Consider the following 57,671-nt stretch of genomic DNA (forward strand, 5'->3'; position numbering starts at 1 on the left):
TCGTTCTGGCTCTTGCGGTTGGCCTCTTTGTCGGCAGCTTCCTGCGATTTTCGCGCGATGTGATTCACCTCGAGCCGCCGAGAAAACTTGCCCAGGCGGATGGCATTGTCGTGCTCACAGGCGGCAGCAAGCGCATCGACCGGGCGGTCGAACTGCTTGACAGGGGCACGGCGGGGCGTCTGTTGATCTCCGGCGTCTATCCGGCCACCACCAGCGGCCAGATACAGCGTCTCACGCAGGCCGAACCCGCCCTTTTCGAGTGCTGCGTCGATATCGGTCATGATGCGCTCGATACGATCGGCAACGCCAACGAAGCGGCCCTGTGGGTTCAAAAGAACGGCTACCGCAACGTCATCGTCGTCACCAGCAACTACCACATGCCGCGCAGCCTCATGGAGCTGAGGCGGGTGGACGAGGCGACCAACTACATTCCCTATCCGGTCGTTGCCACCGATCTGAGGCATCTGCAATGGCTGCAGCAGCCCGCCGCCATCCGCATGCTGGCGGCCGAATATGTGAAATATCTGGCGGCGCGATTGCGCTTGAATTTTGGACGCACGACCAGCGACGGGTTACGTTCGAGCAAAACCGATGTGATCGCCCAAAGTCCCCGGAAGGCCAATCTCACCTTAAGCGACTGATCTTGCTCCAGAAACCTGAACTGCACCAGACCCCTTGATGATCTTCCTGCGCTCCGCACTTTTCAACCTGCTTTTCTACCTCAACCTCATCGTCCAGATGATCCTGTTCACGCCCGCCTATTTTCTCATGCGGCGCAAGGCTGCCTGGGTCATCCCCAAGAACTGGGTGCGTTCAAACCATTGGCTGCTGGAAAAAGTGGTCGGCACGACGCACACGGTGGAAGGTCTCGAAAACATACCCGAGGGCGGCTACATCATCGCACCGAAGCACCAGTCGTTCTGGGATGCCTATGCATTACTGCCTTACCTTGACGACCCGTTCTACATACTCAAACGCGAACTGGTCTGGATTCCGCTGTTCGGCTGGTACGTTGCAAAAATGCGCATGGTCCCGATTAACCGCGGCAGCAGGGAAAAGGTCATGCCCGCGGTTCTGGAAAAGACGAAGCGGCAGATGGCTGACGGCCGCCAGTTGATTATCTATCCGGAAGGTACCCGCAGACCTGTCGGCGCCGAACCGGCCTACAGGTTCGGCATCGCCAGAATCTATGCCGAGCTCGATGTCCCGGTCATGCCGGTGGCCATCGTAGCCGGACTGTTCTGGCCACGCCGCAAATTCCTTCGCTATCCCGGCAACATCAGGGTGCGCTTCCTGCCACCGATCGAGCCGGGCCTTTCCGCCGAGGAATTCATGGATAGACTTGTCAGCGTCACCGAAACCGCAGTCGATGAACTGCTTGTCGACGCGATCCGCGAAAACCCGGACCTGCCTTTGGGAAAGCGGGCACGCAAACGCTATGAACAACTGACCGGCGAGAAAGTCAGCCGGGATTCGGTCAGTGCTTAGAGCGAGATGAAATTAGCTTGCTCTGGAGTCCTGCATCAGCCTCGCCACATCTTCGAGCCAGTGATCCCGGATTTTCATTTCCTTCAAATGCTCGACCGTGCTTGAGACGTAATCGACATTATGGCCCGATTGGCCTTCGGATACCGAAACCCTGCTTGCTGCATCGTCGGCCGAAAGATGACCGGCAAATTGCTGATGATTCTGGTCAGCGACGTAGCAAACGGCTGTGATTCGTCGTCCGTCGGAAAGATGCACCGGCGACGTTCGCTCCAGGTAGACATTCGTAACGAGTTCGCGCTCCCGCAGATAAGCCATGACCGGATCGTGATTTTTTCCGCTGACCTTGAACACCATGCCGGTGCACGAGCCGCCGTGGTCCAGCCCAAGCACGAGCCCCGGCTTTTCGCGCGTGCCGCGATGAACATAGGAATAGATGCAAAGGGCTCTGCGATAGCCGAACAGCCGGCCTCTTTGCGCTTCAAGATAGTCAAATCCGGGCCGCCACATCAGCGACCCGTAGCCAAAGACCCAAAAATCATCCATATCGTTGATCAGTATCCCGAAATCTTATCCCAGCAACCGGGCTCTTCTAACAACACATAAGGAACTGGCACAATTGGAAAACGGCAAGGCAAGGACAAATGGCAAGACGCCGGCAAACCCGTCGACGCGCAGGTTCTATTGGCTGGCGGCTTTCATCGTGGCGGCAATCGCTGTCTATAGCGCCGTCTGGTTCTATCTCGCCGGCCAACTCGAAAGCCGCAGCCGCTTCCTGCTCAGCGATCTGCAAAACCAGAACGTCGTCGCCGATTGCAAAGATCTCGATATTCGCGGCTACCCGTTCAGGCTCGGGCTTTTCTGCTCGTCTGTCGCGGCACAGGATGCTGCGTCCGACACTGTTGTATCCACCGGCAGCTTCAGATCCGCCGCCCAGGTCTACAAGCCGAACCACATTGTCTCGGAACTTGACGGTCCGGTGACTGTTGAATCCGGCATCGGCCTGCTTGCCGATCTCAATTGGGACGTTCTGCGCTCCAGCACGGTTTTCAACCTGAGCGGACTCGACCGGGCTTCCGTTGAAAGCACGGCCCTGTCGGCATCCGTGACATTCAACGGCGAACCCGAGCCGCTTCAGATCACCGCTGAATCTTCACAGCTCCATGCCCGTCAGAACAATGCGGATCTTGATGCCAATATGCGTCTCAACACGGCAAGGTTGTCCCATCAGGGAATTTTTAACGGACTGCCCGCGTTCGATCTGCAGGCGGATATCACAATGGCCGATCGTGCCTGGTTGCTGTCCGGCGGATCCGATCAGACCGGTAATCCGTTGCACGATCTCTCAGCGTCACTCAACAATCTGAATGCCGACCTCGACAATGGTGCCGGGCTGAGCATCGACGGGCCGTTTTCAATCAATCAGGGCGGCTATCTGAGCGGCAAGTTCAATATCGAAATACGCGGCATGAAGGCATGGCAGGACTTCGTCGTTGCCAATTTTCCCGATCAGGCAGACGCGGTACAGAACGTTGCCGGGATCATCGCAACACTCGGCGGCGGCCAGGACAATTTATCCCTGCCCGTCAACGTCGACAACGGCACTGTACGGATCGGCATCATCCAGGTCGGCAAGATACCGCCCCTGTAATTGGGATCAGTGTTCTTCGTGCTCTTCGTGACCTTCGGAAACGGCAACGTGGCGACCGAAATCGGGAACATCCACATCCTGGCCGGCTTCGATGATCGATTTGCGGATGTGCCGCGTGCGGCTGAACAGGTCGAACAGTTTTTCGCCGTCACCCCAGCGGATTGCCCGCTGCATTGACGACAGATCCTCGGAAAACCGCGCCAGCATCTCAAGGATCGCGTCCTTGTTGTGCAGGCAGACATCGCGCCACATGGTCGGGTCGGATGCCGCCAGGCGTGTGAAGTCGCGAAATCCGGACGCTGAATATTTGATGACCTGCGATTTGGTCACTGTTTCGAGATCGTCGGCCGTACCGACAATATTGTAGGCGATGAGCTGCGGCACATGCGAAACGATCGCCAGAACGAGATCGTGGTGGCCGGGATCCATCCGATCAACCATTGAGCCGCAGGCTTCCCAAAAGGAGGTCAGCTTTTTGAGAGCGTCTTCATCCGTTCCCGCGACAGGCGTCAAAATGCACCAGCGCCCTTCGAAAAGATGCGCGAAACCGGCATCCGGACCCGAATGCTCCGTACCGGCGATGGGGTGTCCCGGTATGAAATGGACGTTTTCAGGCAGTGCCGGCAACATCTGTTCGACGACAGACTTTTTTGTCGACCCGACGTCGGTAACGATCGCGCCCGGCTTGAGATTACCGGCGATGTCCCGCGCAACCTTTCCGGACGCTCCAACCGGAACGCTGACAATGACGAGATCCGCATCGCGAACGGCTTCGGCTGCCGATGTTGTGTAGGTGTCGCCGAGTTCCAGCGCGTGGGCGCGCTCCAGCGTCTCCGAACTGCGGCTGGAGACCGCGATGGTCTTGGCGAGTTTTTTTTCGCGGATCACCCGGGCAAGCGAGGAGCCGATCAGCCCGATACCGATCAGGGCGATTTTGTCGAACTGAATGTCACTCATGCCTTTTCCAAAAGCTCCTTCAAAGCGGCAAGAACGCCCTCATTGGCTTCCGCGCTGCCGACTGACATGCGCAGGGCATTGGGAAATCCGTACGCGGTTACGCGCCGCAACACAAAGCCCCGGCAGGTCAGGAACGCATCGGCATCGGCAGCCGTTTTCCCGGCTTCATCGCCAAAGTGGATAAGCACGAAATTGCCGACGGAAGGCGTAACCTTCAAACCAAGCGCCTCCAGGCCCTCGGTCAGTTTCGCAATCCAGGTCTGGTTGTGCGCCACGGCCCGGTCGATGTGCTCGCGGTCTCGGATTGCAGCAGCACCGGCGGCAATGGCTGCGGCATTGACGTTGAAGGGTCCGCGAATGCGGTTCATCGCGTCAACGACGGCAAGCGGTGCATAGAGCCAGCCGATGCGCAAGCCCGCCAGACCATAGACCTTCGAAAAGGTGCGTGTCATGACGACATTCTCATTGGCCGAGACAAGCTCTATGCCCGATTCATAGTCGTTGCGGCGCACATACTCGCTGTAGGCTGCATCCAGGACCAGAAGCACGTTGCCCGGAAGGCCCGCATGCAGCCGACGAACCTCTTCCACCGGCAGATAGGTTCCGGTCGGATTGTTCGGATTGGCGAGAAAGATGATCCTGGTCCGTTCGGTGACCGCAGACAAAATTGCATCCACATCGGCCCTGCAATCCGTTTCCGGCACGCAGATCGGCACGGCGCCCGCGCCGATGATCTGGATCTTGTAGACCAGGAATCCGTGTTCGGTGAAAATACCTTCATCACCAGGAGACAGATAGGTCTGGCACAACAGACCGAGCAGCTCGTCCGATCCGTTGCCGCAAAGAATATTCGCAGGATTGAGACCGTGTACCTCGGCGATGGCCTCGCGCAGAAGATGCGATGCGCCGTCCGGGTAGGTTTCAAGATGGGTTGAAACATCGGCAAGGGCCTGCACAGCCTTTGGACTTGGGCCAAGTGGCGTTTCGTTGGACGACAGCTTGTAGACCCTCTCCACACCGGGAGCGGTTTCCTTTCCCGGCACATAGGCAGCGATATCCAGAACACCCTTCTTTGGCGTCGGTTTTTTTTTCGCGCTGGTCATCATCGCATTTCCCTGCTGAGGCTGCGACGCCGGCGCGGCGCAACAGCCTTTAGTGACCAGCGGGGCATAACCGCCCGCGGCCGGAATGTCGAGTGTTAAGCGATCTCTAAGCGCTGTTAAAACAGACAATTGCAGCCAGTCAACGCTGTGAAGAACAGGCGGGTTTCAACTGCGGCGGCTCCATAGCCCTTGCCGGGTTGTGCGGCTCTGTGCTGCAATGATGCGTCTGTTCGCGTCTGATACAGCTGCCGGCTAGATGTCAATGGAGGCCATCAATGTTCGATCTTTTGATCAAGGACGCCAATCTTCCCGACGGCCGCTCCGGCGTCGATATCGCAGTTTCCAATGGCCGTTTCGAAGCCATTGCACCCGGGATTGACGGGGAAGCCCTAAGAGTTGTCGAAGCCGCCGGACGGCTGGTGACGCCACCTTTCATCGATCCGCATTTCCATATGGACGCGACATTGTCTCTCGGCAATCCGCGGCTCAACCGCTCCGGCACGCTGCTTGAAGGCATTGCTCTTTGGGGAGAGTTGAAGCCGCAACTGACCCATGAGGCGGTGGTCGAAAGGGCATTGCGTTATTGCGACCTGGCGGTGTCCCAGGGCCTATTGTCGATCCGCAGCCATGTCGATGTGTGCGACGATCGCTTGCTGGCCGTCGATGCGCTCCTGGAGGTGCGAGAAAAGGTCAAAGCCTATATCGACCTGCAACTGGTGGCCTTTCCCCAGGATGGACTTTTCCGCTCGGCCGGCGCGGAGAAGAACCTGATGCGCGCGCTCGACAAGGGCGTCGATGTCGTTGGCGGCATTCCCCATTTCGAGCGCACCATGCAGGAAGGCGCGGCCTCCGTTCAAAGGCTTTGCGAAATTGCCGCCGAACGCGGCCTGCCGGTCGATATGCACTGCGACGAAACGGACGACCCGCAATCGCGCCACATCGAGACCCTGACCGCAGAGACCGTGCGCCTCGGCCTCCAGGGCCGGGTGGCCGGGTCGCACCTGACCTCGATGCACTCCATGGACAACTACTATGTCTCCAAGCTCATTCCGCTGATGGCCGAAGCGCAGATCCACGCAATCCCCAATCCGCTGATCAACATTACCCTGCAGGGCCGCCACGACACTTACCCCAAGCGCCGCGGCATGACCCGCGTCCCCGAACTGCTTGCCGCCGGCATCAACGTTTCGCTTGGTCAGGATTGCTGCATGGACCCTTGGTATTCGCTCGGCAATGCGGACATGCTTGAAGTTGCCCATATGGCGGTCCATGTCGCCCAGATGACGTCGGTCAACGCCATGAAGCAGGCATTCGATGCCATCACGGTAAACTCTGCGCGGGCGATCGGGCTTGATGATTACGGCATCGAAAAAGGCCGGCCGGCCAATTGTGTTGTCCTGCAGGCGCGTGACCCTGTCGAAGCCATCCGGCTGAGGGCAACGCGGCTGGCCGTTATTCGCAACGGCGAGGTGATTGCCGAGACCGGACCGCGTATGGCAACGCTCAGCCTTCCGGACAGGCCCGGTACAATTGACGCCGCCGACTACGCGCCCGTTGAGGCCGCCCCAGGTGCACCGTGACAAGGACCCGAAGACGCATTCCCGTTCTTGGTAAATTGCAGCAATTCAATCCACTTTTTGACCATTAGGACAAAAAGTTGACAAATCGTCGCATCCCGATAAACTTTTGACCAATAGGACAAAAATATAAAACTGCCTCCGGACCTGCCGGAGAGCAAAATTGTCCATAACCGGAGGAACATCGAAATGGGGAATTTTCTGACTCGCCGGCATATCCTTGCAGCAGCTTTGTGCATGGCTCCAGCTTTTGTTGCACCGTCATTTGCAGCCGACAAGATAAAGGTCGCAGGCATCCACGCCTCACCCGTGGAAAATGCGTGGAACTCGCGCATTCATGAAGCACTGCAATCAGCCCACGACGACGGTGTCATTGAGTATGTGTTCTCCGAGGGCGTTTCTGGAACGGACTATGCCCGAGCCATGCGTGAATATGCCGAACAGGGCGTCGACCTGATCTGGGGCGAATCCTACGCGGTTGAAAACGAAGCGCGCCAGGTTGCAGCAGACTATCCTGATATTGCGTTTCTCATGGGTTCATCAGGCGGCCCAGCCGGCGATAATTTCGGCGTTTTTGGCACGCGAAACCATGAAGCGGCCTATCTTGCGGGCATGCTTGCCGGCACCTTGAGCAAATCCAACACCTACGGATCGGTCGGCGGCTATCCCATCCCGGAGGTCAATTTGCTTATCAACGCCTATCGTGAAGGTGTGAAGGAAGTGAATCCCGACGCCAAGTTTCTCAATGGCTTTATCGGTGCGTGGTTTGATCCGCCAAAGGCAAAAGAGGCCGCAATTGCGCAGATCGATGCCGGCGCTGATGTGATTTTCGGCGAGCGCATAGGTACGGCAGACGGCGCCAAGGAGCACGATGTTCTCGCCATCGGCTCACTCATTGACTACACGCCACGCTATCCGGGCACCGTGTTTGCCAACGCCATCTGGAATTTCCGTCCGACCGTCGACGCGGTTGTCGCGGATGTTGCGGCCGGAAATCCCGTCGGCAGGGATTACACCGAATTTTCCTTCATGAAACACGGTGGCAACGACATTAACTTTGTCGCCGATGGCATTTCTCCCGACGCGATTTCAGCGATGGAAGAAAAGCGCAAAGCGATCAAGGAAGGCACATTCGAGGTTCCGATCGACACCAACGAACCTTCCTGAGTAGCGGAGATGTCACCGGCACATGGCAATGGTGCCGCGCCGCTCCCTGACGCAACGGCGCTCGCCGAAGCTGTTCGCCACGGCGAGACCAGCGCAATGGCGCTGATGCAAGCGAGCATCGAGCGGGCCAAAGCGGACCCCTATGGTGCGGTTTGCCATCTCGATGTGCAGATGGGGCTGGACGCCGCCAGGCAATTCGACAAACGCCTTGCGGGCGGCGAGCAGGAGGCGCGCAATGCGCCGTTTGCGGGGGTTCCGTTTCTTGCCAAGGATCTGAGCAATGCCGCCCGGGGGTTGCCCGTTCATGCCGGATCCAAAGCCCTGGCAAAACGCGTCCGCCCCGCTGACGAGGACAGCCTGATATTCAAGCGGTTCCGACAGGCGGGCCTTCTTCCGTTCGGCGTGACGACGACACCGGAATTCGGCCTTGCACTGACCAGTGAGCCGCCCGCGGGACCGCTCGCCCGCAACCCGTGGAATCCGGACTATTCGCCGGGCGGCTCGTCCGGCGGTGCGGCCGGCGCGGTTGCATCCGGCATCGTTGCCATTGCCCATGCATCCGATGCGGCCGGCTCCATTCGCGTACCTGCCGCCTGTTGCGGCATTTTCGGGCTCAAACCCTCAAGGGGCCTGACCTCCAATGCGCCGGAGTTCGGCAATCACCTGATGGGCATCACCGGCGAACTGGTGCTGGCACGTTCCGTCCGCGATATTCGTGCGGCGCTTGTGGCGGTATCGGGCCACACAATGGGGCCCTATGGCGAGGTGAACCTCTCGGGCGTTCCGGTAAAGGGTATGCGGATCGGAATTGTCGATACCGCACCAAGGACCGGTAAAGAGCAGGCTGAGGCCGTCCGCTCCATCATCCCGCTATTGAAAGATCAGGGACATACGATCGTTGATGTCGATCTCACGGCGCTCGATGAGCTTGCCGCTGCTTCCGACGGCATTGTGCGTACAATCCTGTCAGTGTCGCTGGCCTGCTGGCTCGATTCCCTGGAAATTGCCGACGATGAAATCAGTCCTGTAACCGCTGCGGCCGCCCGGGATGGACGTGCGCTGAACGCATGTGATCTCTATTCGGCGGAAGCGAATGCCGCGCGCATAGCCCATGGCTGTTGGAAGCTTTTTGAAGACATGGACGCCATAGCCATGCCGATGCTTTCCGGTCCTCCGCCGAAAATCGGCTCTATGCCTTCGGACAGAACTGACACCGACACACTGTGGGACCAGATGGCAACAATCGCACCGCGCACAGCGCTGGCAAATGCAGCGGGCATACCTGCGCTGAGCCTGCCGCGCGGCCTCGACAAATCCGGCTTGCCGCTGTCGGTTCAGCTGATCGGGCCGATCGGCGCCGATCTGTTGCTCCTCGATATCGCCCAGCATCTCGAAACCGGCCCGCACTGGCATTTCCCCGCAGATATCGCGGGGGCACATCCATGACGGCCGAACCGGTACTGGAACTGTCAAACATATCGAAAAGTTTCGGCAATCTGGTTGCCAATGACGACATCAGCCTGTCACTGGCAAGGGGAGAACTGCTGGCGCTTCTGGGTGAAAACGGCGCCGGCAAGACGACGCTGATGAACATCCTCTTCGGGCACTACACCGCCGATAGCGGTGAAGTGCGCGCATTCGGAAACATCCTTCCCCCGGGCCGGCCACGGGCAGCAATCGAAGCCGGCATCGGCATGGTTCATCAGCATTTCACTCTCGCCGGGAACCTCACCGTACTCGACAACGTCATCATCGGCACGGAATCGCTTTCGCAATTGCGTTCCGACAGAACCGGCGCGCGCGACAAGCTGAGCGCCCTTGCCGAAAAATTCGGGCTCCAAGTCGATCCCGATGCCCTGGTCGGCGACCTTTCCGTCGGTGAAAAACAGCGGGTAGAGATTTTGAAAGCGCTCTACCGCGATGCAAAGGTCCTCATCCTAGACGAGCCAACCGCGGTTTTAACCAGCATTGAGGCCGAGCAGCTGTTCAAGACGCTTCGCGGCATGACCGAAACCGGCCTTTCCGTTATCTTCATTTCGCACAAGCTCGCGGAAGTCATGGCGGCATCACAGCGCGTGGTCATATTGCGGGCCGGAAAGGTGGTTGCGGAAAAGCATACCGCCGATACGGACCGTGCTGAACTTGCCGAGCTGATGGTCGGCAGGCGGGTGACACGCCCCGTCAGGACCGATCAGGCGCCCGGTCGTGAAATCCTCTCCGCCAGGGCAGTGGATGTTGTCGAGGATAGCCGCAAAACTCTGGACAATATCAGTTTTGCCGTCCACGCCGGCGAGGTGCTCGGCATTATCGGCGTTTCGGGCAACGGCCAGGCAAGCCTCGGGCGGCTGACCTGCGGGCTCACCGGCGCAAGTTCAGGCACGCTCATGCGCGATGGCGATGAAAGCCGCGCATTTTCACCGCACGCGCTTGTCGAGGCGGGAACCGGTCGTATTCCCGAAGACCGCAATGCGGAAGGTGCCGTCGGCGAAATGGCTGTCTGGGAAAATGCCGTGCTCGAACGCATCCACGATGCGCGGTTTTCAAAGCGCGGTCTTGTAGACCGCACCGCTTGCAGAACCTTCACGGACGAACTCATATCGCGCTTCGATGTCCGTGGCGCGGTGCCCGATACGGGAACCCGGCTTTTATCGGGCGGCAACATGCAAAAACTGATTCTCGGCCGCAATCTGGCGACCTCCCCCAATCTCATCATTGCCAACCAGCCGACGCGCGGGCTGGACGAAGGGGCAATTGCCGCCGTTCATTCCGAATTGCTCGAGGCACGAAAAAACGGAGCGGCCATTTTGCTCATATCAGAAGATCTGGACGAGGTGCTCGCCCTGTCTGACCGCGTCCAGGCGATCTTCAACGGGCGTCTGTCCGAGCCGATTGCCGCAACGGACGCCGATTCAAAATCGGTCGGCCTCATGATGGCGGGCATCTGGGGAGACGCAGATGCGGCTTGAGCGGCGCGACCAGTCGTCTTTGGCGCTTATAGTGGCAGCGCCGGTCGCGGCTATCATTGTATCGCTGACCCTTTCCGGCGGCCTGATAGCCCTTGCCGGCGCCAACCCGTTCGATGCCTATTTCGAAATGGTAAAGGGCGCTTTCGGCTCGCGGTTGTCCATATCTGAAACACTGACCCGGACAACACCACTCGTCCTGACCGGCCTTGCTGCCGCGGTCGCATTCCGCGCCAAGCTCTGGAATATCGGTGGTGAAGGCCAGCTCTATCTCGGCGCCCTGGTTGCCGCCTGGCTTGGACACAACATTGCCAGTGTGGTGCCGGCGCCCCTGGCGATCCTCGTCATCCTGCTCGCCGGCATGGTTGCCGGCGCATTGTTGCTGCTGGGGCCTGTTCTTTTGCGCATAAGGCTTGGTGTCGACGAGGTCGTGACCACGCTCATTCTCAATTTCATCGTCCTGCTGTTCGTATCGATGATGATCGAAGGGCCGATGAAGGATCCCCTGGCTTTCGGCTGGCCGCAGTCGGTTTCCGTGGACCGCGACGTGCTGCTGCCGAAACTGCTTGCCCGAAGCAGGCTGCATATCGGGCTGTTGATCGCCGTCGCGGCGGCGGTTCTGATATGGTTCGTGCAGACCCGGACCGTGTTCGGCCTTGAAACAAAGGCAGCCGGGCTCAACCGGAATGCGGCATCCTTTGCGGGGATCGCACTCGGCAAGACCATGCTCGGCGTTGCCTGCATATCAGGTTCGCTGGCGGGTCTCGCCGGAGCAATCGAGGTAACCGGACTGAAGGGGTACGTTACGCTCGATCTATCGCCGGGCTACGGCTATTCGGGCATCGTCGTGGCAATGCTTGCGGGTCTCAATCCGCTGGGTGTGGTGATAACAGCGCTGTTCGTCGCGATCGTCTTTGTCGGTGCCGACAGCATGAGCCGGGCGCTTGGGGTGCCCAGCTTCATCGCCGATGTCATTGTCTCCATTTCGCTCTTGACCATGCTGGTCTGCCTTTTGTTCACGACTTACCGGGTTCGCCGCTGATGGAAGCTCTCGAGATATTCGCATCGGCAAGCTTGTGGGGGGCGGTTCTGCGTATCGCCACTCCGCTGATATTCGGCACACTGGGCGCATTGATCTGCGAACGATCCGGGGTGCTGAACCTCGGCATTGAAGGCATCATGACCCTTGGCGCCATGGTCGCCTGGATGACGGTCTACCAGGGTGGCGACCTGTGGACGGGATTGATCGTTGCGGCACTTTGCGGCGGGCTTTTCGGGTTGCTGCATGCCATGCTCACGGTGCCGCTGGGACTTTCCCAGCATGTCACCGGTCTCGGCATCACGCTTTTTGCATCGTCGCTGACCTATTACATCTACAGGCTTTCTCTGCCGGTTTCGTCTTCTCCGCCCACCATCGAACCGTTCCAGCCGCTTGCCATTCCGGGCCTGTCGGATATCCCGTTTGTCGGCGAGGCGTTGTTCTCCCAGACCGCACCGACTTACCTGGCCATATTTGCCTGTCTGGCAACGGCCTATGTGCTGGCCCGCACGCCGCTTGGACTGGCGGTGCGCATGACCGGCGAGAACCCCCACGCGGTGGAAGCCCAGGGGCTTGATCCTATCAGGATCCGCATCGGCGCCATCATAACCGGAAGCGCCTTTATGGCCGTTGGCGGCGCCTTCCTGACCACCGCCACATTCAACTCGTTCTTTCCGACCATGGTCCAGGGCAGAGGGTGGGTGTGTATCGCGCTCGTCGTGTTTGCCTCCTGGCGGCCCGGCAAGGCGCTGCTCGGTGCATTGCTCTTTGCGCTGTTCGACGCCTATCAGCTACGGCTTCAGCATGTCGTCGAAAGTGCCATTCCCTATCAGGTTTTCCTGATGGTGCCCTATGTTCTGTCCATCGTCGCACTGATTGTCATGTCGCGCCGGGCCAAGGTTCCGCAAGCCCTTATGGCGCCTTACCGCAAGGGAGAACGCTAGCTAGGCAGCTCCGGAGATTGTAATCAGGCGCGGCTGCGCCGCATCCACAATATGAACGGCAGCGCGACGAAATACATGGTGATGCCGTAAACCCCCGAAGGCAGGCTGAACGGTGGCAGTCCATTGGCGGCCTCGAGTATGAGACTGCCGACCGTGATGCCGAGTGTGCTGTTCTGAACGCCCGTTTCGATGGCAATCGCAATGCCTTCGCCGCGCTCCAGCGAAAGGACGCGCCCGACACCGAGGCCGACCAGCAGCATAATAACATTCAGCAGGATCAGCAGCGGTCCGAGGAGTGCCAGATTGGAGATAAACAGGCCCCAGTTCGACGCCAGCGCACCGGCGACAATAACAACGAAAAGCACCATCGCAATGCGCGATACCGTTGTCTCGATCCGCTCCGCCAGCGCAAGTGCCCTGTGGCGCAAGGCGACGCCAATTGCCACCGGCACCGCGGTAATGGCGAACATTGCCAGAGCAAGCGTACTGACATTGATGTCGGGTGCGGACGTACCCATGAAATAATCGGCTGACCAGGCAACCAGGAGCGGCACGGTGATCACCGACAAAAGGCTGACCACAGCGGTCAGCGTCACGGATAGAGCCACGCCGCCGCCTGCAAGTTTCGTAATGATGTTGGATGTCACACCGCCGGGGCAGAAGGACAGGATCATCACACCGACGGCGAGTTCCGCCGGCAGATCGAACAGGTGCAGCAGCACGAATGCCACCAGCGGCAACAGAACGACCTGCGAGAAAGCGCCCGCAAAGAACGCCTTCGGCTGCGAAACCACTCTGGCAAAGTCACCCACAGTCAGGCCAAGCCCCAGCGAAAACATGATGAACGCCAGCGACAGCGGCAAAAACACGCTCAGCAGCATACCCTCGATACCCCTCATATTTTTTTACAGGATTATAGGCGCGCAATTCGGATTGGACAGAGTTCCGATGCGTTGCGGATTTTATCTGCCTTTTATCAAAAATCAGGAGTTGACTCTTTCAAATTGCGGGCTCGTTCCACCGCATAACAAAGAGAATCGACAGGATTGCGAATCCGCCACGTTTTCGCCGGAATATATGTTGTAATCGAATGTGCGGCGTTTTGAGTGCTGAGTTCACACATATTCCAAAAGTGAGACTATTTGAAAAGCCTCGCGCAATCAGGGGACAGATTTTATGAAACCAACTGTTATAATGGTAGGCGCTGACAAAGGCGGCGTCGGCAAGACAACGACCTGTCGTGCACTGCTGGACTATCTTGCCCGAAAAAATATTCCGGCCCGTGCCTTCGACACCGAAAACCCACGCGGCACACTCAAGCGTTTCTTTCCCGGCATCACAGAAGTTATTGATCTGAATTCGGTAGCCGATCAGATGAAAATTTTGGACACGCTGGATTCAGCGTCTGTCAAAGTGACCATTGTCGACCAGAAAGCCGGCAACCTGTCATCCACGCTGGATACGTTCGACCGGATCGGCGTTCTGGAAGCCGCCCGTCACGGCCATTTCGACCTTGGGCTGATCCATGTTGTCGGACCGTCTGTCGCATCGCTCGACGAGATCAACGAGATCTCGCACTACATCAAAGGCATCAACTACGTCATCGCCCGTAATTTCATCAACGAAACGAACTTCTTTGAATGGGACGAAAAAACCTTCAAGAAGTATTTCGCCGATTTGCCGGACGCGACGGAAATCGACATTCCGAAGCTCAATGAGATGGCCTACGAACAGGTTGACCTTGCCGGTGTGACGTTCTCCGACTTTGTCGAAAGCAGGGACGCGCGCGGCAGCGATGCCAATTTCTCTTTCGTTTTGCGTGGCTATGTCCGCAAGTGGATTTCAGATTTGGATGCGGAATTCAACAACCTGAGCCTCCTGCAGAATCTCGACGGTGCCGTGCCGGAGCCAACCGCAAAGCCCAAAGCCGAGACGCAGCGGGCGGCAAAAAAGTAGGCATCTTTTCCAGAGTGTCTCTTGTTTATTCGCAATAGGTACGGGGTTAGTATGTGACAACCCCGTATCTTTTGCGCCAGCCGAAAGAGGACCGGGGCAAGCGGGAGGCCTGTCATCGGCGCTAACATTCACATCATCTGCTCCGACGAGACCCGCAACGGCAAGACGATCTTTGCGAGGCTCTATGCTGAACTGTTGCGCCTTGGCACCGATCACCTGCCCCGCATTATCGACACGGACTATCCCAACGGCACAATTGTTCGCTACTTTCCCGAGGATTGCGACATTATTGATTTGTCGAGCACCGACGGGCAGATACGGTTGTTTGACAATATCCTCGAAAACCCGCAACTGGATCATGTCATCGATCTGGAAGCATATCATCTCCAACGGTTCTTCTCGATTTTTGAGGATATCGGATACAATCAGGCTGCCGCCGATGCCGGCATGGGCGTGGCGGTGTTTTATTTTCTCGACCGCACCCTCGCCTCGATCCAGACAGCCATAGCCCTGCGCAAACGGTTGACGTCAAGTCAGTTCATCCTGGTCCGCAACGATGCGATCGGCGCCTACCGCGCCCCCGTATATGGCGAGCGGGAATTATCGCGGATCGATATGGACCGGCAAATCCGCCTTCCGGTGCTTTCCACCGATGTGCTTGATTTCGTTGAGGATCCGGCCTTCAACCTGACGGATTTCATCATGCAGCGGCCCCACAGCCTGCCCGACTGGTTGACCGACGAGCTTTGGAGTTTTTTGGAAGAGATCTATGAACAGCAGCCCATCGGCACTGCCGAGAGCATGCTCTCGGCCTGACCGGGGCTCTTCGGCCGGTTATGCGAATGTTTCCAGGTGCGATTGTCGCCTGATATAAAAGCTCAGAGAAACGGCAAGTCGCGAAGCGACGCCGGCACCGCCTCGCCGTCCTTGTCAACAACGACATCGGTTCCCGGAGGCACATCGGCCGAAACCAGCGCAAAGCCTATGTTCTTCTCCATCCGGTACGACCAGACGTGATTGGTGAGGTCGCCGATTTTTACGCCATCCTTGACGATATCGTACCAGCTAAAGCCGATTTGTGTCGGCTCATCGCCCTCCAGAACCGCACCGATCAGATGACGCATCGGCCCCTCTTCCTTGATGCGCCGCAGAGCCTTTATGCCGATGACGTCATCCGCCACATCGAGATCCACATAAGCCCCCATCCGCACTTCAAACGGATTGGTTTGATCGTCAGTGTCGCCGCCCCACGACAACAACCCGCTTTCGATGCGCTCGCAGGCATTGGGATTGCCCGGTCCGATGTTGAACGGCTGTCCGGCTTCCTTGACAAGGTTCCACAGTGCTGTGCCCTTCGATCCGTCCATCAGGTAGAGTTCGAAACCGCCCTGTTTCGACCAGCCCGAACGCGCGACCGCCACAGGAATTCCGTCAATTGCCGTTTCGCGGAACCAGAAATATTTAAGGTCGCGTATCCAGTCGCCGAACATCGATGCAACGACATCCTCCGCCTTTGGTCCCTGCACGGCAAGCGGCGATACGTCCGCTTCTGTAACCGCGACGTCAAGGCCGCGCTCGGCAGCGATCGCCCGGGCCCAGAAGAGGATGTTTGAATCGGCGATCGATAGCCAGTACCTGTCATCGGCGAGCTTCAACAGGATCGGGTCGTTGATGATCGTGCCCGCATGGTTGCAAAGCGCCACATATTTGCCTTGCCCCTCGACGCATTTTGAAAGGTCCCGGGGCGCCAATATCTGCGCCAGCCTGCCCGCATCGCGCCCCTGCAACTGTATCTGCCGTTCAACCGCAACGTCCCACATTGATACACCGTTGATGATGCGCCAGTACTCCTCCTGCGGTCTGCCGTAGCCCGTTGGCATCAGCATGTTGTTGTATGTCGTAAAACTGGTGACGCCTTCGGCAACCGTCGCGTTGAAAAAGGGTGAGGGGCGCAGCCGCGCGGACGGCATAATGGAGTACATGGATCCCTGCCATTTTTTGTTGACCGTTCAATTGCACGAATTAGATTCACCAGCGACAGGCCCGTCAATCAACATATTTGCATCCAAAGCCTGTACGTAAATTATGACTGGTCCGGAATGAAAAAGAACAAAGATCGATGAAGCGCAGACTGCCACCACTCAACTGGCTGAGGGCGTTTGAGGCCTCGGCGAGGCATTTGAGCTTTACCAGCGCAGCGGAAGAGCTGAACCTGACGCAGGCTGCGGTCAGCAAGCAGGTCAAGCTGCTCGAACAATATCTTCGCGAACCGCTGTTTTACAGGAAACCGCGAAGCCTTGTTCTGACCAAGGTGGGCGCCGCCTATCTGCCGAAAGTCAACGATTCCTTCATGCGCCTTGCTGAAGGAACCGAGGAAGTCTTCGGACATCGACGGTCGGGACTGCTCACGGTTCGCGCAACGGTGAGTTTCGCGGTTACCTGGCTCGGGCCGCGCCTGCACCGCTATTATGAGAGGCACCCGGACCATCCAGTACGCATCGTCAGCAGCGTCTGGAACGATGAGTTCGACCGCGAGAGCTTCGACCTCGACATTCGCTATGGCACAGGAAACTGGCCCGGCTTTCATTGCGACCGCCTGACCTGGGGAGAATTGACGCCGCTCTGCAGCCCAAGGCTGCTTGAAGGCAAAAACAAACTGCAGGACCCGGAGGACCTGCGTCACCACAACCTTCTGCAGGTTCTTGGTTACGAGGATGGCTGGACCACATGGCTGAAGGCGGCAGGCGTTGAAAACATCAATGCAGGCCAGGGCCAGCAGTTCGATTCATCACTCATGGCATTTGCTGTGGCGGAAAGTGGCGCAGGAGTGGTCCTCGGCCGGTCAGCGATGGTCGGCGACATGCTGGCCTCGGGAAGGCTGGTCAAGCCGTTTGAACTGTCTGTACCCGTTGAAGAGGCGATCTACCTCATCTTCCCGATGGACGGAACCGGCCATCCCGATTCAGAACTGTTCCGCACGTGGCTGCTGGAAGAAGCACAAGCAGCCAAGATCGCGTAAAAAAACCGGCGGCTGAATTGTCAGCCGCCGGTTGCATTCATTCAGCGTTAGCCGGGGATTACGAGAACCACCAGCGTTCGCCGATCTTGTTACCGTCATTGATCCAGTTGGCGGCCACGAGGTCGTCATGGGCCAGCCCCTTGGAATGGGCGTGGATGTAGTTCGCCCACATCGGCACGATAGCTCCGCCATCGTCGTTGACGAGCGCCTGAGCTTCGTAATAGAGCTCGCGGCGTTTGCCCTCATCAAGCTCTGCGCGTGCTTCAACCACGACATTGTTGAACTTCTTCGACGCGTCTGTACCCTTCCAGGCGGTGTCGTTCCATTCCGTGTCGTTGGTGTAAGCTGCCGAGAACATCCAGTCTTCGGTCGGCCGGCCGCCCCAGTAACAGGCACACCAGCCCTTTTTGTTCCAGACGTTCGACCAGTAACCGTCCTTCGGCTCGCGCACGACTTCGACGGTGATCCCGGCTTCGCCCGCAGAGGCTGCGACGAGCTGCGCCGCATCGACCGCACCAGCAAATGCCGCATCGGACGTGGACAGCGGGATCGCTCCGGAATGGCCGGACTTCTTGTAGTGGAACGCTGCCTTTTCCGGATCGAACTCGCGCTGGTCGAGCTGGTTGTTGTGGAAACGGTTTGCCGTCGAAATCGGATGGTCATTGCCGATGGCACCATGGCCGAGCAGGATCTTGTCGACAAGTTCCTGACGCTTGATGGCGTATTTGAGGGCCATGCGCAGGTCGTAATTTCCAAACGGTTCCGTGTCGAGACGCATCGGGAACGTGTAGTGCTGCGTTCCGGTGGTCTCCAGTATGGTCAGGTTCGGCGCCCGCGACAGAAGGTTCACGGTCTTCGGATCGACATTGTCGATCACGTCGACATCGCCGTTCATGATCGCATTCTGGCGCGCGGTCACATCGATGATCGACAGCAGTTCGACTTCGTCGAAATGTGCGCGGCCTTCCTTGAAGTAGTTCGCATTGCGCTTGGCATGCACGCGCACGCCCGGTTCGAAATCCGCGATGGCGTAGCCGCCCGTACCGATGCCGCCGCCGGAATCAACGACGCCGTCCTTCGAAGGTAGAATGGCAAGGTGATAATCGCTGACGATGTACGGGAAGTCAGCATTGCCGGACTCCAGTTCGAAGACCACCGTATGGTCGTCGTCCTTACGCAGATCCTGAATGCCGGCGAGGATGCCCTTCGCGGCCGATTTGGAGTCTTCGCCGCGGTGATAGTTCATCGTTGCGATGACATCGTCGGCGGTAAAGGACTTGCCATTGTGGAATTCAACGCCCTTGCGCAGCTTGAATACCCAGGTTTTTGCATCTGCTGATTCAAAGCTTTCGGCAAGCTCCGGAACAAGCACGCCCTCGTTGCTGACTTCCGTCAGGCAGTTACCGAACAGGTAGCCGGTTGCCTGCATGAAGCCGTTTTCGAATGTGCTGGGGTCCAGTGAATCAGTGGTTGAGCCGTAGCCCATGCCCTGTCGCAGCTTGCCGCCCTTATTCGGCGCCGCTGCCATGGCCCTGTCGGCAAGGCTCATGCTGGTCGGCAGGACAACGCCGGCCGCAAGTGCCGACATGATGAACTGCCGTCGGTCGATAAGTCCGAGACTCAGCTTCCGCTCCTGATCTTTGATGTACTTTTCGCGCATTATGTTCCTCCCGTTCGTTGGAGCACGAATTCTAAATATTAGCCGGCTGAATGAATGTCATTGACCGGTGTTCCCGCAGTTTTTTTCCGCTCTCATGCGGCGGTCGCGGATCATAATAGGCATCCCATGCAATACCTTAGTATGAATAATATAGGGGCATTGGGTTAAATCCAGTTATGAAATCCGCAAAAAAACGCTTTAGAATCGGTCACTCTGGACCGTTTTATTGAATATGCATTCAATTTACCGCCAGCGCAACACCTTTACATTTGCTCCCATGGATGCGTACCTTTGTCACAACACCGCCTCGGGGAGTGGCGGGACAAGAATTGTAACAGTGTGGGAACACGCGCAAGACAGGGGGGAGCAGTTTGCACCCGATCGTATCGACGATCCTGCAGAGGCTGGGTCTCGGACTTTTCACGTTATTTATAGTTTCAGTAATTATTTTCAGCTCACTGGAAATGCTGCCCGGAGATTTCGGCGAATCCGTGCTTGGGCAGGCGGCGACGGAAGAAACCGTCACTGCGTTCCGCAAGGAACTCGGTCTCGATAAGCCCGCATATCTGCGCTATTTCGAATGGGTCGGCTCGGTTATGACCGGCGATCTCGGAACCTCGTTTTCAGGCAGGGCCGCATCGGGTGTCGACCGTTCCAGACCTGTGGTCGATCTGGTGGCGCCAAGATTATGGAACACCCTGTTCCTGGCCGGCATGACTGCCCTGATCGCCGTGCCGCTGGCGCTGTTCCTGGGCATTACATCGGCGCTTTACCGCAACTCGCTTTATGACCGTACCGTCAATGTGACAACGCTGACGACGATCTCCTTCCCGGAGTTTTTCGTCGCTTATCTTCTCATCCTGTTTCTGGCTTCGCTGTGGCCGGTTTTCCCGTCGCTTGCGACCGTGGACGACACAACGTCCTTTGGCCAACGGGTTCTCAAGACCGCACTGCCGGCCCTGACGCTCACCCTGGTCATTGTCGCGCATATGATGCGCATGACCCGGGCTGCGATCATCAACCTGCTCGCCAGTCCCTATATCGAGATGGCTCTTTTGAAGGGTTCATCGCGCTCGGAGATCATAATCAAACATGCACTGCCCAATGCCTGGGCACCGATCGCCACGGTCATCGCCTTCAACCTTGCCTATCTGGTTGTCGGAGTGGTGGTTGTCGAAGTGGTGTTTGTCTATCCCGGCATCGGTCAGCTCATGGTCGATGCGGTCACGACCCGCGATATTCCGGTTGTCCAGGCCTGTGCCCTCATATTTGCCGGAACCTACATCATCCTTAACCTGGTCGCCGACATCATCGGCACCGTCACCAATCCCAGATTGCTGCACCCGCGATGAACAACGCCGACGAATCCTATTCACCGCTTAACGAAAGCGCGACACGCATCACGCGGCGCACCCGGGCCCAGAAGATCTGGCTCGGGCTGAAAAAAGCGCCGCTTTCCGCCTGGTTCGGATTGATCGTGATTATTGCCTATTTGCTGGTCGCGCTGTTTGCGCAGCTCCTTGCCCCTTACGGCGAGGCGCAGATTTTCCCCGAACCCTATGCACAGTGGAGCGCTGAACATATTTTCGGAACCGACCAGATCGGCCGCGATGTCTATACGCGCCTCATCTACGGTGCGCAGAACACGATTGGCATTGCGCTGGTAACAACGTTCCTGTCATTCCTGATCGGCGGCGGCCTTGCTCTCGCCGCAACGATTACCCGCGGCTGGACCGACCAGATACTGAGCCGGACGGTCGATGCGCTGATGGCCATTCCAAGCCTGATTTTCGCCTTGATGCTGCTGTCGATGTTCGGCTCGAGCATCACAAGCCTCATCATTATTATCGCGGTGCTTGATTCCACCCGCGTCTTCCGCCTGACCCGCTCGGTGGCCATCAATGTGGTGGTCATGGACTATGTCGAGGCAGCCCGCCTGCGCGGCGAGGGCATCGGCTGGATCATGCGCAAGGAAATCCTGCCAAACATTATGCCGCCGCTGGTCGCCGAGTTCGGACTGCGTTTCTGTTTCGTCTTCCTGACCGTCGCGGCTCTTTCCTTCCTCGGGGTCGGCATTCAGCCGCCGGCGGCGGACTGGGGATCGATGGTGCGTGAAAACGCATCTCTCATCCAGTTTGCCAGATACGACATCAAGGCGGCGATCACACCGCTGCTTCCGGCAGCAGCGATCGCCCTTTTAACGGTGGCGGTCAATTTTGTCGTCGACTGGTTCCTGCATAAAACGAGCGGTTTGCGCGATGAGTTCTGATACGGCCAAAAAAGGTGACATCCTGCTGGAAATGCGCGACGTGCGTATCGACGGCTTCAGCGACGAGCGCTGGCATGAGATCGTCAAAGGCGTAAACCTGACGCTGCGCCGCGGCGAGGTGATGGGGCTGATCGGGGAATCGGGCGCCGGCAAGTCGACCCTGGGTCTGGCTGCGATGGGCTATGCCCGCCCCGGCTGCAAGATCACCGGCGGCTCGATCATGTTCGACGGCATGGATCTGGTGGCTACCAGAGAAGCCGAGAAGCGCAAGCTTTGGGGAACCCGCATCGCCTATGTCGCCCAGTCTGCCGCGGCAGCCTTCAATCCCGCACACCGGCTGATCGACCAGACCGTCGAAGCCACCGTGCGCGCCCAGTTGCGCAGCGATAAGGAAGCGCGCAGCGATGCACGGGTGCTTTACAAGGACCTGCAGCTTCCCAATCCCGACACGATCGGCGACCGCTATCCGCACCAGGTTTCGGGCGGCCAGTTGCAGCGCGTCATGACCGCCATGGCAATGTCACCACGCCCGGATCTCATCATTTTCGACGAGCCGACAACGGCTCTTGATGTGACAACGCAGGTCGAAGTACTGGCCGCGATGCGCGAGATCGTCGAGACTTTCCACGTTGCGGCGATCTACATCACCCACGATCTTGCCGTCGTTGCCCAGATGGCGGATTTCATCAAGGTGCTGCGATTCGGCGAAGAGGTGGAACAGGCCGATACCAGGACCATGCTGGAAGCGCCCAAAATGCCCTATACCAAATCGCTCTGGTCGGTGCGCGAGCTGGAAAAGCCTGAAGACAAGGGCAAAGACATCATCATGGAGATCAAGGGCGTTGACGCCGCCTATGGCGATCTCAAGGTGCTGGACAATGTGAACATCAAAATTCCGCGCGGCCGCACCGTCGCCGTCGTGGGCGAATCGGGATCGGGCAAGTCGACAACCGCCCGTGTCATGACCGGTCTGCTGCCGCCGCTGAAAGGCGAGGTCCTTTTCAACGGCGAGCCGTTGCCGGGTGCCCTGAAGGAACGCTCACGCGATCAGCTCCACCGCATTCAGATGATCTACCAGATGGCCGATACCGCCATGAACCCGCGCCAGACGGTGGAAGAGATCATCGGCAGGCCGCTGGAGTTTTATCTCGGTCTCAAAGGCCGCGAACGCGAGAACCGTGTCATCGAGCTTTTGAAGATGATCGAGCTCGACGAGAGCTTCATGGACCGCCTGCCGAGCGAGCTTTCCGGCGGACAAAAGCAGCGCATATGCATCGCCCGCGCCCTGGCGGCCGATCCCGACATCATCATATGCGACGAAATCACTTCCGCGCTCGACCAGATCGTCCAGGAGGATATCCTCAAGCTGCTGTTGCGCCTGCAGCGCGATCTCGGCATCACCTATATGTTCATCACCCACGACATTGCGACGGTCAAAGCCATCTCCGACGAGATCGTGGTCATGTTCCAGGGCAAGGTTGTCGAACAGGGGCTGAAAAGCGAGATTCTTTCTCCGCCGCATCCCGACTACACCGAGCTTTTGCTGTCCTCCGTTCCGGAAATGGACCCCGACTGGCTCACCCACCTGCTTGAAGAACGGCAAAAGACCGAGGGCCAGACGGCTGCCGAATAATTCTTGATGTTCAACGTCATTGTAGTATGGATGGGAAATCCGGAACGGAACTTGCCGTTGCGGACACGAGCGGTCCCGTAGCTCAGCAGGATAGAGCATCAGATTCCTAATCTGAGGGTCACAGGTTCGAATCCTGTCGGGATCGCCATTTTTCAAAAAAGTCGGACAACGCAAGCTCTTGACTGTCTTGTTGCGACAGGGCCATCCGTCAGCAAGTCCCCTATTCCGGTCACCAAATACTCTCCCGTTATTCATAACCGGTCATCTCCAGATAGCCGCGGCCGCCATGGCTGCCAACGACGGTGATAGGGCCTTCCCAATAGGGCACCATAGTTTCCATCCAGCTATTCGGGTTGATCGCCTCGACTGTGATGTCGAGATCGCGCTCGGCAAGCTGCAGCCGCCACTCAATCGGAAGCGCGCGGTTTGCAACCTTTTGGGCGCGTCCCGGCGTCATCTGCAACACGCCGTCGCCATAAGCGGTGGTCTCACCGGAGGGGTCGATCCAGGTGGCCGAGGTGTAGGCGTCCTCGCTGCGGCTGCGCAGGCGGAATCCCATCAGCTTCGAGCCATCATCAAAATGCAGCGACAGCCAGTCCCAGCCGGTCTGGTCCGGATCGAGCGGCTGGGAAGACCATTCGCGGTCGAGCCAGGCCTGGCCGCTGACCTCAACGGGGCCGGACGGCAGGTTGATTTTGCCCGTCACGGTGTAGAAGGGCTGCGAATAGTAGTAACTCGCCTGACCCGAGGTCGATTTGACCGAAAAACCATCGTCTCCGTGCAGGACCAGCGGTCCTGCGGCTGTGAGCTTGATGTCGTAGGAAAAGTCCGGACCGCGGGCGGTCACGTGAAGCGCCGCCAGCGGGTCCTCGCCGGCTGCTGCCCCGCTGTTCATCTGCCAATCGTCGATCCAGGCGGAAAACGGGTCTGCCGCCACACCGGCCTGGCCGATTCCGCCGCGGGCAAACCGCTCGGTTGAAAAGTGCCGGCTCGCGGTGGTCACCGCGGCATGGGCCATAAATGTCTGAGAGGCGGACCAGCCATTATCGGCCCCGGGCCGCAAAGCAGAGCGGAACAGCGTCCATTGCAGGCCGAAATCGGCGCCGTTCGCGCCCTTCAGATTGGCGGTCAGGTACCACCATTCGATGCGAAAATCGGGATGCGGCCCGTGATCGTCGGGGAAGACGAGCGCCTGCCCCGGTTCCGGGTTCGAAAATCCATCGCTTTCCGTTCCAAGGCCAGCGAAGCCCTGTGCCAGGGCTCCGGTCGCAATCATGACAAGCAGCACTGCGAGAATTCTAACGCTCATGAGCAAAGACCTTGAGAAATTCTGCGGGCCGGGTCCGGGCGAGGCGCCAGACGGGAATGGCGGCGGCAAAGCCGGCTGCGATCATCGCCAGGACCAGCAACCACAGCCAGTCGGCCGGAAAGATGTGCATCGGCAGGCGCCAGCCGAACGCCTCGACATTGACGATGGCGAGCAGCACCCAGGCGAGAGCCAGGCCGACCGGCAGCGCCACCAGCCAGGTAAGAAACGCAAGCGCAACTGTGCGCAGCATCTCCAGTCGGGCGAGCGTGGCGCGCGTCGTGCCGACTGCCCAGACCGGTGCCATCTGAGACAGGCGCATCGTTGAGAGCGTCAGCAGTTTTGCGAGCATGGCAAAGCCGGCAATGCCCAGCGTCAGCGTGTTGAGAGCGCCCGTCACAAGGAAGGTGCGGTCGAACACCCGCAGCGAAAACCGTTTGAGATCGGCCTGATTGAGGATGTTGCCGGGGGAGAGGCCAAACTCGCCAACGAGCGCCGCCACGAGCGCCTCCGCCCGCTCGGGCGCCACCCGGACAGCGTGCCGCAATTTTGGAATGTCCGGAAAATAACGCATGAGCCTGTCGTGACTGACAATCACCTGTCCCGTCGGATTGCCGTAGTCGGAATATATGCCGACGATCTCTTCCGTCCAGCCGGGCGCTACCGGCAGGCGGTCGCCCAGCCGGTAGCCGCCGCGCCGGAAGAGTTGCTCGTTGATCAGTGCGCCGTCGCCCGCGGCCACCCGGTCCCAGACATTTTCCCCGCGCTCCAACAAAGGCCAATGGTCCCGGTAGGTGGCGTGATCGGCGATGCCGTAAAGGAAGACCGGCAGCCCAACGATCTCAATCTCGGTTGTCCGGATCGGCAGCACGGCATCCGCCCGCTCGGCAAGAAACGCCCGCAAGGCTTCGGCCTCGGCTTCGTTGTCCGCGGCAACATAGAGCTCCGACGCCAGGCGCTGGTCAAGCCAGCCGGTGAAGGTGTACCGGAACGACGCGACCATGGTGCTGACGCCGATATTGGCGGCGAGCGCCAGCATAAGTGCCATGAGTGCCAGCGACAGACCCGGAACCTGCTGGCGCATGTCGGCCCACACCCATTCGGCGATCGCTGAGCGGGCCGTGCGCGCACCGAGCCTGAGAGCCAGGATCAGGAGGGCGGGCAGGAGCATCGCGGCGCCGAGAAGCAGGGTTCCAAGTGTCAGAAATCCGGCTGACAGGCCACCGCCGAACCAGGCCGTTGTTAACGACATCAGCAAAAACACCGCAGCGGCGAATGCTGTCCAGCGGCTGTTCTTCAGGCTTGCCATAGCCCAGGCCCGGGGCTGAGCCGGGGCGAGCAGCGGCATGCGCGCGATGCGCCACAGCCCCTGGCCGACGGCTAGCAGGGCACCGCCAAAGGCGATGGCGAGGCCGGTCAGGATCCAGTCCGGCCGCAAGGCGAGCGAGCCGGGCACAGATGCGCCATAGAGGCCCGCAAGCGTCGCTGCAACGTCCGGCAGCAGCGCCGCGGCGATGCCGTAGCCAAGAACCACGCCAAGCAACCCGGCAATCAGCGCCAGGACCAGCGTTTCGGTGAGGAGAAGCAGAATGACTGTCCGGTTTGGCATACCGAGTGCCCGAAGGGTCCGGATCACCGTGCGGCGCTGTTCGAAGGCAAGGCCGATCGTTGCATGGACGATGAACAGGCCGACAGCGAAGGACAGGAACCCGAAGGCCGTCAGGTTGAGATGGAAACTATCCGTCAGCCGGGCGATGTCGCCCTGCGGGTCGGGTTCAATGCGCTCAAGGTCCGGCGCGATCTCGGACAGCGGCGCAAGGCCTGCGGGCTGGTCGGACGCCAGCAGCAGATAGTCGAAATCCTGCCGCTTCAGCAGCGTCCAGGCGGTCGGGATATCGGCCATCAGATCGCCCGGCACGACCTGCAGCGAGGTACGCAGGTTGAGGCCGCTCTTGCTCAGCGCCTCCGCGGTCTCAGGATGGACGAGAACAAGATCGTTGCCGGCAACGATATCAGCGATGCCGGTATCGCCCGAAAGCCCGAAGGAGGTGGCTCCTTGCGGCAGGGTGAAGACGTCGATTCCCATGACCCGCACGCGGGTCCGCCCCAGCCGCAGGGTACCCTCGACGACGGGGGACACCAGCCAGCCGGCGCGCCGCAGCGCAACGAACCGGTCCGCAGTGATCGGTAAGCCGGTTTTGGACTGAAGACGCTTCAGCGTGTCCTGTCCGAGAACGGCTGCTGCACGGTCGTAACTCGACCGGGCTTCGCTGTTGATCGCCTGCACACCCGTCCACAGCCCGGTGGCCAATGCAAGGCCGACGATCAAGGTCGCTAGCTGCAGCGGCCGGTAATGCCAGTGCGATAACAGCGCCGAAATACCCGCCGCGATCATTGCAGCCGGCCGTGCGTCAGATGCAGCCGCCGGTTTAAAAGGCTGGCCAGGCGAACCGAATGCGTGACCAGGATGAAGCCGGCCTTTACGTCCGCAACAAGCTGCAGCATCAGGTCAATGACGGCGTCGCCTGTGTCCTCGTCAAGGTTTCCTGTCGGCTCATCGGCAAGGATCAGTTCGGGCCTGGCTGCGAGCGTCCGGCCGATTGCCACCCGCTGCTGCTGGCCGCCTGAAAGCTGTTCCGGATAGCGTTTGAGACACTCTATCAGACCGAGCCGCTCCGTCAGGTGGGTGTTCCAGTCACGGTCAAGACGCCCTGCCAGCCGGGCATGAAAGGCAAGGTTTTGCGCAACCGTCAGCGATGGGATGAGGTTGAACTGTTGAAACACAAGGCCGATCCTGTCACGACGCAAGGCAGCAAGTTGCGGATCGTCCATGTGCGCAATGTCGGCGCCGGCCACCCTGATTTCGCCGCTGTCGGGCGCGTCCAGTCCGGCTATCAGATGCAACAGCGTGCTCTTGCCGGACCCGGATTCCCCCGTCAGCGCCAGATGCTGACCGGCATCGAGTTCCAGCGAAACGCCCTTGAGAACATCGACGGGACCTTCTTCGGTTGTGAACGATTTCCTGACATCGCGCAGCGCAAGCAGCATGGTGGATCCGGTATTGGTTTCAGGCAGTACATTAGAGGGTTTGGTAACTGGTTGGAAATGTCTGGCTGGGGCTAATTTTCCGCCGCCGGATAATGATGGCTGATACGGTCCAACCTGCATACGCCTTGTCGATATCTACCTGTAGAGCCGGCATCCGGATATCGGCAAATTTGCGCACGCCTTTCAAAGGCGAACGAATCTATTTCACCCGTCACCGCTCTTTTCGCCCGACAACTGTGATGAATAAAAGTAGACGATCGCCTGCGCCCGGTTTTTGACGGAGAGCTTTTCGTAGATGTTCGAAAGATGAAATTTGACCGTGTTGGTCGAGATCTGCAGTGCCTTTGAAAGTTCGCGGTTGGACATGCCATTGGACAGGGCCTCCAAAATCTGGCGTTCCTTGCGCGACAGGCTGTAAATCGGATCCTGTTGCATCTGGCGCACGTCAACGAACGGAAACACCATTTTTCCGGCAGCCACGTCGGCACAGGTCTCCAGCAACCCCTCAACCTCGCCTGACCGTGGTGCAAATCCTGCTGCTCCGGCTTGCATCGCAAGTCTGGGAAAGTCCCCCGTAGCGTCGCCATAAACCACAAAACGGGGCGCGTTTTCGTTTTCGCGCAGCACTTCGATCAACTTCGCCGCACCCAGGACAGGCAGGTTCCAGTCGATCACACCGACCTGTACCGGCACCCGCATCACAATTCCAAGAAAGCCCTCGGCTGTTGCGGATGTGGCCACCAGAGAGAAACGCGGATCCCGCTCGAAAATCTCGGACATGGCCGAAAGTACCAGCGGATTGCTGTCCGCAAGCAATATGTTGATCGGCGTCTTGTGATCCTCAACCATTTGTTTTCACGTTTGTATTTTTAAAAAACCACCCGTTTGAATGGGCTTAAATGTCGCGTTATTGGAAAAACCTATACTTTCGGGTAGGTCAATCGCTACCCATTTAGATACCCAAAAGCAGTAGTAAATTACGTTGTGTCATCGGGCAAGCCCGGGTTTTTCTATACGCCACCAAATTAAACGGGGCCGAGCGGTCCCCAGCGGAGGATATGACCTGATGACACTCCAGATTTTTCCCCAGCTCGAGATCCCCGAGACGCTTGCCGCGGGTCCCGGACCTGGCAACACCGATGCGCGTGTACTTCAGGCCTTTGCCAGCGCCGGTGTCGCGGATCACATGCAAGGTGATGTCCTTCGGGGGATGATCGAATGCAAGCATATGCTGCGTGAAATCTGGGGCACCGAAAACACCCATACCTTTGCCGTGGCAGGCACCGGCTGGAGCGGCCTCGACGCGATGTTCTCAGCTGTTATGCCGGGTGACAAGGTGGTTGCCTTTTCAAACGGCACATTCTCGGGAATCGACGCGCTGACGCTGCGGATCAAGGCGGCGACCCCGGCAGAACTGGCCGCGGATTCGCTCAATCCGCAGGCGGCCAGCGTAACCGTGATCGAGGTGCCGCACGGCCAGTCCGTAACCGGCGAAATTGTGGAAGCAGCCCTTGCCGAACACAAGCCGAAATGGGCCTTCATGGCGCATTGGGAAACCGGCTCGGGCCGCATCAACGACATCCAGGGCTTTTCCGATGCCTGCGAACGCCATGGCGTGATGGGGCTGGTCGATGCCGTTTCCTCGCTTGGCGTCGAGGATTTCTCCATCGACGACTATCCGGGCGTCGCCGGCTGGGCATCCTGCCCGCAGAAGGGTCTGTGCTGCCTGCCACTCACCTATGCGCCGGTCAGCTTCCGTGATGACTATATCGCCTCGCTCAGGGCAAGCGGCGCCTACACCTACGTGCACAACCCCATCTTCGAGGCGCGCCACTGGGGCATCATCGACGGTGCCGATGTCGAAAAGGGCACCTATCACCGCACCCATTCCGGCTACGCGGTTGCCGCCTTCCATGAATCGCTGCGCCTCACCCTTCAGGAAGGGCGCGCCAACCGCGCCGAATCCTACCGGATGCACGAAGCCGCCCTGCGCGAGGCCGTCGCTGCCATGGGCTGCGAGGTAACCTCGGACATGACCAGCCTCGTCGTTTTGAACCTGCCGGGTGATCTTGCCGGGCGCGAGATGGAACTTGTGCAGAACTGCCGCGCCGAGGGCTTCGGCATCTGGCCGACCCTTTCGGCTCCCGTGCAGATCCGCATTGGTATCCTGAACCAGCTGCGCCCCTCCGCCATCTGGGAGATCGTCAGGCGCTTCGCCGACGCGATGCGGGCCTTGGGGGCGGATGTGGATCAGGCCGCGGTCGACGCGATCCTCGACAAGCACTACGCGACGGCCGTTGCCGCGCAATAGGAGGAAACAATGGATATCCACGAATACCAGGCCAAGGAAATTCTCTCGAATTTCGGCGTCGAGGTGCCGACCGGCGCATTGGCCTACAGCCCCGAACAGGCCGCCTATCGCGCCCGCGAGTTGGGAGGCGACAAATGGATCGTCAAGGCCCAGGTTCATGCGGGTGGCCGCGGCAAGGCGGGCGGCGTTAAGATCTGCGGGTCCCAGGAGGAGATCTACGAGGCCTGCGACAACATGTTCGGGCGCAAGCTGGTTACCCATCAGACCGGCCCGGAAGGCAAGGGCATCTACCGTGTCTATGTCGAATCCTCTGTGCAGATCGACCGCGAGATCTATCTGGGCTTTGTGCTCGACCGCTCCAGCCAGCGCGTGATGATCGTCGCCTCCTCCGAGGGCGGAATGGAAATCGAGGAGATTTCCGCCGAGCGGCCCAAGAGCATCGTGCGCTCGACGGTCGAACCGGCAGTCGGCCTGCAGGAGTTCCAGGCCCGCGAGATCGCCTTTAATCTCGGCATTGAGCCGGCGCTGATCCAGAACATGGTGCGCACGCTCGAAGGCTGCTATCGGGCCTTCCGCGATTTCGACGCAACCATGGTCGAGATCAACCCGCTGGTCATCACCGGCGACAACCGCGTCGTGGCGCTGGACGCCAAGATGAGCTTTGACGACAACGCACTGTTCCGCCATCCGCAGATCAGCGAGCTGCGCGACAAGTCGCAGGAAGACCCGCGCGAAAGCCGTGCTGCCGACCGTGGCCTTTCCTATGTCGGGCTCGATGGAAATATCGGCTGCATCGTGAATGGCGCCGGTCTGGCGATGGCGACCATGGACACGATCAAGCTGGCCGGGGGCGATCCGGCAAACTTCCTCGACATCGGCGGAGGCGCATCCCCTGAGCGGGTTACCAAGGCATTCCGTCTGGTCCTTTCAGACAGCAACGTGCAGGCCGTCCTGGTCAACATTTTTGCAGGTATTAACCGTTGCGACTGGGTCGCCGAAGGTGTCGTGCAAGCGCTGAAAGAGCTGCAGATCGATATTCCCGTCGTTGTCCGCCTGGCAGGTACCAATGTTGAAGAGGGACAAAAAATCCTCGCCAAGTCCGGTTTGCCGATCATCCGCGCAACGACGCTGATGGAGGCTGCCGAGCGTGCCGTGGGCGCCTGGCAAAACGATCTCACCCAAAGCACCAAGATAAGGGCAGTGAAATGAGCATTCTCCTCGACCGCGACTCCCGTATCATCGTTCAGGGCATCACCGGGCGCATGGCCCGTTTCCACACCAAGGACATGCTGCAATACGGCACAAACGTTGTCGGTGGCGTGGTGCCCGGCAAGGGCGGTGAGTCAGTTGAAGGCGTGCCGGTTTTCGACACCGTGAAACAGGCCGTCGAAGCCACCGGTGCGGACGCAAGCCTGGTTTTTGTGCCGCCGCCCTTTGCCGCGGATTCCATCATGGAAGCGGCCGATGGCGGCATACGCTACTGCGTCTGCATCACCGACGGTATCCCCGCACAGGACATGATCCGCGTCAAACGCTACATGTACCGTTATCCCCGCGACAGGCGCATGGTCCTGACTGGACCCAACTGCGCCGGCACGATCAGCCCCGGCAAGGCGCTTCTGGGGATCATGCCCGGCCATATTTATCTGCCCGGCCATGTGGGCATCATCGGGCGCTCCGGCACGCTTGGCTACGAAGCCGCGGCACAGCTCAAGGAGCACGGCATCGGTGTGTCCACAAGCGTTGGCATCGGTGGAGATCCAATCAACGGATCGTCCTTCAGGGATATCCTGGAGCGCTTTGAGCAGGACGATGAGACACATGTGATTGCCATGATCGGTGAGATCGGCGGTCCGCAGGAGGCCGAGGCGGCCGAATATATCCGCGACCATATCACCAAGCCCGTAATCGCCTATGTGGCGGGCATGACCGCCCCGAAGGGCCGTACGATGGGGCACGCCGGCGCGATCATCTCGGCTTTCGGCGAAAGCGCGTCGGAAAAAGTCGAAATTCTGTCCGCAGTGGGCGTCACCGTGGCCGAGAACCCGGCCGTTATCGGGGATACGATCGCCCATGTCATGAAAGAGGCTGCGTGATGGTAAAACCCTCGGTACTGGTTACCCGCCGCTGGCCTGCGGCAGTAGAGGCTCAGCTGACGGAAAATTTCGACGCGGTGCTCAATGCCGGCGACAAGCCCCTGACGCCGGCGGAGATCCGGGAGGCGCTCAAAAACTATGATGCGGTGCTGCCCACCGTCACGGACCAGCTGACCGCCGAAGCGCTTAATGTGCCCACCTCCAAGACAAGGATCCTCGCCAATTACGGTGTTGGCTACAGCCACATCTGCGAAGAAACGGCGCGCAGTCTGGGGCTGACCGTCACCAATACGCCCGACGTGCTGTCTGAATGCACCGCGGATCTCGCCATGACGCTGCTTTTGATGGCGGCCCGTCGTGCCGGCGAGGGTGAGCGTGAACTGCGTGCCGGCGGCTGGACCGGCTGGCGTCCGACGCATCTGGTTGGAACCAAGGTCAGCGGCAAGGCACTTGGGATCATCGGTTATGGCCGCATCGGGCAGGAAATGGCCCGCCGGGCTCATCACGGGTTTGGCATGAAGATCATCGTGCAAAACCGGAGCCGCGTCGATCCCGCCATCTTGGCGCAGTGCGACGCAACGCAGGTTGACAGCATCGAAGAGCTTTTGCCGCAGTGCGATTTCGTTTCATTGCACTGCCCCGGTGGCGCCGGGAACCGGCACCTCATCAATGCCCAACGGTTGGAGTTGATGAAGCCCGACGCTTTTTTGATCAACACCGCGCGCGGAGAGGTCGTCGACGAGCTTGCCCTGATCCAGGCGCTGATGTTCGAAACAATCGGGGGCGCGGCACTGGACGTCTTTGACGGTGAGCCGAGAATCAATCCGGATCTCATACAATGCGACAATCTCGTGATGTTGCCGCATCTGGGCAGCGCAACACGGGAAGCGCGTGAGGCAATGGGATTCCGCGTTCTTGATAATCTGACCGACTTCTTCGAGGGCCGCGACCCAAGGGACCGTGTGATCTGATGCACGTTGCGGTTCGGGATGATCTTCGTTCTGATGCCTATGGCCGTTCAGCCTATGCTGACGGTTTGTGCGCGGAACTGCGCGCCCTGTGGCGCAATATTCTACTCAAGCGCGCGCCGCACGTAGCATCCTGGGCCGACGCCTCATCCCCGACCGCGATCCCCTTGGGCAAGGAAGCCACGCCCTACCTTCAGGCGCTGTCCATCTGGTTTCAGCTGTTGCGCATCATCGAAGAGAACGCGGCCGTCCGCGACAGGCGTCAGACCGAGACAAATCTGGGGGCGGAAGCTGTCAAAGGCGGCTTTGCGGAGGCTCTGTCCTCCAAGTCCATCAGTGCGGAACGTTTTCGGGAAGTCGCCGGCTCCCTTTGTGTCGGTCCGACCCTGACCGCCCACCCGACCGAAGCCAAGCGCGTCACGGTTCTGGAGATTCACCGTCGGATCTATCGTTGTCTCGTCAGCCTTGAATCCCAACGCTGGACCCCGGCTGAAAGAGCTGAACTGCTGGGCGACATCGAAGCCGAGATCGACCTGCTTTGGCTCACCGGCGAGCTTCGGTTGACGCGTCCCAGCCTGAACGACGAGATTGAGTGGGGCTTCCAGTTTTTCCGCGACAGCATTTTCGAAGCAGTGCCGCAAGTGCTGGAACGCTTCGATCAGGCTGCAAGACAGGCCTTGGGAGATTCCGCACCGGCTGCGCCCCAGATCGGCTTTCACAGCTGGATTGGCGGGGATCGGGACGGAAACCCCAACGTTACGGTGGAAACCACCGCCCAGGCGCTGCGGCGGGGCCGCGAACTGGCCTTCGAGCTTTATGAAAAATCGCTGGCCAAAGCCGCCAGCCGATTGAGCATTAGCGATCAGATACTGTCGCTGCCCGAGCCCCACCGGTCGCAGGTGCAAGCCGTCATTGAGGGCAGCCCCGTGGCGACGCGCAATCCGAATGAACTCTTCCGACAGGCCGTATCGGCAATTGCAAACCGTCTTCGGAAACAGGTCTATGTTCATATCGGCCAGTTTCTTTCCGACCTCGACACGCTGGATGCCGCGCTCTGTGCCGTCGATGCCGAACCTCTGGCGCAGCGCTATATCCGCCGGTTGCGCAGGTCAGCATCAGTATTCGGCTTCCGGACTGCGACATTGGATATTCGCCAAAATTCGACCGTGACAACAGCAGTCCTTTCAGAAATCTGGGAAAAACAACCGGGACCGCTTCCGGTTTACGGGACTAGTGAATGGTCGCAGCGCCTGCGCCATGAACTCGCCGATCCTGAGTTGCAGCGCATTGAAACAGACGAGCTGACGGATCAGGGGCGCGAACTGCTCGAGCTACTGGCATTGATGAATACTGCCTACACCGAGCCGGATCCAAAGGCCGTTGGTCCGTTTATCCTTTCCATGACCCGGTCCGCCGACGACATTCTTGGTGTCTACCTTCTGGCGCGCTATGCCGGGTTTGGAGCCGAGACACTGGATCTCGCGGTGGTGCCGTTGTTCGAGACGATTGACGATTTGCGCAAGGCTCCATCCATCCTTCAGGCGCTGCTTGACGTTCCGCTTGCCCGGCGCAGCCTGAAAACCAGGGGCCAGACCATCGAGGTCATGCTCGGATATTCCGACAGCAGCAAGGATGGCGGTTTCCTGTGCTCGACATGGGAGCTGGATCGGGCACAGCGGAAAATCGTCTCTGTCCTCGAAAATCAGGGGTTTCGCGCAGCCTTTTTCCATGGTCGCGGCGGGTCCGTCAGTCGTGGCGGTGCACCGGCAAGGTGGGCAATCGCCGCACAGCCTGCCGGAACCATATCAGGCCGCCTGCGGGTCACCGAACAGGGCGAGGTCGTATCCGCGCAATACGCCAATCGCGGCACGGCGGCGGCGCACTTGGAGCTCCTGCTTGCCAATACGCTGCGGCACTCGGCCGAACCGAGCGAAACACCTCCCCGTCCGGAATTCGAAGACGCGCTGGATTCGCTGTCCGGACTGTCCCAGACATCCTATGTCTCACTCCTTCAGATGGAAGGGTTTCTCGACTATTTCCAACAGGCAAGCCCGGTCGAGGAATTGGCGCGGCTTAAAATCGGCTCGCGGCCGACCCGCCGCTTTGGCGCCCAAAGCCTTGACGATCTGCGCGCCATACCATGGGTGTTTGCCTGGTCGCAAAACCGCCACCTGATCACCGGCTGGTATGGTTTCGGTGCCGCAGTTCACAGTTTTCGGCGTTTCCGCGGCGCGCGCGGTGACCAGATTCTGCATGACCTGTTCCAGCAATCACGACTGTTCAGGCTCATCGTCGATGAGATCGAGAAATCGCTTTATCAGACGGACATGACAATCGCCGGCGAATACGCTTCGCTGGTTAGCGAACCGGATACGCGTCGCAGCGTATTCGGTGCCATCAAGACCGAATACGAACGGGCCTGCGACGGCGTCCATTTCCTGACCAAATCGCAGGCCATCGGACACCGTTTCCCGCGTTTTTGCGAACGCTTTGACAGAAAACGCGCAGATCTCGACCGGATAAACGCCCTGCAGGTGGCATTGCTGCACGAATCGCGTGGCCGCGATCAGGGCACCGCTGTGCCCGTGCCGCTCCTGCAATCCATGAACGCCATCTCGGCCGGCCTCGGCTGGACCGGCTAGAAAAATCAAGGAGACAAGCACCGTGAACACACATCATCGTTTTGACGGTTTCTTCACCGAAGCCCTCGCCAGTCGCGACCCCGAGCTCCAGGCAGCGATCACGGGCGAACTTGGCCGCCAGCGCGACGAGATCGAGCTCATAGCGTCCGAAAACATTGTCTCGGCCGCTGTCATGGAAGCCCAGGGTTCGGTATTGACCAACAAATATGCCGAAGGCTATCCGGGCCGCCGCTACTATGGCGGCTGCAAATATGTCGACGTGGCCGAAAACCTTGCCATCGACCGCGCCAAGCAGCTGTTCGGCTGCGAGTTTGCCAATGTGCAGCCCAATTCCGGCTCGCAGGCCAATCAAGGCGTGTTCATGGCACTGCTGCAGCCGGGAGACACAATCCTCGGCATGAACCTCGCCTCGGGTGGCCACTTGACCCATGGCGCCGCCCCGAACCAGTCGGGCAAATGGTTCAATGCCGTGCAATACGGCGTGCGCCGCGAGGACAATCTAATCGACTATGACGAGATCGAAGCGCTGGCCAGGGAGCACCACCCAAAGCTCATCATCGCAGGCGGTTCAGCCATTCCGCGCGTCATCGACTTCGCGCGCATGCGCGAAATCGCCGACATGGTCAACGCCTATCTTCTTGTCGACATGGCCCACTTTGCCGGTCTGGTTGCCGCCGGCGAGCATCCCTCGCCCTTCCCGCACGCCCATGCGGTGACCACCACCACGCACAAGACCTTGCGAGGACCGCGCGGCGGCATGATCCTGACCAACGACGAGGCCATCGCAAAAAAAGTCAACTCGTCAATTTTTCCGGGCCTACAGGGCGGCCCGCTGATGCATGTGATTGCGGCCAAGGCCGTGGCCTTCGGCGAAGCATTGCGTCCCGAGTTCAAGGACTACATGCGCCAGGTGCGCGCCAACGCCGACGCTTTGGCAGATCAACTGATCAAGGGCGGTCTGGACATCGTGACCGGCGGCACAGACACCCATTTGATGCTGGTCGACCTGCGTCCCAAGGGTGTGACGGGTAATATCGTCGACAGGGCCCTGGGCCGCGCCCGCATCACAACCAACAAGAACGGCATCCCGTTCGACCCGGAAAAGCCCACCGTAACCTCAGGCATCCGCCTGGGCACGCCCGCCGGCACGACTCGCGGCTTCGGCCAGGCCGAGTTCCGGCAGATCGCCGACCTGATCGTCGAAGTGGTCGACGGGCTGGCCGCAAAGGGTGAAGACGGCAACGCGGAAGTGGAAGCAAACGTCCGCACCAGGGTCGCCGATCTGTGTGCACGATTCCCGATTTATGAACAAGCTCAAGTCTGAGGAGCCTGAAACATGAGTTTCTTCCCCGTCGAGCAGGCGCCCGCGCGCTTGAATCGCAGCGAACTGGCCGTACCGGGCAGCCAACCGCAGATGTTCGAGAAGGCGGCACAGTCCGATGTCGATATCATCTTTCTCGATCTCGAGGACGCGGTTGCGCCTGACGAAAAGGAGCAGGCGCGCAGGAACATTATTCAGGCGCTGAACGAAGTGGACTGGGGCAACAAGACCATGTCCATCCGCATCAACGGCCTCGATACGCATTACATGTACCGGGACGTGGTGGATGTGGTCGAACAGGCGGGCGAGCGTCTGGACCTGATCATGATCCCCAAGGTCGGGACCGCGGCCGATGTCTACGCCGTCGATATGATGGTCACCCAGATCGAAGACGCGAAGGGATACAAGAAGCGGATCGGATTCGAGCATATTATCGAAACCGCGCTCGGCATGCAGAATGTTCATGAGATCGCCGCGGCTTCGAAGCGCAACGAAAGCCTGCATTTCGGCGTCGCCGACTATGCTGCCAGCACGCGGGCACGCACGACGATCATTGGAGGCGTCAACCCCGATTATTCGGTGCTGACCGACCCTGCCCCCGATGGAAGTCGCGATATGCACTGGGGCGATATGTGGCATTATGCGCTGGCCCGCATGGTCGTTGCGGCACGAGCAAACGGTCTGCGTCCGATCGATGGCCCGTTCGGCGATTTTCAGGACCCGGACGGTTATCGCGCGGCGGCCAAACGCGCCGCCGTTCTTGGCTGTGAGGGCAAATGGGCCATTCACCCCAGCCAGATCGCCCTTGCCAATGAGGTGATGAGCCCGTCCGAGGCGGAGGTCACCAAAGCCCAGCGCATCCTGGAAGCGATGGCAGAGGCCGCTGCCGAAGGCAAAGGCGCAGTGTCGCTGGACGGCCGCCTGATCGATTATGCCTCCATCCGGCAAGCCGAGGTAATGGTCGAGAAGGCCCGCCAGATTTCAGGCGGCTGATTTCGCGTGACGGCGCGGAAACAAATCCATCTTCGCCAAAGGGCCCGGGCGATATTCGACCGGGCCGTAAAGGCTGCAGATCCTTCTCTTGCAATGCGAAACCGGTTGGCTGCGAATCCGTTCCCGACACCGGCAAGGGGTGGGCGCACCATACTGATTGCCATCGGCAAGGCGGCGCCCGCCATGCTGTGCGAGGCTTTGCAATATGTGGCCGGTGACCATGAAGCGATGGCCGTCACCAACTACGAAAACGACATGGAAGTGCCAGGGGCTACGGTCATCCGGGCCGGACATCCCGTGCCGGACGAGAACGGATTGTTGGCGGGCCGGCACATAATCGGGATGCTTTCATCCACGACCGAAAATGATCAGGTGATTACGCTGATTTCCGGCGGCGGTTCGGCACTCGCCCCGGCGCCGGTGGCCGGCGTCAGCCTGCAGGAAAAGGCTCAGGTCAACCGGCTGCTGTTGTCTTCGGGGACGGATATCGTACGAATGAACCTGGTACGTCAGCAGCTGAGCCAGCTGAAGGGAGGCGGGTTCCTCAGGCTTGCGGCGCCTGCATCGGTAACAAGTTATATCCTGTCGGATGTGATCGGCGATGACCTGCGCGCGGTCGCCAGCGGCCCCACCGTTTCGCCGATCGGCACGCGGGCCGAGGCGCGGCAAGTCTGTAAAGAGGCAGGCATCTGGAGCAGATTGCCCGCATCCATACAAACCCACCTGGAGTGTGAGGAGGAAAACAAAGAAGCCGTTCGGGAAGTCCGCAACCATTTGATCGGCTCGAACCGGCTCAGTCTGGAGGCTGCTTGCGCGGAAGCTTCAAGGGGCTTTCCGGCAAGAATCGTGTCAGATCGCCTGACCGGCGATGTGTCCGACGCTGCCGGCGCCATAGCCCGTGCAGCCCTGACTGAAAAGTCCGCCTCCCCTGTCGCCCTGTTGTTTGGAGGAGAGACCACGGTGCAGATCGCCGGTGACGGTCTTGGAGGACGAAATCAGGAACTGGCGCTGCGGATTGCGATGTTGGCCGATACCTTCGGCACGGACCGGGAGTGGGTTTTTCTGAGCGGCGGAACCGACGGACGCGATGGTCCGACCGAGGCCGCCGGTGGCCTGGCAGATGCGCAAACCTGCGCGCGCATTATCGCATCGGACGCGGATCCGGCAGCGATGCTGTTAAACAATGACAGCAATGCGGCACTGGCCGCCGCGGGTGATCTGCTGCTAACCGGCGCGACCGGAACCAACGTCGCCGACATACAGGTGTTTTTGTGGGCTGCGCATTGTGACACTCCCACTTGAGCGCACCGGCGGAGAGAACCCACGACATCATCAGAGTTTGGAAATCCGATTTTTTTGGGAGGAAGCGATGGCAATCGCACAGATGAACTGGGGCCGGATGAAATACGCACCGGACAATCCGCGAATGGCCGAGTTTATGGATAGTCTTCCGTCCGTGTACGGAAAGGCGGAAGCGCATCCCGGGTTTATCTGGCGCATGCCGGACGACGAAGCGGCGAGACAGCTCGCTGCATTGGGTTATGACGACCGGTTTTCCGCGACAGTGTCGGTTTGGCGCTCCGTCGAAGACCTTCGTGAATACACATTCGGCCCGGACCATGGCTCATATTACGACAGACGGGCGGAATGGTTTGAGGAAATCGATGAACCGCAACTGGTAATCTGGGACGTTGAGGACACCGCCCGGCCGAGCTTCAAAGAAGCCTTTGATCGGCTGAAACTGTTAAAAGCTGACGGAAACTCAAGCGGTTCATATTCCTGGTCGTTCATTTGAACGGACAGCGTTTCCGAAGGCAGCAGCCTCACCCGTCTGTGCGTTCCATGGCGCGTTTGAAGACCGGGCGTGCAAGATTGCGTTCCAGATATGCACTGAGGCGGGGATAGGGCTGCAACTCACAAAGCCGGTGCGCAAGCTGGAGAAAATAGGTCATGCCGTAACATTCGTCCGTTGCGGCTGATGGTCGATGATGACTGCATCCTCAACCCCTAAATCCTCGGTGTGCATATTTGCCGGGTGCAAGGCCTCGTCAACTTTCTCCGGGCCGCTGTGAAACAGCAGACCAATGCACACGGAGAATGGGAATGCGACGGCGAGCGTTCGCAAGGGATAATCAACCACGGAATGGACGAGCACGAACAGGATCGCAAGCGAGACGGCCTTGTGGAGCGGCCAGTTGAGTGTTTCCGAAATCCTGATGCCGAGAAGTGCGATAAAGGCAGCAAGTGCAGCGACGGCCAGCAGGCCGCCTTCGAAGATCAGTTCCAGATACTCATTGTGCGCATGGTTTATGTAATTCTGTAGAATGGTGCTGCTTTTTTCGTAACTCGGGTAGCCAACAGGAAAATTGCCATAGCCGATGCCAAACGGAAGATTGTCTACTATGCCTTCGAATGTTGAGCGCGCAAATTCCAGACGGCTGAAATCGATATTGCGGGTCTCGACCTGGATCCGCGCCCACAGGCCAACACTGTAAATACCGATGAGCACAGAGCAAGCCAGAACCAATATGATGCCATTGCGGTTGCGCTGCGTCAGCACGATGACGCTCAGAAACGATATTGCCAGGCCGACCAGCACGCCCATCATCGATCCGGCAGCGAGCAGAACCAGCAGTGCGCAGGCAACATAGACCGCGAGCAGATAAAATCGCCTTATCTCAATGAAATAGGCGAACGCCAACGGGATGGAAATGAACACCAGTGAAGAGAAGTGGTTTACGTTGGCAAAAAAGCCGGCGGAAAGATCATAGGGCAGAACACCCTGTATTTCAGCCTCTCCGGTGAACGAATACTGCACTAACCCGGCTGTCATGTTGCAGATTACGCCGGCTATAAAAAACGGAATAAGCCCGACCGCGCTGTCGAAACGAAGTTTCATCACAGCCATCAGGAACAATATATTGGTCAGGAAATACGCGGCCACCTCGAAAGTGCGGCCCGGACCAAGCGAGATGGTAGCGGGTTCCAGCATGAAAAGCACACCGCTGTCGAACGGTGGCAGGATGCCTTGCGTGGAACGGATCAGACCCGATGATATCGGGAGCAATTGAATGAGGACTGCCAGCAACATCCAGATCGCCAGCCAGAATACCCTGCGGTCAATCGGCTGTTCAATATTTCTGACAATGACATAGGTGGCAACGGCTACCGCTATCAGCTGCAAAATCGTGTCGGTCCACAGGCCGGCTGCCGTACCACCTCCGAGAACCGTTGCAAGCATCAGCACGGTGCCCAGCAAGTATTTGTCTACATTTGTTTCGACGGCGGCATTCATGGAGCCATGCCCGTCAGGGCAATGTCGTGGATTAACAATGTTCCTGAATAGCGGTACCGGAAACTTTCCGCGACAAGGCCGGTCCCCATTCCCAATTTGAGAAACCTGCAGTCGCCCGAAGCCTGGTTGACTTGCGTTTCGATCATTTCATCGCGCAGCGGCCGGTCCGGTACATTCAGTCTTGCGATTTCCCCGGTGCCGTTGAGGCAGGTTAGATTGAAGTAAAGACCCTTCGGCATTTTGAGGCGGTTTGTACTCACGTGGGCCGACAGGCGGTATTGGCCGGGCGGCAAATGAACCACCTGAGTGACGCCGATCAATTTGACCGGCTTGTCCAGAAAACGAACTGCCAGTGCGTATGAATCATCGCCAGGCTCCTTTTGCCGCACCAAAGCGACACCCGGCGTCTTTTGCAGCGTCCAGTCGAACCGGCGCCCACTTGGTTGCAACGCAAACGATCCGTTGAATACATATCCGTTGTTGCTGCGGTCCTCTTCTGACTGGGTGAGCAGGAAGAGACGAAATGCCAACTCGCGCCGGCCAGCCCGCATGAGGGCGGAAATAGTCCTGCCAATTTCTTGGGTTCGCCTTCCTGTTTGCTGTGCGTTCAGATCCAGTTGAAGCTTGTATGCGAAAGTGAGAGTTTCAGCGTTCCTGTTCAGGAAGTTCAGAAACCGATCGCGCCAGGGCGGCATCTCCCGCAGTTTTGACAGGGCGATCTGATAACCGCCTGGACTGCTTAACAGTGACAGCAAGATGGGCGAAACCGTGTCGAACTGATCTGGCCAGCGCCGAAGCAGCACGTCCATTTTGGACACCGTTTCATCATGGTTGGAGGATTCAACAGCCCAGAGCAAGCTGCGGTTTAAGGCCAGAAAATCAGTCTTGGATAAAGCAAGTGCGGTTTCAAACAGGGCAGCAGCGGTCGTGTCGTCGCCGTAGAGCCGGTAGACTTCCCCCAACAGACTGTAGGCTTTGGCATCGATCGATGCGATGCGAATGGTTTCTTCGGCAGCCCTGCGCAGCTTAAGGAGTTGCGACGGATCGGCGCGGTTATCAAGTTCGGCCGCGATCGACCTGATCCGCGCATGCGAATTCACCGGATTGAAGGTGAGCGCCCAATCCGGTGAGCTGTTTTGAAACCGGGTGCTAAGCCCCAGAAAGGCGACGGCGGAAAAAGTCGCCAGCCCGACGCATGCGACCGCGAGCTTTTTCAAGAGGATCATCTGCGAATTCGCCACGCCGTGCACCTGATTTGTCTGATGAACTGTCATTCTCGTCGCTGAGCGTGTAGTAGCGGTCATTCATGTAGCGGTATGAATAGGCATATTCAAAAGAGCTGGCGGCAAACTTGGAAAGCGTTGCGCCAAACATGTGGCCGCCCACGGTCTTGATGCGTTTGACGGCAGCGGCGGCGGATTTTCTGGTTACCTGATTGGCGGCAACGATGAGCAACACACCTTCGACAAGACGCGATAAGATAGGCGCGTCCGACAAGCCCATGACCGGCGGGCTGTCGATGATGACGATGTCGTATCGGTCAGCGCACGCCTGCAGGATCATCGCCATTTTCGGCGATGAAAGAAGATCGGCCGGATTGGGCGGAATCGTTCCCGCTGTCAGAAGCGTCACATTGGTAAAGCGCGTCTGTCGAAAGATCCTTTTGGTGTCGTCCCGGTTCAGGGTGTTGGTCAGAAGATTCGACAGGCCGATTGTGTTGTCGGTCGCAAACAGACGGTGAAGGGCTGGTTTGCGAAGATCTGCATCAATCAGCAGTACACGCATGCCAAGTGAACCGAAATCCTGCGCCAGCTTGAAAGAGGTCGTGGACTTGCCCTCGGAAGGTTCCGAACTGGTAACCAGAAGGGTCTGCGGACTGCCGCCCGTCCCGGTGAATTGGAGCGAGGTGCGTAGCGAACGATAGGCCTCCGACATTGCCGACGCTTGATCCGACAGCTGCTCGGAAATCTTGGCCTCCTCGACCTTCGGCAAGATGCCTAAGACAGGAAGGTTCAGATCATCCTCGATCTGGTCCGGGTTCGAGAACGTGTTGTTGAGCAGCTCCAGAATGTAGATAATGGCAGCGGCGAGCACCATACACAGCAAGAGTGCTGCAGCAACGTTGACCGTCAGACGAGGGGAAAATGGCGAGCGCGGTGTAACTGCCGCATCGACGATCGCAATATTCTGCCGTTTCAATTCGGAACCAACACCGACTTCATTGAGCTTTCCGATCAGGTTCTCGTACTGCAATCTGTTGGAATCGACTTCGCGCTTCAGGATCGTGTACTGGATATTTTTGTCCTGGAACGTTGCCTGCTCGGCTTCTAGTTCGGAGAGTTTGGCACGCAGATCTTCTTCTTTGGCAATGACTTCGTCATATTTCTGGCGGATGGAACTTGTGACGACCAGGGTTGCTTCATCGATCTGTTTCTTCAGTTCCCTAATCTGAGCCTGCAACTGCTTCATATCGGGAAAATCGGGTTTGAAGGTCGAAAGCTTTTGCTGGTATTCGGCTGAGAGCTCCGCGACCATCTGTTTGAGATGCTGAATTCCGTCGCTCTCAAGCACCTGCGGAATACTTGCGCCACGCCCAATTTCGATCTGACCGACTAGACGCCCATAGTCGAGCCGCTCCTGAATGGCCTTTGACAGCGCGTTGTTGATTTCCTCGATATTCGAGGCTATCAGGGAGTTCTCACTGCCGGTGACCGTAATACCGACCTTTTTGGCATAATCGACAAGCGCCTGCTCCGAGGTCTGCAGCTTTCGCTTGACCTGGATGACCTGCTCCTGGACAAACTGGCGCGCCAGGTCGGATGTTTCACTGGTCTGGTCGATACGCTGATTGATGAAGCTGGCTGCAACCTGATTGGCTATGCTGCTTGCCAGCTGCGGGTTTTGATCCTCGAAGGTAATTGCCAGCAGGCTGGTATTCTTGATCAATTCGACCGATAGGTTGTTACGAACGCGATTTATGGCCATTTGCTCGCGTTCCTCGGCGCTGAATTCACCGATGTCGCCGCTGAGATCGTAACCGAATGCCCTTGCAAACAGGTTGGAAGGCGCAAAATGAGGAGCTGGAATCAAAAAATTGGCGTCGTCAGCCAGATCAAGCTCGAACACGACCCTCTGCGCGATAGATCTGCTTCTCAGCTTTTCGCGCGCAGTCAGGAACATGCGGAAGTCGGACGATTCGGATATCACCTCGAGGTCCTGGAAAACCTTGGCCGAAGGCGCCATGACCTCGAGCTGCGCGGTTGATCGGTATTTAGGCGTCTGCATCCATGTCATGATAATGCCGGCAACCAAACCTACAGCAAGCAGTATGGCGATCAGCCAGCGATATTTGAGAAGATAAAGGAAAAGCGCAAGCGGACTGATTCCGCTTTCCTCCTCCTCCATCTCGCGCCCATATCCCAGTCCCGGATGCCAGGGCGCATAGGCTGCCAGTTCTGTCGAACCGTATCGGCCGTCCATACGTCCGGGAAGGTGGGAACCCTGTGGGCCGGGTGCGTTATTCAGCATAAAAGCCTCGGTCCGTTCGTTTGTGAGCCTTGGTAAGCCACATCGTGGATTCTAGATCAGGGAACAAACAACGCTGCACGTCCGGCAAGGCCAAGTACATCACGCAGATTGTTCATCGCGACCCGGGATGAGGACGAGAAAACGACGATAACGTCGCCGCCAAAGATGCGCGGATCCTGCATTTTGCCCGAGCGGATTTTCTTGACGCTGAAATTGGCGACAAGTTTTTCCTCGCCGTGGTCGCGAAACACATAGACTTTGGATCTGTCGGCGATGTCCTTCAGTCCGCCAGCCTGCGAAATCAGTCCAATCAGCGAGGAATTGGCAGTAACCGGATAGATGCCGGCCTTGTTGACCTCTCCGTCAACCGTCGCCCTTTGATAGAACGACTCCTTCACAAAAACGGAGACTTCCGGATTCTGCAGATATTTGGCGCCGTATAAATCCTCTATTTGCCGCTCCAGGGCCCTGACGGAATTGCCTGCCGCCCTGACCTGGCCGATCAGCGGCAATGAAATGTCGCCGCTTGTGTCGACTTGAACGGTCCGGTCCAATTCATCGACCTGAAAAACGTCGACTTCGAGCACGTCATTTGCCGCGATTTGCTGTGGACTGCCATCCTCATTGGAGGGCGGCGGCGGCAAATTCTGCACGACACGCAGATTGCCTTGTTTGGCACCAGCCACCGCAGCATCCTGTCCATCGTGCACCTTTTGCGCCTGATACGAACCGTCTTGTGGGTCGAATTCATCGTTATTGGCTACGCATGCAGCGACCAAAACACTGCATGCGATTGAAAAGGATATTCGCCCGGCCCGACGTAATTGAGTGCAAAAGAATTGATTCAACCTTTGTCACCTCTAAAGATCCTGCTCAGGAGGCCTTTCTCACGCCGGACACCCACCTGCGTGGTCTCCGGGCTGCGAATCGTACCCTGTGGAATCAATGGCTTGTTCAATAAAATGGCCGCAGGACGGTCCATCACCATCGCAACGGCTTCCTTCTCGCCCAGGCGCTGCGCAACGCAGTCGCGTGCCGCTGACAGAAGCGGAGGCCGTGTGGTCGTGTTGTGCGCATCCGTTGCTAGTATGTCCACTCGCCCCTCGTCGAGCATCTGTTCGGCGTAGAATTTTGCGGCCTTGCCAAATGCCCCGGTCACCGAACCGGCCGTGATCTGGATAAGGCAACCGATATCATTCAACCGCTCAATGATGTCGTAGTGACTCGGAAGCCAGGTCAGCCTCTCGGGGTGCGTGACAATCGGGACAAACCCCTCCCTGATCAGGCGGTGTGCGAGATCTTCGATGCGCGGTGGTACGACTTGGTGTGTCGGCTCGAACAGAAAATACCTGGATTCGCGAAGCGTCGGCGTGTCGCCCGCTTTGAGAGCAGCAGGCAGATCCGGCATGACACGAATATCGGCGCCGGTCAGCAGCGCCAGTTCGATCTTTTCAGCCGAAAGCACCATCCGGAGAGATCGAACGGCATTGGTAATCGATGTCGTGTTGTTGTTCCACAGGCCCGGTACGATATGCGGAGTGCACGCCATGTGGGTGATGCCGTCTTCGACCGCCATACGCGCCATCTCAAGGGAAGTGGCCTGGTCGCCGGCCCCGTCATCGATCGCCGGAAGGATGTGGCTGTGCAGGTCGATCATTCAGCGGCAAAAAGAGACTGTGCGCCAAAAATGTCTTCCATAAGAAACAAATCCTCAAGGCACGCAATTCGCGGGCCCAGTATCGCGAACCGGAACTGATGAATTAAAAACGCTAGTCGGAGATCGCCAGCGTCAGCAAACCGACCGCTGCTCCGGCACCAACGCCTGCCAGTACCGCGGCCACTTTGGCGTTTCTTTCTGTCTGCTGCGCTTCTGTTGGCTCTGTCGTGGGTGTGGGCTCAGCTTTCGTGACACGCACGCAGATATTGCCGTCCTGCGGCTCCAGCGACAAATCCAGGTTCTCGGTTACGAGGCCGAACTCACAGCCCGAACCAATGTTGACGAGGGCCCGTGACTGCGGTCCGACAATCATGCGACTTCCGGGTGTCAGCTGGGTTCCCGCATTGGCTTGAGAAAAGCCGTCGGCCTGCGAAACAAGCACCTGCCCGACCACGCTTTGTATGACGCCCACCGACCGGGCATCTGCGCCACTTTGTATAATACATGAACAATCCGTGGCGGATTGCGCAGCGGCACTTGGCATGCCGAAATTGCCCATCAGAACCAATGCTGCGGACGTTATTGCGATCATCTTTGACGTGTACATGTAGCTCTCTCAGTTTCGGTTATGCAACAATGTGAGGTAGAAGTTAGCTTATCTATGTTGGTTCGATTCTCAAAGTCACCGGTTGGGCGAAACGTGCCTGGTATCTGACAAAATGGGTATAATTTGTTTATAATATATTAATAATAACAAAGACTTGAAAGAAATATGCTTTTGATGGATCTCTTTATAGGGATTCACTTGGCGCCAAACCCGGAAACAACTATGGCGAGTGTTCGTATTGCAATCAGGGTGTCGAGCCAGATGGAGAAGTTCTTGATATAGTAGAAATCATAGTGCAGTTTTGACCGCACTTCGTCGACCTCGGCCACGTGTCCCTGATTGACCTGCGCCCAGCCCGTGATACCCGGTCTGACAATGTGCCGGTAACGGTAGAAGGGCAGTTCCTCCTCGTACCATCTGGAGAGAGAAACGGCCTCCGGACGCGGCCCGATCCAACTCATTTCACCATTGAGCACGTTTATGACCTGCGGAAGTTCGTCAAGGCGCGTCTTGCGCAACAACCGTCCCAGACGCGTTATCCTTGGATCCGAATCACGCGTTATGGCGTTAGTGCGATCCAAAGACCCGGTGGTCGGACCATGCGTCATGGTCCTGAATTTCCACACGCGGAATACGCGGCCTCGAAATCCCATCCTCTCCTGGCGAAAGAACACGGGCCCCTTGCTGTCGAGCTTGATGCAAACACCGATGAGAAAGAAGAGCGGCAACAGAACCGGAAACATGACAACCGCCGCGGCAATATCGATCCACTGTTTGAAACGCAGATAGATAAAACTGGGCAGCAGCGAACCGAGATTGTTTTCAGAGAGGTGTTCGATCTCGACGCGGCCGGTCAGTGTCTCTCTGATCTGCTTGTAATGATAAACCGGAATGCCGCTGATCGCGGTTTCGGCGATAAATGCTTCCCAATCGTCATCGTGATTGGCACGCAGGTCAGCGGTCAGCCCGTTTGGCGCCGGACCATCCAGTTGCGGCTGCGACAGGAACCTCCAGCTCACATCGCCAATGTCCGTTAGACAGGGTGTGTTGCCGAACGGTACGACCGCAAATACCGGTTTGCTAGTTTTGCGTGAGATTACATAAATCAGGTGGAACCAGATTTGCGCGTTTACAAAACTGGCGAACAGGAAGAAACGGGAATAATCGAGGCGCAGGAATACAAATATGCCAAGCGCCAGACCAAAGGTAACGGTAAAGGTTGGCAGTATGTAAGAGATGCCTGCGACACCAGGATAGCGGGTCAGGCGCCGGACAACGAAAAATCCCAGAACGACGGCGATTGCGGTCGCGACAAGCGTGTTCAGCTGTGACGGCGTCGAAACCATCCGAGAGACGCCGATGTCCCAGCGCATTGACAGCGGAGCGATGCATGCGACGATCAGCCCCATGCCGAGCTGGCACCGTGTTGTATCGCATGCGCGCCTTAGCCCAGGGCAAAGCCCCGCTTTCGGCCGAACGGCAGTTGCGTAATGTAAATTCATTTCACGCGGTTCTGCAAATGCTATGAGAGGCTTTGTACGTTGATTCGAAGTGGGTGCGGAGTTTCGGAAGGAAGCGTCTGAAGCCTGTCAATCCCGGAAAGAAGACCGCCGAACAGTCTGTTTCCGACCCTATTGCGAAGCAGCCCGCACCGCCACCTCGGACAGACGGCCGGAAAATGGCAGTCGCCGCATAAATCCAGAAGATGTGATTGGTTTTTGGATAGCTACCGCACTCGGGGTGACCCTGCCACCGCCGGTAAATCCGTGTATTCCTATGGAATTTCCCAACCCCATATCTCCAGCCAACCTATACCCGCAGACATTGGGCAAAGCAATAACCAAACAGACACACCCGTCAATTTTTAACCGGCGTAGTTGCCGACGCACCACAGCACAAAAAAACGCTCCATTTGACGGCTTGGTCATCTTGGAACAGAGTCGGCAACACCCACCAAACGCCATAGCGGCAATTCAGGCTTCGGACGGCCGCCTCGCCCCGTTACCGTCATGGCCTCCAACCGGATTTGCAGACGGCACGCCACTTCAGTTCCGTCCGGACAGCGAGATATCGGCCAGTGCCAGATTGTATGCATCTATGACGAAGGCCTGATCGAATTCACGCTCCATTTTGATTCGCCCGGCCATGCCCATAGCCTCGCGACCTGCCTGCGTGAGGTTTGCAAAGCGTTCACAGGCCTCAGCTAGGCTGTTTGCGCAGCGGGCTTTGCACAAAAAACCCGTCACGCCGTCATCCAGCACAGCGCGGCATCCCGGAACATCAGTTGTGATGATGGTGCGCGCCATAGCCGCTGCTTCTATGAGCGCTCTGGGCGCACCTTCCCGGTATGAGGGCAGGACCACGCAGTCTGCCTTCGCGATGTGACGGCGCACATCCGCACTTTGTCCAAGATGTTCGATAATGCCCTCGCGTTGCCAGCTGGCAACGCATTCGGCGCTGAATGCGCCACGATTTTCCGCTCCGATGGCACCTAAAACCTGGAACCGGGCATGCGGAAAGGCGCGCTTCATCCGTCTGGCCGCCTCGACGAATTCAAGCAGACCCTTGTCCTTTATGAGCCGGGCTATCATGAGAAATACCAGACCATGCGATGCCGGTGGCGGGAGTGGAGAAAAATATTCCAGATCGATACCGGAACCGGGCAAGAGCCGCGCCTGCTGTTCTTTGACAAGCCCGCGCTGCAAGAACATGCCTCGGTCATCGCTGTTCTGGAAAAACACAACCGGCGCTTTGCGAAAAGCCACGCGGTAGAGCAGTTCAGCGACGGTCCGAAGCAGACCGTCCGAAAGAAAAGCGGTTCCTAGGCCTGTTACATTGGGCACGAATGCGATGCCAAGCAGGCGTGCCGCCATCGCTCCAAAGACGTTGTTTTTGACTGTGAAACCAAGGATCACATCCGGATTTTCCCTATGAAACACACGACGGAACTCAAGCAAAAGCCGCAGATCCTTCAGGGCAGACAGGCCTTTGACGTCCATGTTGAGCGGAATGAAACGGCAGCCCATGTCGACCAGGGCTGCCGAACAATGGTCAGGTGGCGCCAGGACCGTAACTTGATGGCCGCACTGCAGAAGATCCTCGACCAGCCCGCGACGGAAATTGACGATGTTCCACGATGCATTGACGGTTAAAAGTATGCGCATGGGCGCTGTCGGACGTACCGGGGTTGTTTGCGGACAAACCCGCAGGCTGACTTGTCCTCGGAGGATTAAAGAGTGTTCAATTGCGGCTTAGCGCAGACTTGTGGTGCTTTCGGGAAAACCGAAAAGCCAGGTCTCGTAGGGCAGGTAACAAATCTCGAAGATCCAGGACTTTGATGTCCAGATCGCGAAAACCGCCGACAGGCCAATATAGGGTGCCACGGAATAGGCCGTCGCGAACCGGCCCAGACGCATATAAGGGATTCGCGCAAAGATCATCGCCTGAAGCGGAACCAGGTAATACCCCAACCTATCGCTGATAACGGACGACAATGGAATGAGAACGGTGATAGCCAGCATCATGAGCGCCCCGATGCTGACCAGCGGATAGTCGTGCGGAAACCAACGCTCCCACTTCCTTCGCAAAATGCTGAAGAAGAAGATGCCGGTAATTGCGAGCAGTCCAACTCGGAAGGAGGCGCCGGCTGCGTCAATTCCCGTATTGACGTAGCGTGACAGCGCCAGCTGAAACTCGCCCCTGCTGAGCAGCGCAAGACCGCCCGGGAGCGCCAGCAGAGCCGAAAGCGCAAGCCGTGATTTTGTGTAGCGACCACGCGCAAGCGGTACAAGGAGCAGAAAAATCGCCGCGCTGGTATGCAATGTGCTTGCGAGAAGGACAAGGCCGACAAATTGATACAGACGCCGGTCGAGAAACGCCGTGAACGCGACGCATATCACACCGATCGCTGCTCCCTGACGAATACCCGACATGGGCATATTGATGATCAGGATAGGAAAGAGCAGAATGAGAAATCCAACCGGGTCGGGTTGCCGCCGGGCAAATACGTGAACGCCGGCAAAAAATATTGCCGAAGAAACGACGTTCAGCCACGGATAGGAAAGACCGAGCTGATTGATGGTCGCAAGAAGCGCCCACCACAACGGCTCGCTGGTGGTCAACGTGTCCTTGAATGTGTGGAACTGCTGGAATTCAAACTGGTTGAGATAGCCGGTCCAGTCACACCCGACTTCAAATCGGAACGCACTGAACACGAACAACGCGATTAGCAGCGCAGGGTAAACCCGCATTCGCATCTCGTTGAGCCGAATCAAGCCGTAACGCAACAGAATCAGAACATTGAAAACCGCGACGTAAATCACGCTGATCGGCTCCGGTTCCGGCTCTCAGCGAGTTCGAGAAGATTCTGAACAACCCGCGGCCCGTAGACCTGGACCGAATATTCCGCCTCAACTTTTTTTCGTCCGGCCGCTCCCATTTCATGACGAAGTTGGGGGTTGGCCAACAATGTGGAAACCGCAATGTTCCAATCGGATTCATTACTGGCAAGAAAGCCGTTAACCCCATGTTCGACAATGCGGGAGTTGACGCCGACTGGGGAGGCAACAACCGGAATTCCGCAGGCCATGTATTGAATAAGCTTGTAGCCGCATTTGCCTTGCGCCCAGGGTGTATCGGGCAGCGGCATAATCCCGATATCCATCTCCTGTATCATCGAGACCTCATGTTCCTCCGACCACGGAAGGAACTCGAAATGAAGCCGTGAACTGACTGAGCTGGTTGCACCCACACAGCGAAAGACCGCGTTATGTTCCGCGGCCACCTCGCCGATCATGTTCTGCATGGGTGAAACAAACTTGTCCCAGGTTTCAGGGGTCCCTATCCATCCGACTCGCAATCTGCCATCGCAGGACGCTTTGCTCTCGACAGGGTAGGCATTGAGGTCAATGACAGTCGGAATCAGTTCGACGCGGCTGGCACCCGCAGACCGAGCCCGGCCAGCAAGATAGTCGTTACCCGCAAACACCATCTGGGAATGCGCCATTACCCTATCGATCTTTTGTCCCAATAGCCTGCGCACGCTGGGGCGGGAGTGCATGTCGTAACGATGAAATACTGCATCGTCAAAATCGCTGGCGATCGGTACGCTCGCCGGGAACAACAGGCGCTCGACCGGCCACGGTATCCACGGCAGGGCTTCCTTTTCAAGCCAGATCACATCAAACGAACGCACGCGCAATATCTGTTGCAGGCGACGCGCGAAATAGCCTAGCGAATTGAAACGGACTGCGCGTCCGGAATAAATGGAATCGAGATACGCAGCGTCAAAAAAACTTGCAACCTCGACTTCAAAACCAGCCCGTTCCAGGTGGGGAATATATTGCAGAAACCGGATTCGGCTCGACGCACCCCGCCCGTCATATCGCGACAGGATCAACAGTTTCATAGTATGACTTCAGGCGATTGGGTGCCTGCGTTCATTGCGCAAATTTGCCGATATATCCGTTTGTAGCCCGCCGTGCCGCCCTGCAGTGAAAACAGGGTTTCGGCCGCCTTGCGGCAGCGCTTTCCAAGGTCCGGGTCGGACAGCAGGGTATCCAACTCATCGAGGGCTCCGGCCATCTCCTTTGCACCCGGCCCCGAGACAAGCACACCCACGCGATGATCCTTGATAATCCGGGCCATATCGCCGACGCCCGGATTTGCCACAACGGGTAGGCCACAACCAAGTACTTCTCCCATGCGCGTCGGACTGCTACCCAGTTTGCTTAACCCTTCTGAAAAAAACATAACTGAGACACTGTGGCACCGCACCACATCCTGAACGGCATGCGGCGCTGCGGACAAAATATCAATCCGTTCCTGCAAACCGGCATGGTTTCCGATTGCCGAGCGAATGATGGCATCATCGTCCCGCGAAACGATCTGAAACCGGGCTTCCGGATCACGCGCCGCGGCTGCATTGAAGAACGCAGCCAGCCAGTCGATTTTAAACCAACCGCTTGTGACTGTGCCGAGGCAGCCATAAACGCGCGGGCCTTGGGAGTTTTCCTCCACCGGAACGAAACGGTCCAGATCTGCGCAGGTGGGAATCACGTAGACGCGCTGATTTTCGAGCTCCGCCGGATATTTCCGATGCAGATGCTCAACAGCCGCGTCGGTCAGCGAGATCACAGCAGCAGCCCGTTTAAGGCACATCCGTTCGACAGCAGTGATCGCCTTGTGTAACAGCGAACCGCGTCGCAACCGACTGGCCGTAATCAACTCTTCAGGCCAGAGCGCACGCATATCGAATATGAACGGTGTCCCGGTGAGGCCATTTACCAGCAGCGCCACCGTCGCCGGAATATAGGACCGTGCATGAATAAGAGTCGCATTGCCGCACCACACTTCGCGCAGACAAAGGAACACGAAGACGATCATGCACCAGGCAGGTGCCAGCAGCTTCGGGCGATAGTGAAAACGCTGCGGCAGCCAGCGTATTCCCAGTGCTTCGCAATCTGCCCTTGCCTTGGCCATAGCCGTTATGTTCGCCGCATCCTCCGGCTTCTCGAAACTGATAAGCGTAACGCGGTATTCGGATGAAAGACCGCGCAGATAAGCCATAACCTGGCTCTGGCCAAGAGGCTCAAGCAGGCCGTTTCTTGTTATGTACAACGTCGGAATCACCGCTGGGCTTCAAGCCATGCCTGGAACATCAACACGCTCCACAGCCTGGGCGTCCATTCCCGCCTTCCGGAAAGATGCTCGTTCCAGATCCGTTGGACAGGTTCCGGATTCAAATGTCCCTCCGCTTTCATGCGGGAAGGATCAAGAAGCGTTTCGGCCCAGTCCCGCAACGGCCCGCGGAGCCATTTACCCACCGGCAAAGCAAATCCGGCCTTCGGCCGTTCAATCAATTCCCGTGGCACGTGGCGATACAGGATTTGGCGCAATGCCCACTTTCCTTCGTTGCCCCTGATCTTCATCGACATCGGCAGTCTCCAGGCGAGCTCAGCCAGATTGTGGTCGAGGAGAGGTACCCTTGTCTCAAGGCCGACTCCCATGGCGGCCCGGTCCACCTTGCATAATATATCGTCCGGCAGGTAGGTGACCGTATCGCGAAGCATCATGCGGGCTTGCGAACTGTCGGACACACACCCGGGCAGTGGATCGTCGAGTGGCCCCTCCTGATCGGATGAACAGTCCTCAAACCCGCATACAAGGGTTGCCGGATCGGACCATTCTGTAATCAGGCTGCGGTATAAATCATCGATGTTTTGAATACGCGACAGCCTGGCGGCAAGTTTGTGGGCCTTGTCTCCAAGATGCGCAATGCCGCCTTGGCCCGGAAGCAATCCGGCAAAGTCTTTTCCAAGCCTGTCCCAGCATCCGATCGGAATAGACGTGAATCCGGCACCCAGGATCTTTCTCACCGGAAATGGCAGCCATGCGAGCCGGTTCCACACGCGCGGCCCCCAGAAATACCGATTGTAGCCACCAAAAATCTCGTCACCTGCATCGCCGCTGAGCGCAACCGTCACGCTCGAGCGCGCTGCCCGGCAGATGAGATGGGTCGGGATTTGAGAGGAATCGGCGAAGGGTTCATCATACAGTTGCGGAAGATCCGGAATAACCGCCTTGGCGTCAAAATCTGTAACCACGACTTCCGTATGGTTCGTGCCAAGATGCCTGGCCACGGCTCTCGCGTGGGGCGCCTCATTGTATCCCGCGTCCTCATAGCCCACCGTAAAAGTTTGAACCGGGGCGGAGGCCTGTTGCTGCATCATGGCCACGACGGTCGACGAATCCACCCCGCCCGAAAGGAATGCACCCAACGGCACGTCGGAGAGCATTTGTCGGCGGACCGAAAGCATCAGTGCGGACTCAAGTCGGCGTAGCCCCTCTGCTTCGTCTAAAATCATACCGCGGGCGCCGACGGCGGCGGCTTGGGCCACCGACCAGTAACGGTCGACCGCCATGTTCCCGAAACGCATTCCGGGCCGCAGCGGCGCGCCGGGAGGCGATGCAGAAACGCTGCCGTTGAGTATGAGGGTGCAGCCCGGTTCGAGTTTGTATATGCCGCGCCAGATGCTGAACGGTGCAGGCACATAGGTATATTGAAGAAGCCGAGCCAATGCCGCGCGGCAGATTTGCATCTCAAATCCCGGATGCGCCTTGATCGCTTTCAGTTCGGATCCGAAGACAAATGCGCCGCGTATCCATCCATAGTAGAGGGGCTTTTCGCCGAAGCGGTCTCGCGCCAGACTGAGCGAACGATAGCGGCGGTCCCAAAGTGCCAATGCAAACATCCCGATCGAACGTTTCAGGGCCGGTTCGAGTCCCCAGTGTGCTATGCAGGCAAGCAGAGTTTCCGTGTCGGAATGCCCCCGCCAATTATACCCTGGCCGTTCTGCATCAAGTTCGTTCCGCAGTTGCTGGTGATTGTAGATTTCACCATTGAATACGATCACATAGCGGCCACAGGCCGACGTCATGGGCTGCTGGCCCGCTTCCGACAAATCGAGAATCGCCAATCTGCGGTGGGCCAGACAGATGCCATCTTCTACCCACACGCCTTCCGCGTCGGGACCGCGATGGGCCAGGCTATCAGCCATGGCCAGGCCGACACGTCTGCACACAGCGGTGTCTGTGCCCTCAAAATCCAGAAATCCGGCCAGTCCGCACAAATTAGAGCCTGTTTGCAGATGGTTCGCACTGAAGTAAACCGAGATACTTTACGGCAGCGATTTCAGGGGCAAATGCCTTTGCCCGAAATTGCAGTTGCGCCGGATCGTATGGTGTTGACAGCGTGCTGATAATGGCTTTCGCCAACCCCGCTTCGTCCCCAACCGGGACCAAAGCTCCAAATCGCCCACCATCCAGGATCTCGGCCGGACCGGATGGGCAGTTGGTGGATACGACCGGTGTGCCGCAGGCCAGCGCCTCGACGATCACATTCCCAAAGCCTTCGTAATCCGACGACAGGACGAACAGGTCTGCAGTCTCGTAAAATGGCCTAACATCTTCGTGGAAGCCGGCAAAGATAACCTGATGCGAGATGTCCAGATTGCTGCACAGCAAACGCAGATCTGGTTCATCGTCACCATTGCCCAGCAACATCAGTCTTGAATTTGGGCGCGGCTGCATCCGGGCAAAAGCGCGCAACAGCAGTGGATGGTTTTTTTGCTTCTTAAAACTGCCAACCGACAGTATCCGTTCGCCCCCCGGCGCTTTCCACAACCTTTCAATGTCCGCTAGCGCTGTCGGCTTCTGAATTGTGCGGGCTGCCACCGGATTATGGATGACCTGGAAATGGTTTTTTTGCATGAACGCCAAACGCGCAATGTCGTCCACAACGCCTTGCGAAACACCCACTCTGGCATCGGCGCCGCGGTATGTCATCGCCATGCTTGCACGCAGCACAAGGCGGTGAAGGACTCCCCATTCGCGGTATTGTGACGACAGGTCGCAATGCTCCGAAATCAACAGCGTGAAACGGTGTCGGGTAATTGAACGTGCCACCGAGGCGATCACCGTCAATGGCCACATTGCCGCAATCAGCGAATCCGGTTTGCTCTTTTGCAGGTACCGGGCAAGCGCACCAGGCACTTTCATGAACCGGTTCGCTTGGAGATCGAATATCGTAAATGCGCTCTGTGCCTCGCCAAGGAATTCCCCAACCGCATGCATGACAACGAACTCGACGCGATGCCCCATCCGGGTGAACTCATGTGCCAGGTCTAGACTGACACGTTCCGCGCCACCGCCCCCGAGATCCGGAAGCAGGATAGCAATTTTCTGTTTGTCGCCTATTTCAGGCTCCTTGCGACCCGGGCGGGAATGCCAACTGCCACGGAATTTGCCGGAATGTTACAGGTAACCACTGCGCCGGCGCCGATCACGCTGTTTGCTCCGATTGTGACCCCGGCGGTTATCGTTGCCTTGGCGCCGATCCAGACATTGTCCTCTATTTCTACGGGAGCCGAATTGAAACCGCTTCCGCTCACCGCACAGCCTCTGCCAAAGATGTGGTTTTGGTCGCGGATGCTTACATGCTCCGCAATAAGAACGCCCTTGCCGATAGCTATTCTCTTATGAGCGCAGATAACGGATCCGATACCGATATAGGTTCCGTCACCGATAGAAAGACAGCCGTGTTGCACGATGACGGTTGAGTTCCGGTCGAACCTGACATCGGAACCGATCCTCAGCGCGCCGTTGTCCGTTACCGAGAATCGAAGACCCTTTTCAAAGCCGACGCGAGACCTGACCTGGACGTTTTCAAATCGTGTTTTGATAAAGCAGCGTATCGCAAGGCTGCGCAGTGCCCTCACGGAAACAACGACGGCGGCGGTCATCCGCCGAATTGGCCTCACGCCAACGAACCGGTTGTGGGACAACGCCGACAGGACTTCAGTTCATCCAATGGGAGAGATCGCGCCGTAGCAGCGACTGCATGAGATTCACATCATCTTCAAAGCCATCAGCCAATCGTTTGCGGGTGGCGTCCGGCAAAGCCTGCACCTGCGCAAC

The 57,671-nt window shown here is 58.2% G+C and carries 50 protein-coding genes and 1 tRNA gene (2 of these 51 cut by a window edge); 25 read left to right on the forward strand and 26 right to left on the reverse strand.

The features are described 5' to 3' along the window. Positions 1-641, forward strand: the 3' portion of a protein-coding gene (locus tag ABVT35_RS23365) for a YdcF family protein (protein WP_368469808.1). 100 nt of this gene lie to the left of the window's left edge; the window shows 641 of its 741 coding nt (coding positions 101-741); its start codon lies beyond the left edge, outside the window; it ends in the stop codon at positions 639-641. A gap of 37 nt (positions 642-678) precedes the next feature. Continuing rightward, positions 679-1,488: a lysophospholipid acyltransferase family protein gene (locus ABVT35_RS23370; protein ID WP_368469810.1), complete on the forward strand. Its 810-nt coding sequence runs from the start codon at positions 679-681 to the stop codon at positions 1,486-1,488. A gap of 12 nt (positions 1,489-1,500) precedes the next feature. Here the strand turns inward: ABVT35_RS23370 and ABVT35_RS23375 are convergent, their stop codons facing one another. Beyond that, positions 1,501-2,031, reverse strand: coding sequence for a gamma-glutamylcyclotransferase (locus ABVT35_RS23375; protein WP_368469812.1), 531 nt, complete (start codon positions 2,029-2,031; stop codon positions 1,501-1,503). Positions 2,032-2,104: 73 nt separating this feature from the next. On the opposite strand from ABVT35_RS23375, the gene ABVT35_RS23380 reads away from it, so the two are divergent. Next, on the forward strand, positions 2,105-3,136 hold the full coding sequence (locus ABVT35_RS23380) for a DUF2125 domain-containing protein (protein ID WP_368469813.1): 1,032 nt from the start codon (positions 2,105-2,107) through the stop codon (positions 3,134-3,136). A 6-nt stretch (positions 3,137-3,142) separates the two neighbouring features. Here ABVT35_RS23380 and ABVT35_RS23385 read toward each other — a convergent pair whose 3' ends face one another. Beyond that, complete coding sequence (locus ABVT35_RS23385) at positions 3,143-4,093, reverse strand: prephenate/arogenate dehydrogenase family protein (protein ID WP_368469814.1); 951 nt, start codon at positions 4,091-4,093, stop codon at positions 3,143-3,145. Next, the gene (gene hisC, locus ABVT35_RS23390) at positions 4,090-5,196 is read right to left on the reverse strand and encodes a histidinol-phosphate transaminase (RefSeq protein WP_368469815.1); all 1,107 of its coding nucleotides are present in this window, start codon (positions 5,194-5,196) and stop codon (positions 4,090-4,092) included. Before hisC ends, ABVT35_RS23385 begins: the two co-directional genes overlap by 4 nt. Before the next feature lie 275 nt (positions 5,197-5,471). On the opposite strand from hisC, the gene ABVT35_RS23395 reads away from it, so the two are divergent. From ABVT35_RS23395 to ABVT35_RS23420, 6 genes are all read left to right on the forward strand, one after another. Continuing rightward, positions 5,472-6,776 (forward strand): amidohydrolase family protein, encoded by a 1,305-nt coding sequence (locus tag ABVT35_RS23395; RefSeq protein WP_368469816.1) that lies wholly within the window; start codon positions 5,472-5,474, stop codon positions 6,774-6,776. A gap of 186 nt (positions 6,777-6,962) precedes the next feature. Beyond that, positions 6,963-7,940: a BMP family protein gene (locus tag ABVT35_RS23400; protein WP_368469817.1), complete on the forward strand. Its 978-nt coding sequence runs from the start codon at positions 6,963-6,965 to the stop codon at positions 7,938-7,940. A gap of 9 nt (positions 7,941-7,949) precedes the next feature. Next, complete coding sequence (locus ABVT35_RS23405; RefSeq protein ID WP_368469818.1) at positions 7,950-9,386, forward strand: amidase; 1,437 nt, start codon at positions 7,950-7,952, stop codon at positions 9,384-9,386. After that, positions 9,383-10,906 (forward strand): ABC transporter ATP-binding protein, encoded by a 1,524-nt coding sequence (locus ABVT35_RS23410; protein ID WP_368469820.1) that lies wholly within the window; start codon positions 9,383-9,385, stop codon positions 10,904-10,906. Before ABVT35_RS23405 ends, ABVT35_RS23410 begins: the two co-directional genes overlap by 4 nt. Next, positions 10,896-11,945 (forward strand): ABC transporter permease, encoded by a 1,050-nt coding sequence (locus ABVT35_RS23415; RefSeq protein ID WP_368469822.1) that lies wholly within the window; start codon positions 10,896-10,898, stop codon positions 11,943-11,945. The genes ABVT35_RS23410 and ABVT35_RS23415 overlap by 11 nt, the downstream gene beginning before the upstream one ends. Next, positions 11,945-12,886, forward strand: a complete 942-nt coding sequence (locus ABVT35_RS23420) for an ABC transporter permease (protein ID WP_368469823.1) — start codon at positions 11,945-11,947, stop codon at positions 12,884-12,886. The genes ABVT35_RS23415 and ABVT35_RS23420 overlap by 1 nt, the downstream gene beginning before the upstream one ends. Before the next feature lie 23 nt (positions 12,887-12,909). Here ABVT35_RS23420 and ABVT35_RS23425 read toward each other — a convergent pair whose 3' ends face one another. Beyond that, entirely contained in the window at positions 12,910-13,785 is an 876-nt protein-coding gene (locus tag ABVT35_RS23425; protein WP_368469825.1) for a bile acid:sodium symporter family protein, read from the reverse strand. A 277-nt stretch (positions 13,786-14,062) separates the two neighbouring features. Between ABVT35_RS23425 and ABVT35_RS23430 the strand changes: the two genes are divergently transcribed. After that, positions 14,063-14,842 carry a hypothetical protein gene (locus ABVT35_RS23430; RefSeq protein WP_368469827.1) on the forward strand — a complete coding sequence of 260 codons (780 nt, stop codon included), beginning with the start codon at positions 14,063-14,065 and terminating at the stop codon, positions 14,840-14,842. A gap of 195 nt (positions 14,843-15,037) precedes the next feature. Next, positions 15,038-15,658: a hypothetical protein gene (locus tag ABVT35_RS23435; RefSeq protein WP_368469829.1), complete on the forward strand. Its 621-nt coding sequence runs from the start codon at positions 15,038-15,040 to the stop codon at positions 15,656-15,658. Between the two features lie 62 nt (positions 15,659-15,720). On the opposite strand, the gene ABVT35_RS23440 is transcribed toward ABVT35_RS23435, so the two are convergent. Further along, positions 15,721-16,824: a glycine cleavage T C-terminal barrel domain-containing protein gene (locus ABVT35_RS23440; RefSeq protein WP_368469831.1), complete on the reverse strand. Its 1,104-nt coding sequence runs from the start codon at positions 16,822-16,824 to the stop codon at positions 15,721-15,723. A gap of 137 nt (positions 16,825-16,961) precedes the next feature. Here ABVT35_RS23440 and gcvA point away from each other — a divergent pair, with 137 nt between their 5' ends. Beyond that, on the forward strand, positions 16,962-17,861 hold the full coding sequence (gene gcvA, locus ABVT35_RS23445) for a transcriptional regulator GcvA (protein WP_368469833.1): 900 nt from the start codon (positions 16,962-16,964) through the stop codon (positions 17,859-17,861). Positions 17,862-17,919: 58 nt separating this feature from the next. Here gcvA and ABVT35_RS23450 read toward each other — a convergent pair whose 3' ends face one another. Continuing rightward, the gene (locus ABVT35_RS23450) at positions 17,920-19,521 is read right to left on the reverse strand and encodes an ABC transporter substrate-binding protein (protein ID WP_368469834.1); all 1,602 of its coding nucleotides are present in this window, start codon (positions 19,519-19,521) and stop codon (positions 17,920-17,922) included. Between the two features lie 371 nt (positions 19,522-19,892). On the opposite strand from ABVT35_RS23450, the gene ABVT35_RS23455 reads away from it, so the two are divergent. From ABVT35_RS23455 to ABVT35_RS23470, 4 genes are all read left to right on the forward strand, one after another. After that, positions 19,893-20,873 carry an ABC transporter permease gene (locus ABVT35_RS23455; RefSeq protein ID WP_368469836.1) on the forward strand — a complete coding sequence of 327 codons (981 nt, stop codon included), beginning with the start codon at positions 19,893-19,895 and terminating at the stop codon, positions 20,871-20,873. Further along, entirely contained in the window at positions 20,870-21,790 is a 921-nt protein-coding gene (locus tag ABVT35_RS23460) for an ABC transporter permease (RefSeq protein ID WP_368469837.1), read from the forward strand. Before ABVT35_RS23455 ends, ABVT35_RS23460 begins: the two co-directional genes overlap by 4 nt. Further along, positions 21,780-23,423: an ABC transporter ATP-binding protein gene (locus ABVT35_RS23465; RefSeq protein WP_368469838.1), complete on the forward strand. Its 1,644-nt coding sequence runs from the start codon at positions 21,780-21,782 to the stop codon at positions 23,421-23,423. The genes ABVT35_RS23460 and ABVT35_RS23465 overlap by 11 nt, the downstream gene beginning before the upstream one ends. 71 nt (positions 23,424-23,494) lie before the next feature. After that, positions 23,495-23,571, forward strand: a tRNA-Arg gene (locus ABVT35_RS23470). Positions 23,572-23,670: 99 nt separating this feature from the next. On the opposite strand, the gene ABVT35_RS23475 is transcribed toward ABVT35_RS23470, so the two are convergent. The 4 genes from ABVT35_RS23475 to ABVT35_RS23490 all read right to left on the reverse strand — a co-directional run bounded on the left by ABVT35_RS23475 (position 23,671) and on the right by ABVT35_RS23490 (position 28,626). Continuing rightward, positions 23,671-24,732 carry a lipocalin-like domain-containing protein gene (locus ABVT35_RS23475; RefSeq protein WP_368469839.1) on the reverse strand — a complete coding sequence of 354 codons (1,062 nt, stop codon included), beginning with the start codon at positions 24,730-24,732 and terminating at the stop codon, positions 23,671-23,673. Further along, positions 24,722-27,124, reverse strand: coding sequence for an FtsX-like permease family protein (locus tag ABVT35_RS23480; RefSeq protein WP_368469841.1), 2,403 nt, complete (start codon positions 27,122-27,124; stop codon positions 24,722-24,724). Before ABVT35_RS23480 ends, ABVT35_RS23475 begins: the two co-directional genes overlap by 11 nt. Beyond that, positions 27,121-27,777, reverse strand: coding sequence for an ABC transporter ATP-binding protein (locus ABVT35_RS23485; RefSeq protein ID WP_368469843.1), 657 nt, complete (start codon positions 27,775-27,777; stop codon positions 27,121-27,123). The genes ABVT35_RS23480 and ABVT35_RS23485 overlap by 4 nt, the downstream gene beginning before the upstream one ends. Before the next feature lie 204 nt (positions 27,778-27,981). Next, entirely contained in the window at positions 27,982-28,626 is a 645-nt protein-coding gene (locus ABVT35_RS23490; RefSeq protein ID WP_368469845.1) for a response regulator transcription factor, read from the reverse strand. A 217-nt stretch (positions 28,627-28,843) separates the two neighbouring features. On the opposite strand from ABVT35_RS23490, the gene ABVT35_RS23495 reads away from it, so the two are divergent. From ABVT35_RS23495 to ABVT35_RS23535, 9 genes are all read left to right on the forward strand, one after another. Further along, positions 28,844-30,088, forward strand: coding sequence for an aminotransferase class V-fold PLP-dependent enzyme (locus ABVT35_RS23495; protein ID WP_368469847.1), 1,245 nt, complete (start codon positions 28,844-28,846; stop codon positions 30,086-30,088). A 9-nt stretch (positions 30,089-30,097) separates the two neighbouring features. Further along, positions 30,098-31,297 carry a malate--CoA ligase subunit beta gene (locus ABVT35_RS23500; protein ID WP_368469848.1) on the forward strand — a complete coding sequence of 400 codons (1,200 nt, stop codon included), beginning with the start codon at positions 30,098-30,100 and terminating at the stop codon, positions 31,295-31,297. Continuing rightward, positions 31,294-32,184 (forward strand): succinate--CoA ligase subunit alpha, encoded by an 891-nt coding sequence (sucD, locus tag ABVT35_RS23505; protein WP_368469850.1) that lies wholly within the window; start codon positions 31,294-31,296, stop codon positions 32,182-32,184. The genes ABVT35_RS23500 and sucD overlap by 4 nt, the downstream gene beginning before the upstream one ends. Continuing rightward, positions 32,184-33,155 carry a 2-hydroxyacid dehydrogenase gene (locus ABVT35_RS23510; RefSeq protein WP_368469851.1) on the forward strand — a complete coding sequence of 324 codons (972 nt, stop codon included), beginning with the start codon at positions 32,184-32,186 and terminating at the stop codon, positions 33,153-33,155. The genes sucD and ABVT35_RS23510 overlap by 1 nt, the downstream gene beginning before the upstream one ends. Continuing rightward, the gene (locus tag ABVT35_RS23515; protein ID WP_368469852.1) at positions 33,155-35,794 is read left to right on the forward strand and encodes a phosphoenolpyruvate carboxylase; all 2,640 of its coding nucleotides are present in this window, start codon (positions 33,155-33,157) and stop codon (positions 35,792-35,794) included. The genes ABVT35_RS23510 and ABVT35_RS23515 overlap by 1 nt, the downstream gene beginning before the upstream one ends. A gap of 22 nt (positions 35,795-35,816) precedes the next feature. Further along, the gene (glyA, locus tag ABVT35_RS23520) at positions 35,817-37,118 is read left to right on the forward strand and encodes a serine hydroxymethyltransferase (protein WP_368469853.1); all 1,302 of its coding nucleotides are present in this window, start codon (positions 35,817-35,819) and stop codon (positions 37,116-37,118) included. A gap of 12 nt (positions 37,119-37,130) precedes the next feature. Next, on the forward strand, positions 37,131-38,108 hold the full coding sequence (locus ABVT35_RS23525; RefSeq protein WP_368469855.1) for a CoA ester lyase: 978 nt from the start codon (positions 37,131-37,133) through the stop codon (positions 38,106-38,108). A gap of 6 nt (positions 38,109-38,114) precedes the next feature. Then, entirely contained in the window at positions 38,115-39,410 is a 1,296-nt protein-coding gene (locus ABVT35_RS23530; RefSeq protein ID WP_368469856.1) for a glycerate kinase, read from the forward strand. A 67-nt stretch (positions 39,411-39,477) separates the two neighbouring features. Continuing rightward, complete coding sequence (locus ABVT35_RS23535; protein WP_368469858.1) at positions 39,478-39,903, forward strand: DUF3291 domain-containing protein; 426 nt, start codon at positions 39,478-39,480, stop codon at positions 39,901-39,903. Positions 39,904-39,931: 28 nt separating this feature from the next. On the opposite strand, the gene ABVT35_RS23540 is transcribed toward ABVT35_RS23535, so the two are convergent. The 16 genes from ABVT35_RS23540 to ABVT35_RS23615 all read right to left on the reverse strand — a co-directional run. Beyond that, on the reverse strand, positions 39,932-40,060 hold the full coding sequence (locus tag ABVT35_RS23540) for a hypothetical protein (RefSeq protein ID WP_368469859.1): 129 nt from the start codon (positions 40,058-40,060) through the stop codon (positions 39,932-39,934). After that, positions 40,057-41,403 carry an O-antigen ligase family protein gene (locus ABVT35_RS23545; RefSeq protein ID WP_368469861.1) on the reverse strand — a complete coding sequence of 449 codons (1,347 nt, stop codon included), beginning with the start codon at positions 41,401-41,403 and terminating at the stop codon, positions 40,057-40,059. The genes ABVT35_RS23540 and ABVT35_RS23545 overlap by 4 nt, the downstream gene beginning before the upstream one ends. Then, a complete protein-coding gene (locus tag ABVT35_RS23550; RefSeq protein ID WP_368469863.1) occupies positions 41,400-42,644 on the reverse strand; it encodes a hypothetical protein in 1,245 nt (414 codons plus the stop codon). The genes ABVT35_RS23545 and ABVT35_RS23550 overlap by 4 nt, the downstream gene beginning before the upstream one ends. Then, positions 42,553-44,931: a GumC family protein gene (locus ABVT35_RS23555; protein ID WP_368469865.1), complete on the reverse strand. Its 2,379-nt coding sequence runs from the start codon at positions 44,929-44,931 to the stop codon at positions 42,553-42,555. Before ABVT35_RS23555 ends, ABVT35_RS23550 begins: the two co-directional genes overlap by 92 nt. Before the next feature lie 56 nt (positions 44,932-44,987). Then, entirely contained in the window at positions 44,988-45,617 is a 630-nt protein-coding gene (locus ABVT35_RS23560) for a polysaccharide biosynthesis/export family protein (RefSeq protein ID WP_368469867.1), read from the reverse strand. Between the two features lie 158 nt (positions 45,618-45,775). Next, positions 45,776-46,588, reverse strand: a complete 813-nt coding sequence (locus ABVT35_RS23565; protein WP_368469870.1) for a tyrosine-protein phosphatase — start codon at positions 46,586-46,588, stop codon at positions 45,776-45,778. A 112-nt stretch (positions 46,589-46,700) separates the two neighbouring features. Beyond that, complete coding sequence (locus ABVT35_RS23570; protein ID WP_368469872.1) at positions 46,701-47,195, reverse strand: hypothetical protein; 495 nt, start codon at positions 47,193-47,195, stop codon at positions 46,701-46,703. A gap of 194 nt (positions 47,196-47,389) precedes the next feature. Continuing rightward, positions 47,390-48,604, reverse strand: a complete 1,215-nt coding sequence (locus tag ABVT35_RS23575) for a sugar transferase (protein ID WP_368469873.1) — start codon at positions 48,602-48,604, stop codon at positions 47,390-47,392. Between the two features lie 636 nt (positions 48,605-49,240). Beyond that, the gene (locus ABVT35_RS23580; RefSeq protein WP_368469874.1) at positions 49,241-50,359 is read right to left on the reverse strand and encodes a glycosyltransferase family 4 protein; all 1,119 of its coding nucleotides are present in this window, start codon (positions 50,357-50,359) and stop codon (positions 49,241-49,243) included. Between the two features lie 87 nt (positions 50,360-50,446). Continuing rightward, the gene (locus ABVT35_RS23585) at positions 50,447-51,445 is read right to left on the reverse strand and encodes an EpsG family protein (protein WP_368469876.1); all 999 of its coding nucleotides are present in this window, start codon (positions 51,443-51,445) and stop codon (positions 50,447-50,449) included. A gap of 68 nt (positions 51,446-51,513) precedes the next feature. Further along, on the reverse strand, positions 51,514-52,602 hold the full coding sequence (locus tag ABVT35_RS23590; RefSeq protein ID WP_368469877.1) for a glycosyltransferase family 4 protein: 1,089 nt from the start codon (positions 52,600-52,602) through the stop codon (positions 51,514-51,516). After that, positions 52,599-53,813 carry a glycosyltransferase gene (locus ABVT35_RS23595; RefSeq protein ID WP_368469878.1) on the reverse strand — a complete coding sequence of 405 codons (1,215 nt, stop codon included), beginning with the start codon at positions 53,811-53,813 and terminating at the stop codon, positions 52,599-52,601. The genes ABVT35_RS23590 and ABVT35_RS23595 overlap by 4 nt, the downstream gene beginning before the upstream one ends. A gap of 8 nt (positions 53,814-53,821) precedes the next feature. After that, positions 53,822-55,825, reverse strand: coding sequence for an asparagine synthase (glutamine-hydrolyzing) (gene asnB, locus ABVT35_RS23600; RefSeq protein ID WP_368469879.1), 2,004 nt, complete (start codon positions 55,823-55,825; stop codon positions 53,822-53,824). A 1-nt stretch (position 55,826) separates the two neighbouring features. After that, the gene (locus ABVT35_RS23605; RefSeq protein ID WP_368470438.1) at positions 55,827-56,951 is read right to left on the reverse strand and encodes a glycosyltransferase; all 1,125 of its coding nucleotides are present in this window, start codon (positions 56,949-56,951) and stop codon (positions 55,827-55,829) included. Next, the gene (locus ABVT35_RS23610; protein WP_368469880.1) at positions 56,948-57,496 is read right to left on the reverse strand and encodes an acyltransferase; all 549 of its coding nucleotides are present in this window, start codon (positions 57,494-57,496) and stop codon (positions 56,948-56,950) included. The genes ABVT35_RS23605 and ABVT35_RS23610 overlap by 4 nt, the downstream gene beginning before the upstream one ends. A gap of 55 nt (positions 57,497-57,551) precedes the next feature. Continuing rightward, a protein-coding gene (locus ABVT35_RS23615; RefSeq protein WP_368469881.1) for a sulfotransferase crosses the window boundary here: on the reverse strand, positions 57,552-57,671 show its end. Its footprint extends 756 nt past the window's final position; the window shows 120 of its 876 coding nt (coding positions 757-876); the start codon falls outside the window, past its right edge — the gene reads right to left on this strand; its stop codon occupies positions 57,552-57,554.

The sequence above is a fragment of the Hoeflea sp. TYP-13 genome (assembly GCF_040932035.1).
Classification (GTDB): Bacteria; Pseudomonadota; Alphaproteobacteria; order Rhizobiales; family Rhizobiaceae; genus Hoeflea_A.

Bases quoted from the DNA above. Each gene is read 5' to 3' on its own strand.
- ABVT35_RS23405 (WP_368469818.1), top strand. From the start codon at position 7,950: ATGTCACCGGCACATGGCAATGGTGCCGCGCCGCTCCCTGACGCAACG.
- ABVT35_RS23440 (WP_368469831.1), bottom strand. From the start codon at position 16,824: ATGTACTCCATTATGCCGTCCGCGCGGCTGCGCCCCTCACCCTTTTTC.
- ABVT35_RS23610 (WP_368469880.1), bottom strand. From the start codon at position 57,496: ATGACCGCCGCCGTCGTTGTTTCCGTGAGGGCACTGCGCAGCCTTGCG.
- ABVT35_RS23545 (WP_368469861.1), bottom strand. From the start codon at position 41,403: ATGAATGCCGCCGTCGAAACAAATGTAGACAAATACTTGCTGGGCACC.
- ABVT35_RS23565 (WP_368469870.1), bottom strand. From the start codon at position 46,588: ATGATCGACCTGCACAGCCACATCCTTCCGGCGATCGATGACGGGGCC.
- ABVT35_RS23480 (WP_368469841.1), bottom strand. From the start codon at position 27,124: ATGATCGCGGCGGGTATTTCGGCGCTGTTATCGCACTGGCATTACCGG.
- ABVT35_RS23500 (WP_368469848.1), top strand. From the start codon at position 30,098: ATGGATATCCACGAATACCAGGCCAAGGAAATTCTCTCGAATTTCGGC.
- ABVT35_RS23410 (WP_368469820.1), top strand. From the start codon at position 9,383: ATGACGGCCGAACCGGTACTGGAACTGTCAAACATATCGAAAAGTTTC.
- ABVT35_RS23570 (WP_368469872.1), bottom strand. From the start codon at position 47,195: ATGTACACGTCAAAGATGATCGCAATAACGTCCGCAGCATTGGTTCTG.
- ABVT35_RS23580 (WP_368469874.1), bottom strand. From the start codon at position 50,359: ATGCGCATACTTTTAACCGTCAATGCATCGTGGAACATCGTCAATTTC.
- hisC (WP_368469815.1), bottom strand. From the start codon at position 5,196: ATGACCAGCGCGAAAAAAAAACCGACGCCAAAGAAGGGTGTTCTGGAT.
- ABVT35_RS23485 (WP_368469843.1), bottom strand. From the start codon at position 27,777: ATGCTGCTTGCGCTGCGCGATGTCAGGAAATCGTTCACAACCGAAGAA.
- ABVT35_RS23585 (WP_368469876.1), bottom strand. From the start codon at position 51,445: ATGCGGGTTTACCCTGCGCTGCTAATCGCGTTGTTCGTGTTCAGTGCG.
- ABVT35_RS23460 (WP_368469837.1), top strand. From the start codon at position 20,870: ATGAACAACGCCGACGAATCCTATTCACCGCTTAACGAAAGCGCGACA.
- ABVT35_RS23535 (WP_368469858.1), top strand. From the start codon at position 39,478: ATGGCAATCGCACAGATGAACTGGGGCCGGATGAAATACGCACCGGAC.
- ABVT35_RS23465 (WP_368469838.1), top strand. From the start codon at position 21,780: ATGAGTTCTGATACGGCCAAAAAAGGTGACATCCTGCTGGAAATGCGC.
- sucD (WP_368469850.1), top strand. From the start codon at position 31,294: ATGAGCATTCTCCTCGACCGCGACTCCCGTATCATCGTTCAGGGCATC.
- ABVT35_RS23475 (WP_368469839.1), bottom strand. From the start codon at position 24,732: ATGAGCGTTAGAATTCTCGCAGTGCTGCTTGTCATGATTGCGACCGGA.
- ABVT35_RS23525 (WP_368469855.1), top strand. From the start codon at position 37,131: ATGAGTTTCTTCCCCGTCGAGCAGGCGCCCGCGCGCTTGAATCGCAGC.
- ABVT35_RS23450 (WP_368469834.1), bottom strand. From the start codon at position 19,521: ATGCGCGAAAAGTACATCAAAGATCAGGAGCGGAAGCTGAGTCTCGGA.
- ABVT35_RS23400 (WP_368469817.1), top strand. From the start codon at position 6,963: ATGGGGAATTTTCTGACTCGCCGGCATATCCTTGCAGCAGCTTTGTGC.
- ABVT35_RS23510 (WP_368469851.1), top strand. From the start codon at position 32,184: ATGGTAAAACCCTCGGTACTGGTTACCCGCCGCTGGCCTGCGGCAGTA.
- ABVT35_RS23430 (WP_368469827.1), top strand. From the start codon at position 14,063: ATGAAACCAACTGTTATAATGGTAGGCGCTGACAAAGGCGGCGTCGGC.
- ABVT35_RS23395 (WP_368469816.1), top strand. From the start codon at position 5,472: ATGTTCGATCTTTTGATCAAGGACGCCAATCTTCCCGACGGCCGCTCC.
- ABVT35_RS23515 (WP_368469852.1), top strand. From the start codon at position 33,155: ATGCACGTTGCGGTTCGGGATGATCTTCGTTCTGATGCCTATGGCCGT.
- ABVT35_RS23375 (WP_368469812.1), bottom strand. From the start codon at position 2,031: ATGGATGATTTTTGGGTCTTTGGCTACGGGTCGCTGATGTGGCGGCCC.
- ABVT35_RS23415 (WP_368469822.1), top strand. From the start codon at position 10,896: ATGCGGCTTGAGCGGCGCGACCAGTCGTCTTTGGCGCTTATAGTGGCA.
- ABVT35_RS23490 (WP_368469845.1), bottom strand. From the start codon at position 28,626: ATGGTTGAGGATCACAAGACGCCGATCAACATATTGCTTGCGGACAGC.
- ABVT35_RS23555 (WP_368469865.1), bottom strand. From the start codon at position 44,931: ATGCTGAATAACGCACCCGGCCCACAGGGTTCCCACCTTCCCGGACGT.
- ABVT35_RS23575 (WP_368469873.1), bottom strand. From the start codon at position 48,604: ATGGGGCTGATCGTCGCATGCATCGCTCCGCTGTCAATGCGCTGGGAC.
- ABVT35_RS23385 (WP_368469814.1), bottom strand. From the start codon at position 4,093: ATGAGTGACATTCAGTTCGACAAAATCGCCCTGATCGGTATCGGGCTG.
- ABVT35_RS23495 (WP_368469847.1), top strand. From the start codon at position 28,844: ATGACACTCCAGATTTTTCCCCAGCTCGAGATCCCCGAGACGCTTGCC.
- gcvA (WP_368469833.1), top strand. From the start codon at position 16,962: ATGAAGCGCAGACTGCCACCACTCAACTGGCTGAGGGCGTTTGAGGCC.
- ABVT35_RS23420 (WP_368469823.1), top strand. From the start codon at position 11,945: ATGGAAGCTCTCGAGATATTCGCATCGGCAAGCTTGTGGGGGGCGGTT.
- ABVT35_RS23540 (WP_368469859.1), bottom strand. From the start codon at position 40,060: ATGACCTATTTTCTCCAGCTTGCGCACCGGCTTTGTGAGTTGCAGCCC.
- ABVT35_RS23425 (WP_368469825.1), bottom strand. From the start codon at position 13,785: ATGAGGGGTATCGAGGGTATGCTGCTGAGCGTGTTTTTGCCGCTGTCG.
- ABVT35_RS23370 (WP_368469810.1), top strand. From the start codon at position 679: ATGATCTTCCTGCGCTCCGCACTTTTCAACCTGCTTTTCTACCTCAAC.
- ABVT35_RS23590 (WP_368469877.1), bottom strand. From the start codon at position 52,602: ATGAAACTGTTGATCCTGTCGCGATATGACGGGCGGGGTGCGTCGAGC.